Annotated in this window: 50 protein-coding genes and 2 pseudogenes (1 of these 52 running past the window's edge); 23 read left to right on the top strand and 29 right to left on the bottom strand. The window is 53.6% G+C overall.

Going from position 1 to position 57671, the window contains the following annotated elements; all coding sequences use genetic code 11:
• Positions 1–466 precede the first annotated feature (466 nt).
• The 5 genes from C814_RS18540 to C814_RS18560 form a co-directional block, all read right to left on the bottom strand.
• On the bottom strand, positions 467–1375 hold the full coding sequence (locus C814_RS18540) for an AEC family transporter (RefSeq protein ID WP_016316956.1): 909 nt from the start codon (positions 1373–1375) through the stop codon (positions 467–469).
• 66 nt (positions 1376–1441) lie between these two features.
• Positions 1442–2962 carry a galactarate dehydratase gene (gene garD / locus C814_RS18545; protein ID WP_016316957.1) on the bottom strand — a complete coding sequence of 507 codons (1521 nt, stop codon included), beginning with the start codon at positions 2960–2962 and terminating at the stop codon, positions 1442–1444.
• Positions 2963–2977: 15 nt separating this feature from the next.
• Complete coding sequence (locus C814_RS18550) at positions 2978–4474, bottom strand: tripartite tricarboxylate transporter permease (protein WP_016316958.1); 1497 nt, start codon at positions 4472–4474, stop codon at positions 2978–2980.
• 18 nt (positions 4475–4492) lie between these two features.
• On the bottom strand, positions 4493–4930 hold the full coding sequence (locus C814_RS18555; RefSeq protein ID WP_016316959.1) for a tripartite tricarboxylate transporter TctB family protein: 438 nt from the start codon (positions 4928–4930) through the stop codon (positions 4493–4495).
• Between the two features lie 168 nt (positions 4931–5098).
• Positions 5099–6211 carry a type 2 periplasmic-binding domain-containing protein gene (locus tag C814_RS18560; protein ID WP_016316960.1) on the bottom strand — a complete coding sequence of 371 codons (1113 nt, stop codon included), beginning with the start codon at positions 6209–6211 and terminating at the stop codon, positions 5099–5101.
• 537 nt (positions 6212–6748) lie between these two features.
• Here C814_RS18560 and C814_RS18565 point away from each other — a divergent pair.
• From C814_RS18565 to C814_RS18600, 8 genes are all read left to right on the top strand, one after another.
• Positions 6749–7603 carry a hypothetical protein gene (locus C814_RS18565; protein ID WP_016316961.1) on the top strand — a complete coding sequence of 285 codons (855 nt, stop codon included), beginning with the start codon at positions 6749–6751 and terminating at the stop codon, positions 7601–7603.
• Positions 7604–7830: 227 nt separating this feature from the next.
• Positions 7831–8748, top strand: coding sequence for a dihydrodipicolinate synthase family protein (locus C814_RS18570; RefSeq protein ID WP_016316962.1), 918 nt, complete (start codon positions 7831–7833; stop codon positions 8746–8748).
• Positions 8749–8784: 36 nt separating this feature from the next.
• Positions 8785–10113 carry an enolase C-terminal domain-like protein gene (locus tag C814_RS18575; RefSeq protein WP_016316963.1) on the top strand — a complete coding sequence of 443 codons (1329 nt, stop codon included), beginning with the start codon at positions 8785–8787 and terminating at the stop codon, positions 10111–10113.
• Positions 10114–10181: 68 nt separating this feature from the next.
• On the top strand, positions 10182–11432 hold the full coding sequence (locus C814_RS18580; RefSeq protein WP_016316964.1) for a glycerate kinase type-2 family protein: 1251 nt from the start codon (positions 10182–10184) through the stop codon (positions 11430–11432).
• A complete protein-coding gene (locus C814_RS18585) occupies positions 11429–12388 on the top strand; it encodes a phosphoglycerate dehydrogenase (RefSeq protein ID WP_016316965.1) in 960 nt (319 codons plus the stop codon). Before C814_RS18580 ends, C814_RS18585 begins: the two co-directional genes overlap by 4 nt.
• Positions 12389–12600: 212 nt before the next feature.
• The gene (locus tag C814_RS18590; RefSeq protein ID WP_016316966.1) at positions 12601–13194 is read left to right on the top strand and encodes a flavin reductase family protein; all 594 of its coding nucleotides are present in this window, start codon (positions 12601–12603) and stop codon (positions 13192–13194) included.
• A 36-nt stretch (positions 13195–13230) separates the two neighbouring features.
• The gene (locus tag C814_RS18595; protein WP_016316967.1) at positions 13231–15177 is read left to right on the top strand and encodes an NAD(+) synthase; all 1947 of its coding nucleotides are present in this window, start codon (positions 13231–13233) and stop codon (positions 15175–15177) included.
• Positions 15178–15274: 97 nt separating this feature from the next.
• Positions 15275–16615 carry a Na+/H+ antiporter NhaC family protein gene (locus C814_RS18600; protein ID WP_016316968.1) on the top strand — a complete coding sequence of 447 codons (1341 nt, stop codon included), beginning with the start codon at positions 15275–15277 and terminating at the stop codon, positions 16613–16615.
• Between the two features lie 47 nt (positions 16616–16662).
• On the opposite strand, the gene C814_RS18605 is transcribed toward C814_RS18600, so the two are convergent.
• From C814_RS18605 to C814_RS18625, 7 genes are all read right to left on the bottom strand, one after another.
• The gene (locus C814_RS18605; protein WP_016316969.1) at positions 16663–17385 is read right to left on the bottom strand and encodes a hypothetical protein; all 723 of its coding nucleotides are present in this window, start codon (positions 17383–17385) and stop codon (positions 16663–16665) included.
• A 214-nt stretch (positions 17386–17599) separates the two neighbouring features.
• On the bottom strand, positions 17600–19099 hold the full coding sequence (locus C814_RS18610) for a recombinase family protein (RefSeq protein ID WP_016316970.1): 1500 nt from the start codon (positions 19097–19099) through the stop codon (positions 17600–17602).
• Entirely contained in the window at positions 19063–19224 is a 162-nt protein-coding gene (locus C814_RS23895) for a hypothetical protein (RefSeq protein ID WP_016316971.1), read from the bottom strand. The genes C814_RS18610 and C814_RS23895 overlap by 37 nt, the downstream gene beginning before the upstream one ends.
• A gap of 137 nt (positions 19225–19361) precedes the next feature.
• Positions 19362–19523, bottom strand: a complete 162-nt coding sequence (locus C814_RS23155) for a FeoB-associated Cys-rich membrane protein (RefSeq protein WP_022788539.1) — start codon at positions 19521–19523, stop codon at positions 19362–19364.
• 34 nt (positions 19524–19557) lie between these two features.
• Complete coding sequence (gene feoB / locus C814_RS18615; RefSeq protein ID WP_016316972.1) at positions 19558–21729, bottom strand: ferrous iron transport protein B; 2172 nt, start codon at positions 21727–21729, stop codon at positions 19558–19560.
• 103 nt (positions 21730–21832) lie between these two features.
• Positions 21833–22066: a FeoA family protein gene (locus tag C814_RS18620; protein ID WP_016316973.1), complete on the bottom strand. Its 234-nt coding sequence runs from the start codon at positions 22064–22066 to the stop codon at positions 21833–21835.
• A gap of 4 nt (positions 22067–22070) precedes the next feature.
• On the bottom strand, positions 22071–22301 hold the full coding sequence (locus C814_RS18625; protein ID WP_016316974.1) for a FeoA family protein: 231 nt from the start codon (positions 22299–22301) through the stop codon (positions 22071–22073).
• Between the two features lie 339 nt (positions 22302–22640).
• Between C814_RS18625 and C814_RS18630 the strand changes: the two genes are divergently transcribed.
• A complete protein-coding gene (locus C814_RS18630) occupies positions 22641–23204 on the top strand; it encodes a DUF3793 family protein (protein ID WP_016316975.1) in 564 nt (187 codons plus the stop codon).
• Positions 23205–23332: 128 nt separating this feature from the next.
• On the opposite strand, the gene C814_RS18635 is transcribed toward C814_RS18630, so the two are convergent.
• On the bottom strand, positions 23333–23635 hold the full coding sequence (locus tag C814_RS18635; RefSeq protein WP_016316976.1) for a hypothetical protein: 303 nt from the start codon (positions 23633–23635) through the stop codon (positions 23333–23335).
• Positions 23636–23804: 169 nt separating this feature from the next.
• Between C814_RS18635 and C814_RS18640 the strand changes: the two genes are divergently transcribed.
• Both C814_RS18640 and C814_RS18645 read left to right on the top strand, forming a co-directional pair.
• A complete protein-coding gene (locus tag C814_RS18640; protein ID WP_016316977.1) occupies positions 23805–24467 on the top strand; it encodes a hypothetical protein in 663 nt (220 codons plus the stop codon).
• 79 nt (positions 24468–24546) lie between these two features.
• Entirely contained in the window at positions 24547–25560 is a 1014-nt protein-coding gene (locus tag C814_RS18645; RefSeq protein ID WP_016316978.1) for a C45 family autoproteolytic acyltransferase/hydrolase, read from the top strand.
• Positions 25561–25621: 61 nt separating this feature from the next.
• Here the strand turns inward: C814_RS18645 and C814_RS18650 are convergent, their stop codons facing one another.
• Positions 25622–26971 (bottom strand): MATE family efflux transporter, encoded by a 1350-nt coding sequence (locus tag C814_RS18650; protein ID WP_016316979.1) that lies wholly within the window; start codon positions 26969–26971, stop codon positions 25622–25624.
• 89 nt (positions 26972–27060) lie between these two features.
• Here C814_RS18650 and C814_RS18655 point away from each other — a divergent pair, with 89 nt between their 5' ends.
• Entirely contained in the window at positions 27061–27921 is an 861-nt protein-coding gene (locus C814_RS18655) for a MerR family transcriptional regulator (protein ID WP_016316980.1), read from the top strand.
• Between the two features lie 111 nt (positions 27922–28032).
• Here C814_RS18655 and C814_RS18660 read toward each other — a convergent pair whose 3' ends face one another.
• The 4 genes from C814_RS18660 to C814_RS18675 all read right to left on the bottom strand — a co-directional run bounded on the left by C814_RS18660 (position 28033) and on the right by C814_RS18675 (position 33911).
• Positions 28033–28926, bottom strand: coding sequence for an LCP family protein (locus C814_RS18660; RefSeq protein ID WP_016316981.1), 894 nt, complete (start codon positions 28924–28926; stop codon positions 28033–28035).
• Positions 28927–29345: 419 nt separating this feature from the next.
• Entirely contained in the window at positions 29346–30752 is a 1407-nt protein-coding gene (locus C814_RS18665) for a cation:dicarboxylate symporter family transporter (RefSeq protein WP_016316982.1), read from the bottom strand.
• Between the two features lie 229 nt (positions 30753–30981).
• A complete protein-coding gene (locus C814_RS18670; protein ID WP_016316983.1) occupies positions 30982–32679 on the bottom strand; it encodes an FAD-dependent oxidoreductase in 1698 nt (565 codons plus the stop codon).
• Between the two features lie 44 nt (positions 32680–32723).
• Entirely contained in the window at positions 32724–33911 is a 1188-nt protein-coding gene (locus tag C814_RS18675; protein WP_016316984.1) for a MalY/PatB family protein, read from the bottom strand.
• Positions 33912–34207: 296 nt separating this feature from the next.
• Between C814_RS18675 and C814_RS18680 the strand changes: the two genes are divergently transcribed.
• The 4 genes from C814_RS18680 to C814_RS18695 all read left to right on the top strand — a co-directional run bounded on the left by C814_RS18680 (position 34208) and on the right by C814_RS18695 (position 37671).
• Positions 34208–34681 carry a MarR family winged helix-turn-helix transcriptional regulator gene (locus tag C814_RS18680; RefSeq protein WP_016316985.1) on the top strand — a complete coding sequence of 158 codons (474 nt, stop codon included), beginning with the start codon at positions 34208–34210 and terminating at the stop codon, positions 34679–34681.
• A 251-nt stretch (positions 34682–34932) separates the two neighbouring features.
• On the top strand, positions 34933–35784 hold the full coding sequence (locus C814_RS18685) for a GNAT family N-acetyltransferase (protein WP_016316986.1): 852 nt from the start codon (positions 34933–34935) through the stop codon (positions 35782–35784).
• Positions 35777–37105 (top strand): MATE family efflux transporter, encoded by a 1329-nt coding sequence (locus tag C814_RS18690; RefSeq protein ID WP_016316987.1) that lies wholly within the window; start codon positions 35777–35779, stop codon positions 37103–37105. Before C814_RS18685 ends, C814_RS18690 begins: the two co-directional genes overlap by 8 nt.
• A gap of 362 nt (positions 37106–37467) precedes the next feature.
• Positions 37468–37671, top strand: a complete 204-nt coding sequence (locus tag C814_RS18695) for a helix-turn-helix domain-containing protein (RefSeq protein ID WP_016316988.1) — start codon at positions 37468–37470, stop codon at positions 37669–37671.
• 63 nt (positions 37672–37734) lie between these two features.
• Here the strand turns inward: C814_RS18695 and C814_RS18700 are convergent, their stop codons facing one another.
• Entirely contained in the window at positions 37735–38694 is a 960-nt protein-coding gene (locus C814_RS18700; RefSeq protein WP_016316989.1) for a hypothetical protein, read from the bottom strand.
• Between the two features lie 748 nt (positions 38695–39442).
• Between C814_RS18700 and C814_RS18705 the strand changes: the two genes are divergently transcribed.
• The 5 genes and pseudogenes from C814_RS18705 (at position 39443) to C814_RS23160 (ending at position 43754) form a co-directional block, all read left to right on the top strand.
• Positions 39443–40336: a DUF6017 domain-containing protein gene (locus C814_RS18705; RefSeq protein ID WP_016316990.1), complete on the top strand. Its 894-nt coding sequence runs from the start codon at positions 39443–39445 to the stop codon at positions 40334–40336.
• Positions 40337–40342: 6 nt separating this feature from the next.
• A complete protein-coding gene (locus tag C814_RS18710; RefSeq protein WP_016316991.1) occupies positions 40343–40831 on the top strand; it encodes a PcfB family protein in 489 nt (162 codons plus the stop codon).
• Positions 40828–42126: pseudogene (locus C814_RS18715) on the top strand (VirD4-like conjugal transfer protein, CD1115 family); the annotation flags it as partial. The gene C814_RS18710 and the pseudogene C814_RS18715, both read left to right, overlap by 4 nt.
• Positions 42127–42760: 634 nt before the next feature.
• Positions 42761–42919 (top strand): hypothetical protein, encoded by a 159-nt coding sequence (locus tag C814_RS24270; protein ID WP_196809947.1) that lies wholly within the window; start codon positions 42761–42763, stop codon positions 42917–42919.
• Between the two features lie 73 nt (positions 42920–42992).
• Positions 42993–43754, top strand: coding sequence for a reverse transcriptase domain-containing protein (locus tag C814_RS23160; protein ID WP_369750570.1), 762 nt, complete (start codon positions 42993–42995; stop codon positions 43752–43754).
• A gap of 986 nt (positions 43755–44740) precedes the next feature.
• Here the strand turns inward: C814_RS23160 and C814_RS24985 are convergent.
• From C814_RS24985 to C814_RS18750, 9 genes and pseudogenes are all read right to left on the bottom strand, one after another.
• Positions 44741–45910, bottom strand: a pseudogene (locus C814_RS24985) (hypothetical protein); the annotation flags it as partial.
• Between the two features lie 192 nt (positions 45911–46102).
• Entirely contained in the window at positions 46103–47476 is a 1374-nt protein-coding gene (locus C814_RS18725) for a radical SAM protein (protein ID WP_016316994.1), read from the bottom strand.
• Positions 47477–47512: 36 nt separating this feature from the next.
• Positions 47513–49768: a glycosyltransferase family 4 protein gene (locus C814_RS22520; protein WP_016316995.1), complete on the bottom strand. Its 2256-nt coding sequence runs from the start codon at positions 49766–49768 to the stop codon at positions 47513–47515.
• Positions 49769–49799: 31 nt separating this feature from the next.
• Complete coding sequence (locus C814_RS18730; protein WP_016316996.1) at positions 49800–50822, bottom strand: glycosyltransferase family 4 protein; 1023 nt, start codon at positions 50820–50822, stop codon at positions 49800–49802.
• 1 nt (position 50823) lies between these two features.
• A complete protein-coding gene (locus tag C814_RS22525; RefSeq protein ID WP_016316997.1) occupies positions 50824–52521 on the bottom strand; it encodes a class I SAM-dependent methyltransferase in 1698 nt (565 codons plus the stop codon).
• 113 nt (positions 52522–52634) lie between these two features.
• Positions 52635–53387 (bottom strand): ABC transporter ATP-binding protein, encoded by a 753-nt coding sequence (locus C814_RS18735; protein ID WP_016316998.1) that lies wholly within the window; start codon positions 53385–53387, stop codon positions 52635–52637.
• Positions 53388–53401: 14 nt separating this feature from the next.
• A complete protein-coding gene (locus C814_RS18740; RefSeq protein WP_016316999.1) occupies positions 53402–54169 on the bottom strand; it encodes an ABC transporter permease in 768 nt (255 codons plus the stop codon).
• A 328-nt stretch (positions 54170–54497) separates the two neighbouring features.
• Positions 54498–55298, bottom strand: coding sequence for a tyrosine-type recombinase/integrase (locus C814_RS18745; RefSeq protein WP_155846428.1), 801 nt, complete (start codon positions 55296–55298; stop codon positions 54498–54500).
• Positions 55299–55671: 373 nt separating this feature from the next.
• On the bottom strand, positions 55672–56517 hold the full coding sequence (locus C814_RS18750) for a tyrosine-type recombinase/integrase (protein ID WP_016317001.1): 846 nt from the start codon (positions 56515–56517) through the stop codon (positions 55672–55674).
• Between the two features lie 166 nt (positions 56518–56683).
• Between C814_RS18750 and C814_RS0105450 the strand changes: the two genes are divergently transcribed.
• Positions 56684–56848, top strand: coding sequence for a sporulation transcriptional regulator SpoIIID (locus C814_RS0105450; protein WP_369750569.1), 165 nt, complete (start codon positions 56684–56686; stop codon positions 56846–56848).
• Positions 56849–56933: 85 nt separating this feature from the next.
• On the opposite strand, the gene C814_RS18755 is transcribed toward C814_RS0105450, so the two are convergent.
• A complete protein-coding gene (locus tag C814_RS18755; RefSeq protein WP_016317002.1) occupies positions 56934–57254 on the bottom strand; it encodes a helix-turn-helix domain-containing protein in 321 nt (106 codons plus the stop codon).
• A 130-nt stretch (positions 57255–57384) separates the two neighbouring features.
• On the opposite strand from C814_RS18755, the gene C814_RS18760 reads away from it, so the two are divergent.
• A protein-coding gene (locus tag C814_RS18760) for an SLOG family protein (RefSeq protein ID WP_016317003.1) crosses the window boundary here: on the top strand, positions 57385–57671 show its 5' portion. 235 nt of this gene lie beyond the right edge of the window; 287 of the gene's 522 nt are visible here — the first part of the coding sequence; its start codon is at positions 57385–57387; its stop codon lies off the right edge, out of view.

Here is a 57671-nt window from a genome sequence, read left to right on the forward strand (position 1 = left end):
GCAAGGCAAACTGAGGGGGCGTCGCGCGAAGCGCGCTTCGGGCTGAAAGCCCGAGAAGACCCCCGAAGAAGGGCGCTTGCGCCCCGGAAGTTTGGTCTGGAACCCAAACTTCCGTTGCCTCACTGCCCCTCGACCCCGCCACCTTTGAAAAGGTGGACGAAACTTTTGACTCGGTATAAACAGATTCTGTGAAGATTGCAACGGGTTCGGCGGAGCGGGTAAATGCACCCTGACTGCCGGGATAGGGAGCGCCGATCCAGAACCTGTGAGCCAGTTTGCAGGGGGCTTTGGAACGGAACCGAGACACACCGAGGCGGGCATCCTGCGCCCGGAAGTGTGGTCAAGGAGCATGATTTCTGCTGTCCTAGTCCCAGCCACCCCTGGCTGCTTCCCTGCTGCGAACCGTGTCACGTATTTTGAAGTGCTAAGGCAGGAGAACCGCTTTACTGCCTTTTTCAGGCAGCTTTTAAAAAAATATGGTCAGAATCGGGATCGTGATGAGGCTGGTCAGTGTCGAGATAAAGACGCACTTGGAGGCAAACACCGCATCCGCCCCATACTTGTCGGCGAGGAAAGCGGTAGAACTGCCGACCGGCATACCGGTGAGAACCACCGAGATCTGGAGGGTGAGCAGATCGGTCCCAAGCAGGCGCAGGATCGCCAGTGTTCCCAGCGGGAACAGGAACTGCCGCACCGCAACCAGAATAAATGCCTTTTTGTCGAGCACCGTACGGGGGCTGACGCCCGACAGGATCATGCCGATAATCACCATGCCCAGCGGGGTGCTCATCGCCCCCAGAGCCGAAAGCGCCTTGTTCAGCTGCTGGGGAATCGCAGGCTGAAAGAGCATCCGCAGCACGCCCAGCTCGACCGCGATGATCCCCGGGTTGAGCATGACATTTTTGATCCGCTGTTTCAGCGGCGCATCGGTGAACAGGCTGATGCCAGCCGACCACATCATGATCCGGTTGGGGATGATGAACAGGCTGCCCAGGAAGAGTCCATCCTGACCATAGGCATCCTGTATGACCGGCAAGCCCGCGAAACCCGAATTGCTGACAAGGGTGCCATATTTCATGATGCATTTTTCCCTTGGGTTGCACCAGTTGTAGGCATACCTGCCGAACACGAGTGAGACCAGTGCGGAAATCGTGGCAATCGTGAGCACCGAAGCGCCCCGGTAGAGCGTCTCCATGGTGAATTCCATGTCAAACGACTGGAACACCATGCAGGGGATCGAGACATAAAGCAGGAAGTTGGTGAAGCTGGGCTGGGCAGCTGCCTTGACCAGATCGGTTTTGCGGCAGATCCAGCCGATGAGCATATAGAGGAAGAGCACCGACTGGATTTCGGCCATGCGGAAAAACTGTTCCAAACGATTCGACGACCTTTCCGGAAAAAATGCCCCGCCCTGCGCAGAGCTGGACGGGGCTGTGTTACGTCAGGTGATCGGCGCAGGGTTAAAGATGCACATATCGTTGTGGAAGCCGTACTGATCCGAGTAAGGCTCCTTGACACCGCTTGCGACATCCAGAATCAGGTTGAAGATCTCGGTGCCGACCTCGGCGATGGTCGCTTCGCCGGTGGCAACCGGCCCTGCTGAAACATCGATCAGATCGAACCAGTGGTCCTTCATCTCGTTACGGCTGCATACCTTGATGACCGGAGCCACATCCAGGCCATACGGGGTGCCGCGCCCGGTCATAAAGACCTGGAGCCCGATCCCGCTCGCCACCTGGCTCGGCCCGCAGACAATGTCGCTCGCCGGGGTGGCGGCGTAGATCAGGCCATGCTTTGTGGGCTTTTCGGCGGGGGAAAGCACCTCGACGATCGGGCTGGTACCGCTCTTGGCGATCGAGCCCATGGCCTTCTCGACAATGTTCGCCAGGCCGCCCTTCTTGTTGCCGGGGGTGGGGTTGGCGTCGCGGTCCACGCCGCCCGCGTCGAGATAGTCGTCATACCATTTCATCTCTTCGGCCAGACGGTCGCGGGTATGTGCGTCCGGGCAGCGCGCGGCGAGCATATGTACGCCGTCACGCACCTCGGTGACCTCACTGAACATCACCGTACCGCCGCCCTTGACCAGCAGGTCGGCCGCGTAACCCGCGCTCGGGTTGGCAGTCAGGCCGCTGAACGCATCGCTGCCGCCGCACTGCATCCCAATGAGCAGCTCGGACAGGGGCAGCTCCTCGCGCCGCCGCTGATCGAGCTTTTTCAGCTTGGTTTCCGCCATGTCCAGGATCGCCTGCATCATGGCATCATGGCCCTTCCAGTCCTGTAGGGTCAGGCAGTTTTCGGGGGTGATGTCCTCGGGCGGGAGTACCCGGTCGTAGGTCAGCTTTTCGCATCCCAGCCCCACCACCATGATCTCGCCGCCGAAATTCGGATGGCGGATCACATTGGTGATCGCGCGGATCGGGATAACCGCCATCGGCGCGTTGATCGCAACGCCGCAGCCGTAGGGATGGTTGATCGCAACCACCCCATCCACATGGGGGTATTTGGGAAGCAGTTCCTTCTTGATCCGCTCGACCGCTACCCGCACCACGCCTGCCGCACACTGCACAGTGGTCACGATACCCAACAGGTTACGGGTGCCGGCAGGGCCGGTTTTGTTGCGGTAGCCCATCCAGGTTTTACGCGGCGGGTCGGGCAGGTCCTCGACCGGGACAAGATTTGTGCCGAATGGCATGTTGTCCAGCGCGGGGCTTTCGGGCAGGTCGAGCATATGCTCATTGATCCAGCTCCCCATTGGGATTGCATCCTTTGCATATCCCAAAACCACCCCATAGCGGATGATCTCTCCACCCTTTGGAATATCTGTCAGGGCGATTTTATGCGCCTGCGGGATCGGCTCACGGGCGGTCAGGCCCGGCAGGACCAGGGTATCAGCCGCGATATCCTGAACGGCAATCGCGACATTGTCTTTGTCAGTCACTTTAATGACAAGCGGAGCACTCATAATCGAAACCCCCGTTTACTGCGCCGCTTCGGCGGCTTTTTTCTTTTTGTCTTTGGCATTGTCCCACAGCGCGTAGGCGACCGATGCGACAATCAGCAGCCAGATGAACCAGCCGATCGGGCGGCTGAAAAAGACCATCAGGCTACCGCCCGACGCGCTGATCGACTGGATGAAATAGTTTTCGAGGTCTTTGCCGAGGATGAATCCAATCAGGAAGCAGGACGCGGGAATCTTGATCTTGCCGAAGATGTATCCGACAATACCGAAAATGAGCAGCGCCCAGACATCGAAGATACGGCCATTCTTGGTGGCATAAGCACCGACAATGCAGATCATGATGATGACCGGATAGAGCCGCTGGCGCGGGATATAGATGATCTTGCTGATCCACTTGATCGGGTAGAACATGCAGACAAACATGATGATATTGCAGAGCAGCAGCGCCACAAGGATGGTATTCCAGGTATTGGGGTTCTGGGTGATGAAGAGCGGGCCAACCTGGATACCCTGAAGCATGAACGCCGAGATGAGGACCGCAGTGGTCGAGTCGCCCGGGATGCCCAGCGAGAGCAGCGGGATCAGCGCACCGCCGGTCAGGCCGTTGTTGGAGGCCTCGGAAGCAACCAGACCTTCCGCGGCACCGGTGCCGAGCAGTTCCGGATGCTTGGAGAAGTTTTTGGCCTGCGCATAGGCGAGGATCGAAGCAGCCGAACCGCCGACGCCCGGCAGAACGCCCATAAAGGTGCCGATCAGCGAGGAACGGATCAGGTTGACCCCCTGCCCCTTGAAGTCGGCGAACGAGAACTTCTCGGTCGAAGAGGTGCCGTTATCCATCTTCTCGACCTTAAACCGCATCCCCTCTTCCGCCTCTTCGAAGATCTGGGAGATCGCGAACAGGCCGATCAGGACCGGGAGCAGCTGGAACCCGTCCTGCATCTTGCTCCGCATGAAGTCGGGGACCATCCGGTAAGCGTTGTTGACGCTGAACATCCCCATCAGGCTGATGAGAACACCGAAGAAGCCCGCAAAGATGCCGCGCAGCATCTGCCCTTTGGAGAGCGCCGCAATAACGGTGAGTGCAAAGAGGATGATGAGGAATTTTTCAACTGAGGAGAATTTCAGCGCCGCGGCGGAAAGCAGCGGGGTGAAAAGGGCCAGCGCGATCAGGGAGATGATGCCGCCGACAAAGCTGGCAACGATACCAACCTTGAGGGCGCGCTCGCCTGCGCCGCGTTTGGCCATCGGGTAGCCGTCGAAGGTGGTGGTGATCGAGGACGGCGTGCCGGGGATGTTGATGAGGATTGCGGGAATCAGACCGCCCGAAATACCGCCGACATAGAGTCCAAGCAGCAGGTAAAGAGCGGTTTCGAGGTCATAGGCATAGGTCAGCGGCAGGAATACCGCAACCGCCATGGTGGCGGTCATGCCGGGGATCGCGCCGAATATGATGCCGACAACGACGCCCATCGCGGCGACCAGAATCTGCGAAATGCCAATGGTAAAAGGCAACATTCAGTTCACCAGCCCTTCTTAATAAATCGTAAAGCCGAAGTCGGCAAAGGTGATCGAGCACATCCCGCTTGGAAGTGTGATATTGAACACGATGCCGAACATCACGCTGATGAGCAGCGAGGCAACCACCGCAATGACCGCGCTGCCGATCAGCGCCTTTTTGCTGGTGCCGGTGTAAAGCACATTGAAGAGGAAAACAAAGATCAGACTGGTCACCGTAAAGCCGATGACGTCCAGCGCAAAGATGTAGCCTGCAAACAGGAGCAGCGTGCCCCACAGCTTCATCTTGTCATAGTTCTCGAGAAAGAACCTGCCGGGCTTCTGGAAGAACGGCTTGCCCTCCTGCACGCGGGCGCGGCCCTCGGTGAGGATAATGGCGGCAAGCAGAACCACAAGGACCCCCATCGTGATGATCGGGACGATCCAGTGCTCGGTTGAGTACACTACCTGAATCATGAAAACACTCCTTTGGCGATGGATTCTAGCGGCGGGGGCCCTGCCCCCTGACCCCGCGATTTTTTCAAAAAACCGAGTAAATCTTTAAGATTACAGAACAGTTTCCAAACAGGGCCTAGAAAGTGCGGGCGCGCAGAACTGCACGCCCGCGCCGGGAATCCGGAATAATCAGGTCAGGGAGTCAAGGCTGGGGCTGCGCTCGATCAGCTCGGAGCACATCTCGCGTTTGTCGTAGATGAACTTCTGGGAAGCCTCCACGCCAACCTCGTCAGCGCTCAGGGTGTTGTAGAAGAGTTTCGCCATATCCGCCTGGAACTGGGGATCCTCGGTGACCTTCTTCATCGCCGCTTCATACTCGGCCAGAACCGAAGCGTCCATATCCTTCGGGAAGTACATTGCGAAGTCCTTCGCAAAGTCGAACGGAGCGCCGTTGAAGGTGACGCCATCATCCGCCATCGAATCGATCTCAACACCGTTGACAGTGCCGCACGAACCGAACATGGTCATCTTGAGCTGATCCTGTACGCCGTCCTCGGTGTACTGGGCAAATGCGGAGGTATCGCCATAGATGACATCCGCATTGCGGTCCCACAGGCGCTGGAGCTTCTCAGCGGTGGTGCCGCCAACGATCGCTTTGATCCGTCCGGCAACCTCGTCACCATAGGTTTCCTGCACATAGAGATAGTAGGCTGCGAAGCAGAGGTGGGAGGTTGCGCCCGACTCAATATTGAACGAAACGGTCTTATCCGGGTTGTCGATCAGGTACTGGGTGACCTCGCTCAGCTTGGCGTAGGGGGATTCCGCCGCAGCGCCGAAGCAGCCGCCCGGGTTCTGCCCAATGCGCGGGCCGACCGTCATTGTCTCGAGCGCGTAGTCCTCGGAAACCGAGCCGAACAGGACGCTCAGGAAGGTCATGTCGTGGAACATCATGACTGTTTTTCCGTCTCCCTTGGCGTTGGCAATCTCGTCAAGCGCGGCCGCGTTTCCAATCGCGTCGACCTTGCCGTTGAAGCCCATCTCAGCCGAAAGGTAACGGGTGACCAGGTCGGCGATCATGTAGGAGTCGCCGGAGGTGGAGGTGGAGCCGATAACCACGCGGACGTTCTGCCCTTTCAGGCTGCTCGCACCCGCGCCGGCCGGAGCCGCTGCCGCAGGGGCGCTGGAATCGCCGCCCGAAGCGGCGGGTGCTGTGCTGTTGGAGCCGCCGCCTACTGTGCAGGCCGCCATAGAGAGCGCCATCGCGCCGGAAAGCAGCAGAGAGACAAATTTTTTCAGTTTCATAAAGTTTCTCCTTCTTCTTTTCATAAAGTGTTTGATCCATACGGTAGGAATCGACACTGCCCGACCGCTGTGATTAAAGAATAACAAACTTTTTGTAAAGTTTCTATTGACAAAAAAGAAAAAACAAGGCTCCAAATTTTTCATCCTCTCCAATTTTTCACAAATTGAAATCTTCCTTGATTTTTTGTGAAATTTATATTTCGTTTTTATCCCTATTTTACTTGAGATATGGATAGATGGGTTTCCAGTTTTAGATTTTGACAAAAATAAAAATGCATTCTTATGCACTTTACCAGTTTACAAATGCAGACCTGATTCTGTAATCTTAGGCTCAAACTGTTTATTATTAGAGCCTGTATTTGTAATCAGGGGATGCTGGATGTGCGAGGGATTTTGCTGCCCCGCAAGGCGAAAAAATGCAGACAATCCTTTGTGTATTACAGGATTTTTCGGCACAGCAGGCCGGAAAAAGGCCCTCTCAGATCGTGCCGAATGGTCGCGAATACGGGTCCTTAATAAGGAAAGGAACATACCACTATGGAAAAAACGCTCCAGGAACTCTGCCGGCAGTACCGCCGCTATCGGATGTGTGTACTGGCCTTTCTGCCGCTTCTGGGCGCTGCGGCAATCTGCGCCTTTTTCAACCGGACGCTCACCCTCCTGCTGCTGGGAACGGCGGTCGCCTACCAGCTTTTCTATCTGCGCCGCCGCCAGAAGCAGTATCTGCGCGAGCTGATCCGCGCCAATCTGGAATCCACCGTCTGCCAGAAGCTGGGCGCGGAACCGCCGGAGGAGCGGGGCGGGGGGACGGTCACCCCGCGCGCGGTGCGCGCCGCACAACTGATGCCGTTCGACGAAACAGAGGGCTGCTGCCTGTTGGTGCAGGGGATCACCGGGACGCTCGGCGGGATGCCGGTGTCGGTCTGCGACGCCACCTTCGGGCAGACATTCCATTTGGTGAAAAACGGCCGCAAACGGGTGCACTTCACCTGCGGCGTATGGGTCCGGCTTCAGCTTCCCGCCGATACCGGCGCGGACTGGCGGCTGCTCGACCCCGACGCGATCCCCACCCCGATCCGGCAGGATTTTTATGCCGCCCAGTCATCCCTTGAGCCTGCCGGGACGCTGGACGACCGATGGGTGTTCTATCGTGCGGCAGGGGAGCCTTCCGGGAAGCTGCTCCGCAAAGCGGGCGAGCTGGCGGGTTATACGCCCGGCAAAGCGGCGTTCTCATTGCAGGGGGACACGCTGACCGTCTTTCTGCGGGACCGGTTCCTGGCGCGCCCGGTCTCGATGAAAAGCGCGCCTACCGCCGCGCTTCTGCAATTCGACCCCTTGCCCGAATTAGACTATATCCTGCGATGTGCGCAGTCACTGACGGCAAAAAAGTGAGATAAATTTTTCAGAAATGAAAAATATTGTTTCTAATTTTGAAATTTCAACAGATTGGACAGGGAACTGCTGCGCGTTTCGTGGTTTTGCCTATTGTATCCGGCGCACGAAATCTTTACACTAAAAGACGGATTCGACACAAATCCTGAGCCGGCACTGTCAGGCCGATGCTGAAAACCGCGAAGGCCGCTTCTGTCTGCGGCCATCATTAAGGAGGGCATCCTATCATGTACAAACCTTATGGCATTATCCCGCCTATCATCACCCCGTTTGATGAAAACGGACGCATTGATTATCCCGCGCTTGCCAAGATGGCTGTCCATCTGGTTGACAACGGTGTCCATGGCCTGTTCCCCTTTGGCACCACCGGGGAATTTTATGCTGTCTCGGATGAGGAATACGTCAAGGCGATCGAAACAGTGCGCGATGCTGTGGCCGGCAAAACCAACCGGTACGGCAAACCCATCCAGCTGATTGCAGGATGCAGCCATATCACCACCCGCGAGGTTGTGCGGCTGATCAAGCTGGTGGAAGGGGTCGGTGGATATGATGCCGTCAGCGTTCTGACGCCGATGTTCGTCAGCCAGACTCAGGATGAGCTGTATGCCTACTATAAGACGATTGCCGACAGCACCACCATGCCGGTCATTATGTATAACAACCTGCCCAAAACCAATGTAACCATCACCCCCGCGACTGCTGCGCGTCTGGCGAAGGACTGCGGCAACATCATCGGCGTGAAGGATTCCACCGGCGACATGACCAATACCGGTGAATATCTGCGCCTGACGATGGAAGAGCGCGACCATTTCAACGTCATGATGGGCCGCGATACCCTCATCTATGCCGCGCTGCACTATGGCTGCTCGGGCGCGGTGGCATCCTGCGCAAATGTGGCGCCCCGTGTGGTTGCCGATATCTACGACAAGTTTATGGACGGGGACTGGAAGGGCGCTCTGGAAGCCCAGTACCGCCTCGCTCCGCTGCGCATCGCCTGCGGCATGGGTACCTTCCCCGAGGTGATCAAAGAGGGGCTTGTCCTGCAGGGAATCCCGGTCGGAAAATGCCTCGAGCCGATCGCCGAGCTGCGCCCCGACGAGAAGGAAAAGCTGCGTCAGGTGCTTGTTGACATGAATCTGATCTGAAATCGTGCATCTTTTTTGAAAAGGAGAAATGACCTTATGATCCCAACCGTTGCCAAAATGGAAGTTTATCCGGTCGCAGGCCATGACTGCATGGAACTGAACCTTTCGGGCGCGCATGCCCCCTATTTTACCCGCAACATCGTGATCCTCACCGACTCCAACGGGGCCGAGGGCGTGGGCGAGGTGCCGGGCGGCCAGAAGATCACCAACGCGCTTGAAGCAGTGAAAGACCTCGTGATCGGCACCAGCATCGCCGACTATAAGCAGACGCTGAACAAAGTACGCGCATGGCTGGATGCAAACATCAAGGACGATGTGCGCGGCCTGCAAACCTTCGACCTGCGCACCGGCGTACATGTGGTCACCGCGATCGAAGCGCCTCTGCTCGACCTGCTGGGCAAATTCCTCGACGTCCCGGCAGCCGCACTGATGGGTGACGGCATCCAGCGGGATCGGGTGCAGTTCCTCTCCTACCTCTTCTATGTGGGCGACCGCAAGAAAACCGACCTTCCCTACGAGGAGGAGCCGGACGCCGAATGCGACTGGTACCGCCTGCGCCATGAGGAGGCAATGACCCCCGAAGCGATCGTTGCGCTCGCAAAGGCAACCCACGAGAAATACGGATTTGTGGACTTCAAGCTCAAGGGCGGCGTCCTCGCGCCCAAGGAGGAACTGAAAGCGGTCCAGGCGATCAAGGCGGCGTTCCCCGAGGCGCGTGTCGACCTCGATCCGAACGGCTGCTGGAGCCTTGCGGAAGCGCTCGAGATCGCCCCGCAGCTGAAAGAAGTCCTCGCCTACTGCGAGGACCCCTGCGGTGCGGAGAACGGGTTCTCCGGACGTGAAGTCATGGCCGAATTCAAGAAGGCGAGCGGTATGCCCACCGCCACCAACATGATCAACACCGACTGGCGCCAGATGTGCCACTGCATCGCGCTCAACAGCGTGGACATCCCGCTGGCGGACCCGCATTTCTGGACGATGAACGGCTCGGTCCGGGTGGGCCAGCTCTGCAACGATTTCGGCATGATGTGGGGCTGCCATTCGAACAACCACTTTGACATCTCGCTGGCAATGGTGGTCCAGTGCGCGGCCGCGATCCCGGGCAAGATGAACGGCATCGACACCCACTGGATCTGGCAGGAAGGCCGCGAACGGCTGACCAAAGAGCCGATGCAGATTGTGGATGGATGCATCGACCTGCCGAAGAAGGGCGGCCTTGGCATTGAGGTCGACCGCGAGCAGGTGATGAAAGCGAACAAGCTCTATCTGGACAACTGCCTCGGTGCACGTGATGACGCGATCGGGATGCAGTACCTGATCCCGGGCTGGAAGTTTGACAACAAGCGCCCCTGCATGGTACGCTAATACAAATAACAACGACCGGCAGGCCGGGGATTCCTCCCTGCCTGCCGGTTTTACAGGAGGAAAAGCTGATGAACCAACCATTGCGCAACGATGCGGACAAGATCATCTCCGCCAGCCTGAAAGCCGTCCTGCCCGATTCCGCGGTGCAGCGCGCATTGAAGTCCTACCAGCCGCGGGGCGGTAAAACCCTGCTGGTCGCTGCCGGGAAAGCCGCCTGGCAGATGGCCAATGCCGCAGTGCAGGCGCTCGGCCAGGTGGACGGCGGTGTGGTAGTCACCAAATATGACCATGTGATGGGGCAGATCCCCGGTGTCGACTGCTACGAGGGCGGACATCCGGTGCCGGATGAGGGCAGCTTTTCCGCCACCGGCCACGCGCTTGAGCTGGTCAGGGGCCTGAAACCCGAGGACACGGTTCTCTTCCTGCTTTCGGGTGGCGGCAGCGCGCTGTTTGAACAGCCGCTCGTTTCGGGTGAGGAGTTACAGGACATCACCCGCCAGCTGCTCGCCTGTGGGGCGGACATCGTTGAGATGAACACCATCCGTAAACGGCTCAGCCGGGTCAAGGGCGGACGGTTTGCCGAGCTTTGCGCACCGGCACAGGTGTTCAGCATCGTCCTGAGCGATATCCTGGGCGACCCGCTCGACATGATCGCCAGCGGCCCCGCCTGCCCGGACGCTTCCACCTGTGAGCAGGCGGTTGCGATCGTGGAAAAATACCACCTCAATTTCTCGGAAAAGGCGATGGAGCTTCTGCGGCAGGAGACCCCGAAAGCGCTGGACAACGTAACCACCCAGATCACCGGCAGCGTGCGGGAGCTTTGTTCCGCGGCGGCAGCGGAGTGCCGCGCGCTTGGGTATGAGCCGGTCCTGCTGACCGACCGCCTGAGCTGTGAGGCCCGGGAGGCCGGCGGCTTCCTCGCCAATATCCTGCGCACCCACGCGGACGACGGTCGCCGCATGGCGTGGATCGCGGGCGGTGAAACGGTGGTGCACCTGACCGGAAAGGGCCTGGGCGGACGCAATCAGGAGCTGGCACTCGCGGCTGCACCGGGCATCGCGGGCCTGACGGGTGCGGCTGTCTTTTCGGTGGGCAGCGACGGGACCGACGGCCCCACCGACGCGGCGGGCGGTTATGTGGACGGTGAAACCGGGGCTGCACTGCGCGCCAAAGGGATCGACGTATTCGGCGTCCTGCGCGAGAACGACGCTTACCACGCCCTGAAAGCGGTGGATGGATTGATTATGACCGGCCCGACCGGCACCAATGTCAACGATGTTGCGGTCGCGCTGCTCAACGGTCAGGGGGCTGGCGCATGAAACTCGTGATTACCGCCCGGGATTTCTCCACCGGGGACCCGCGCCCGCTTTCCCTGCTGGAAAGCTCCGGTCTTGCGATCGAGGACCACAGCACCGAGGGATTCAGCACGAGCACCAGCCTGGAAACGATGTATGACGTCCTGAAAGATGCCGACCTTGCCATCTCGGGGCTGGAACCGTATCCGCGCGCGCTGATTGAGCGCCTGCCCAACCTGAAACTGATCTCCCGCCGTTCGATCGGCTATGATTCGGTCGATCTGGACGCCTGCCGGGATCACGGGGTTACCGTGTGCCGCGCACTGGGGGCAATCGAGGGGGCTTGCGCCGAGCTGGTAATGGCCTATGTCCTCTATTTTGCACGCCGCGTCCACAAACAGAACGCCCAGATGCAGCAGGGGATATGGCAGCGGAACTATACGTCCGGCACCAGCGGAAAAACACTGGGGCTGGTCGGTTTCGGCGGGATCGGAAAAGAAGTCGCACTGCGTGCGGTTCCGTTTGGGATGCGGGTCCTCTACTACTGCCGCCATCCGCGTCCCGAGTGGGAGGAGCAGTATCGGGTGCACTATGCCCCGCTGGACCAGCTTTTGGCAGAGAGCGACTATGTCTCAGCCAATATGCCGCTGACCGATGAGACCCGCCGGATGTTCAACGCGGAGCGGTTCGCACAGATGAAGCCGGGCAGTGTGTTCATCAATACCGCCCGCGGGCCTGTGATGGATGCAAAAGCCCTGCGCGCCGCATTGGAGAGCGGGCATCTGGCGGGCGCCGGCGTGGATGCCTACGACAGCGAGCCCTGCACCGATTCGCCGTTGGCCGGCTGCCCGAACGCGGTGCTGACACCGCATACCGCTTCGTTTACCAACGAAGCGTTTACCCGGTTAAACGAGGTTGCCGCACAGAACCTGCTCGATTTCCTGGCCGGGCATCTGTCCGAAAAGAACCGTCTGGTGTAAAAAGGCGTTTTTAGGGGCTGACCGCTCATCTGGGCGGTCAGCCCCTGTTTCTGTATGCCGGACCCGGCACAGCTTTTGCCGCGCGGCTCCTCACCCCGCCGTTTTTAACCGTCCGGACACAAGGCGTTGTAGTTTGGGGGCGCCCGTGGTATACTATAATCGAAATACGGCAAAAAGGCCCAAACATTCTAATGACAAAAGGGAGAGTTTCAATGGCAAAGCTGGTCTGGAAACCGGGCGCACTGCTCGCGCCGTCCCCTCCCGCATTGGTGAGCTGCGGGACAGTGGAAGCGCCCAATCTGCTGACCATCGCATGGACGGGAATCGTCAACACCCGCCCTGCAATGACCTATATTTCGGTACGCCCCGAGCGGTACTCCTATGGCCTGATCCGGGAATCGGGTGAATTTGTCATCAACCTGACCACCGCCGGGCTGGTGCGCGCCGCGGACTTCTGCGGGGTGCGGTCGGGACGTGAACTAGACAAGTTCGCCCACTGCGGCCTGACCCCTGTTCCCGCATCGGAGGTTTCCGCACCGCTGATCGAGCAAAGCCCGCTTTCGCTCGAATGCCGGGTAAAGCAGATCCTCCCGCTCGGGAGCCACGAGATGTTCCTGTCGGAGATCGTCGCGGTGGATGTGGACGAGCAGCTGGTCGACCGCGAGGGGAAACTCCACCTCTCCAGGGCGGGGCTGGCGGCCTACGCGCATGGGGAATACTTCGCCCTGGGGGAGCGGCTGGGGACGTTTGGATTCTCGGTCCGGAAAAAGCCGCCCCGGAAACAGGCCGGCAGGCGGGCCAGATAAAACCATCAGTTTAATGGAGGGAAGGGACAGGTTACAATGAAAGACGGATTCATAAAAGTGGCGGCAGGGACCCCGGAAATCCGGGTCGCTGACTGTGCCTATAACGCGCAGGCTTCGATTGCGCTGCTCAGGCAGGCGGCGGAACAGGGGGTGCACCTGCTGGCGCTTCCCGAGCTGGGGCTGACCGGGTACACCTGCGGCGACCTCTTTTTCCAGCCAGCCCTGCTGGAAGGCGCGAAAAAGGCCCTGCTCGCACTCCGGGAGGCGAGCAGGGCGTATCCCGCAACGGTGACAGTCGCGGGCCTGCCGCTTTCCGCAGGGGGCAAACTCTATAACTGTGCGGCAGTGGTCCACAATGGACTGATCCTCGGGGTCGTCCCCAAAACCCACCTGCCCAACTACGGCGAGTTTTACGAACAGCGCTGGTTTGCATCCGCTTCCAGCTGGGGCAGGCTGCATGACTATATCACCATATCCGATGGCCTGCCGCAGGAGGAGGACTGTGTCCCCTTTTCGGCGCAGCAGGTGTTTACCTGCGAAACCATGCCCGCGTTCCGGTTTGGTGTGGAGATCTGTGAGGACCTCTGGTCGGCCGAACCTCCGTCGGTGCGGCTCGCGAAAGCGGGTGCAACGGTGATCGTCAACCTTTCGGCAAGCGACGAGACGGTCGGAAAGGCGGATTACCGCCGCAGTCTGGTTGCCGGACATGCGGCTCGTCTGGTCTGCGGCTATCTCTACGCCGATGCGGGCGAGGGGGAATCGACCACCGATGTGGTCTTTTCCGGGCATAACCTGATCGCGGAAAACGGTGTGATCCTGGCCGAGAGCCGGCGGTTCAGCACCGGCCTGACGGTCAGCGAAATAGATGTCCAGAAGCTCGCGTGGGAGCGCCGCCGGATGACCACCTTCCCGGCGCATCAGGACGAAGGCATCCTGCACACCTCCTTTTCGCTCCCGGCCACAGAAACCCGGCTGACCCGCAGCATCCCGGACAAACCGTTCATACCGTCCGACCCGGCGGCACGCGAACGCTGCTGCGAGGAGATTTTGCAGATACAGTCCCACGGGCTGAAAAAACGGCTGGCACACTCCCATGCACAGACCGCTGTGGTCGGCATTTCAGGGGGGCTGGACTCCGCTCTCGCCCTGTTGGTCGCGGTACGCGCGCTCGACCTGCTGGGCCGCCCACATACCGATGTGGTCGCGGTCACAATGCCCTGTTTCGGCACCACCGCCCGCACCAAGGGCAATGCGGAACAGCTCTGTGAGCGGCTGGGGGTCACGCTCCATCAGATTGACATCAAAGCGTCTGTCGACCTGCATTTCGCAGACATCGGGCACGATCCCGCCAGACAGGATGTGACCTTTGAGAACGCACAGGCGCGGGAGCGCACCCAGATCCTGATGGACATGGCCAACCGCACCAACGGTATGGTGATCGGCACAGGGGACCTTTCGGAACTTGCGCTCGGCTGGGCGACCTATAACGGGGACCATATGTCAATGTACGGAGTCAACGGGGCGGTGCCCAAGACGCTGGTGCGGCATCTGGTGGCATACGAGGCGGAGCGGTGCGGCGATGAAACCCTGCGCGGCGTTCTGCTCGACATCCTCGCCACCCCGGTTTCTCCTGAGCTTCTGCCGCCCAAAGAGGGGGAAATCCAGCAAAAGACCGAGGACCTTGTTGGCCCGTACGAGCTGCACGACTTTTTCCTCTATTACGCGATCCGCTGGGGCTTTTCCCCCGCTAAGGTGTTCCGTCTGTCCGAGCACGCTTTTTCCGGAACGTATAGTCGGGAAACCATCCTCCACTGGCTCAAAAACTTTTACCGCAGGTTCTTTGCCCAGCAGTTCAAACGTTCCTGCCTGCCCGACGGGCCAAAGGTGGGGTCGGTCTCCCTCTCGCCGCGCGGCGACTGGCGGATGCCCAGCGATGCGGTTCCCGCGCTCTGGCTGGAAGAGCTGGAGCATCTGGACACATAAGAACCCGCGCTCATAAGCGGGGATGCTGGATAGGCGGGGGATTTTTTCGTCCTGCAAGGCGAAAAAACGCAGACAACACTTTGTGTAAGGAAAGGAAATGGCGATAGAGATGCTCGAGTCTGTTTTTCTATCCCTGTTCACATTGACCCTGATCGGATGCGTGGCGGCAAAACTCCCGATTTTGTACGCGCTGATTGTGGGGTATCTGATCTTTTCGGTCTATGCGCGGCTGCGTCAATATTCGGTTCCGGCGATCCTCAAGATGTCGGCCGCAGGGATCCGCACCGCAAAAAACGTGCTGATGACCTTTGTGCTGATCGGGATGCTAACCGCCCTGTGGCGGGCCGCAGGCACCATCCCGACGATCGTCTGTCACGCGGCAGACTACATACGTCCTTCGGTCTTCCTGCTGATGTCGTTCCTGCTCAACTGTCTGGTTTCGTTCCTGACAGGGACGGCCTTTGGGACAGCCGCGACAATGGGCGTCATCTGTATGACTATGGCGCGTACCATGGGGGTGGACCCGGTCTGGGCAGGCGGAGCGGTCCTTTCCGGGGCCTACTTCGGTGACCGCTGCTCCCCGATTTCGACCAGCGCCCTGCTGATCTCGGAGCTGACCGGAACGAACATCTTTCAGAACATCCGCGGGATGACGCGCACCGCGGCACTCCCGTTTCTGATGAGCTGTGCGATTTATGCCGCGGTTGGGGTTTCCTCCGCGCCTTCCGGAAGCGGCAGCTCGGCACAGGTCCAGCAGACGCTCTCTCCGGCGTTCCGCCTCGGCCTGCTGACCCTTCTGCCAGCGCTGCTGATCCTCGTCCTTTCCGTGCTCCATCTCAACATCAGGCTGACCATGCTCTCAAGCATCGGCGCGGCATTGTTTATCTGTCTGTTCTATCAAAAGATGGACGCCCTTTCGGTTCTCCGGCTTCTGGTGGCAGGCTACCATTCGTCCGACCCGCAGGTTGCGGCGCTGATGGACGGCGGGGGCATCCTCTCGATGGTCAATGTTGCGGCGATCGTGACCATCTCTTCCTCCTATGCGGGGATTTTTCGGGAAACGGGGCTGCTGGACGGTTTGAAGGGAAAAATTGGTGTTCTGCGTCGGAGGTATTCGCTCTATACGGTGGTATTCTGGGCTTCGATCGCCGCAAACGTCATCATTTGCAGCCAGACAGCGGCAATTATGCTGGTGCACCAGACCTGCGGTTTCCCGGAGGATGATGGTCCCACCTTCGCAATCGCGCTGGAGGATACTGTCGTAGTCATTGCGCCGCTTATCCCATGGTCGATCGCTGGGACAGTCCCGCTCGCTTCGGCCTCCGCGCCCATCGGCAGCCTGCTGACTTCCTGTTATCTCTATCTGATCCCGCTATGGGGCCTGTTTGCGCAAAGCTACCGGAGGAAACAGGCCCTTCGTGCTGTCAGGCCGCATTGATTTCCGCTGTGAAACAGCCCCGTCCAAATGGATGGGGCTGTTTTGGGTCATAGTCCGTAGCTGGTGAGGATGTGTTCGTACTTTTGCAGGGTTGCACTGCAAACCGCATCCACCTTTTGGAAGTCCATCGCGTCGATGTAGTAAGCCTCGAGCCGGTCGTGGAGGGATTTCGCCTCCGCGAGCAAGCGCGCTGCCGAATCAAGCATCTGTGCAGCCGCTTTTTTGTTGAATGCGATCCGCTTCCGGGATTTTTTGAGTGCGCCTGCATCGGTAAACCGGCGGGCGCGGATGATCTTATACGGCTCGATCTGCGGGTCGAGATGCTCACTTTTGGTCATAAAGCCCAGCCGCAGTTCCGGAAGGAACAGATGCTCAAGCTTCTCAAATGGGGCAAGCGGACAGTAGCAGGTGTAAAGGTCGAATCCGGATTCGAGCGCCTGTGCGCGCAGGGCGTTAAGCAACAGCCGTGAGGATGCGCCGTAGGCGTCCTCCACAAGGTAAATCCGGTCGCAGAGCGCGTCCGCCGTTTCGCTGAAAAGGGTGATCCCCTTGTTGGTCACCGCGGAGAGGAACCGCACTGACTCCTTTCCCCGTCCGCCGGGGGCGTGCCGGAATTCGTTCTGCGCGATCCGTCCGGCCGCTTTGACCACCTTGGCCGCAGAGGTCGCATCAAGCGCGATCCGGTATGTATCTCCGAGCAGGCTCCCGGCGGCTCCAAGGAACCGGCAGCAGTGCTCATGGCAGCGGCTGATTCTTGCCGAAAGGGTCATGAGCTCCAGCCGGTTCTCATAGAGCCTGTGTTCGTCCCAGCAGGAGGAAAGATCGACAATCTGCTCGAATGCTCCAGGATATTTAGGCTCGATTACATGGGTAAGCGTGCGTTCCCGCTAAAATCCTCTGCCTGCTCTCACACTGAAAGCCTGTCTCATGGTGAGCTGGCCAGAGCACCTGCTGCGGACGGGCGGCATCCAAAATCGCACCGTTCTAAAAATTCCAATGGATTTCAACCCGCTGCTCTCCGGTTACAGGGTCCCGTTCCCCAACCCCAACCCACTCGATCAATGTCCAAACGAATGGCCGGAGCGGAAATGCGTCTGGTGTGGGCCGGGATAGGCAGCATTCGGACGGCGCAAGTGCAGCGATCTTTCGGATCAGCTGCTCCCGCTCGGCAAGACAGGAACGGTTCAGCAGGCCGAACTGCTCGCGGTCTATAATACCGTCTGCGCGGTCAAAATAAAGGGTATGCAGCGCACGTTCACAACGAGTGAGGGCGGCGTACAGCCGGGGCAGCCCGGACGCAGGAAGCGGTCCTGGCGCGCTTTGGCAGAGGTCCGCTATCTCCGCTGCTGAAAGATACTGGGTGAGCCGGGCGTGAATCCGTCCCGCGATCTCCTGTTCCAGCAGGTCAAGACGGACCGAATGCCGGGAACAGGCGGTTTTCTCCTGTATGTGGCGTTTGCAGTGGAGGTAGTCCCGTCTGGAGCTGCCGGAGCCGGCGGACGACTTGACCAGCGGCCCTCCGCAGTCGAGACAGCGCACCCTGCCCGCCAGTGGATGCGGTTCCCCTCTTCCCGTCGAACGGGTGCGGGCCTCCAGCAGATCCTGCACCGCCTGGAACGTTTCCTTCGAGACGATCGGCTGGTGTGTGCCCGGACAAACAATCCATTGTCCGGCTGGGACCGGAACCAGCCGGTCGGACTTATAGCTTGGCTTGCGTCGGGTCCCCTGCACCAGATCACCCGCATAAACCGCGCTTTTCAGAATCCTGCCAACCGCAGTTGCACTCCACATCGTTTCGGAGCTGTCCTGCCCGGGATGCTCCTGCGCCAGACGGTAACGGGAGGGGCAGAGGACCCCAGCGGCATTCAGCTTCTGGGCGATCCGCTGCTTTCCGTCCCCCGACAGGAACAGCCGGAAGATTTCCTGCACCGTTCGGGCGGCCACCGGGTCAACCAGCAGGCGGTTGTGGTCGCTTGGGTCCTTGCGGTAGCCGTAGGGGGCGAAACTGCCGATATACTGCCCGCTGCGCCGTTTGAGGTCGAGCACCGCCCGGACATTTTCCGACAGGTCCTCAAGATACCACTCGTTCACCAGCCCGCTGATCTGACGGGCTTTTTTGTTGCCCTTGCGGGCGGTGTCCTCGTTGTCCACCACCGCGACAAACCGTATCCCCCAGAGCGGGAACAGCCCATGTATATACCGCTCGACCAGCTCGAGATCGCGCGCAAATCTGGACTGGGTTTTGCAGAGCAGGATTTCAAACCGCCCCGCCTCCGCCGCATGGAGCATTGCGTTGAAACCCGGGCGGCGGCGGTCGGCGCCCGAATAATCCTCGTCCGAAAAAACCGCGCAGACCTGCCATCCCTGCTGCGCGGCATAATCAAGAAGCAGGGCTTTCTGGTTCTGGATGCTTTCGGATTCCTGCTGCTTTTCAGCGTCCTCTTTGCTTAAACGGCAGTAGAGCGCGGCGCGCGGCTGGAGCATCTCACATCCTCCTTTGGCGGAACAGGGGTGCGTAACTGGTTGAGCAGCCTGTTCAATGCCTGTTTTCGTTCGGATTCCCGGGTGTTTGCAAACACCTCCTGCACCTGAAACACAGTTTTTTTCATCGAAAAATCCCTCCGCAACAGGGTATGGAGGGATGCCTGTACAATATGAACCCCCCGTCCGAAAAAATACGGGCAGGGGGTATGCGTTGCCATTCAGCGCATCAGGCGGGCGGTCTTTTGCCTGCCGCCGCCTGTTTTTAAGTGTTTTGGCTCTTTTGATCGTGGGATGCCGGATGGCAGCAGCCGCTGCATCCCGCACAACCGCCCGCGCAGCCTCCGCTCTTAAATTTCTTCCAGACGTGGCGTCCGGCAAGAACGGCAGCCAGTGCGATCACCCCACCGATGATCCAGTCGATCACCTTTCTCAACCTCCTTGGACTCTTTTTCAGCCTTCTACTGATTTTCAACCGCCAGACGGTTGTGGCCCCGCGCATGGGATCCTTCTGCGGCCCCTCTGCGGAAAAGCAGCCAGAGGTAGCCTGCGAGGATTGCCAGCGCAGCGCCCGAGCCGATGCCAAAGCCGTTTCCGGTAAAGACCAGCCCGAACTGGTAGAGCATAAACGCCATCGTATAGGCAAAGACGGTCTGATACCCGATCGCGAACCAGGTCCAGCGGGCATTGTTCATCTCCCGTTTGATCGCGCCGATCGCGGCAAAACAGGGGGCGCAGAGCAGGTTAAACACCAGGAACGAATAGGCGGAAAGGGCGGTAAAATGCTGTGCAATCGCGCCCAGCTCACCGAAAGCCCCCTCTTCAACCAGCTCGATCGCTTCTCCCGAAACCGCATAGATGGTGCCGAGCGCTCCAACAACCTCCTCCTTGGCAACCAGGCCAAGGACTGTTGCAACCGATGCCTGCCAGCTGCCAAAGCCGAGCGGCGCAAAGAATACCGAAAACACCGACCCGATCGACGCGAGGATGGAACTGTCGATCTCCTCAACCAGCCCGAACCCATCGGCAAATCCGAAACTGGAGGTGAACCAGACGAAAATGCTCGCAAGAAGGATCACGGTTCCCGCCTTTTTTATGAACGACCAGCCGCGCTCCCAGGTGCCGCGCAGGATATTGACAGCGGTTGGCATATGGTACTGCGGAAGCTCCATGACAAACGGGGCAGGGTCCCCGGCGAACATCCGGGTCTTTTTCAGGATGATGCCCGAAAGCACAATCGCGGCAACGCCGATGAAATAAGCGGAAGGGGCGACCCACCATGCACCGCCAAACAGCGCGCCCGCGATCAGTGCGACAATCGGCATCTTTGCACCGCAGGGGACAAAGGTAGTGGTCATGATGGTCATTTTCCGGTCGCGGTCCTGCTCGATCGTGCGCGACGCCATGATGCCCGGCACGCCGCAGCCCGCGCCGATCAGCATCGGGATGAACGATTTACCCGAGAGGCCGAACCGGCGGAAGATTCGGTCCATGATAAATGCGATACGCGCCATATAGCCGCAGTCCTCCAGTGCGCAGAGCATCAGGAACAGGACCAGCATCTGCGGGACGAATCCCAGCACCGCACCAACTCCGCCGATGATCCCATCCACCACCAGGCCGGTCAGGACCTCATTCGCCCCCGCGCTGACCAGAGCGGCTTCCACAGACGGGGACACCCACTCCCCAAAGATGGTGTCGTTGGTGAAATCGGTGAGGATGCCGCCAATGGTCGTGATCGAGAGGTAGTAGACCAGAAACATCACCGCTGCGAAGATCGGAAGTGCGAGAACCCGGTTGGTCACAATCCGGTCGATCCTGTCCGAGGTGGTCATGCCGGTGCGGTTCTTTTTGACACAGGCGTTGACCAGCCCGCCGATGTAGGTATACCGCTCGTTGGTGATGATGCTTTCCCCGTCATCATCCAATGCCTGCTCACATCCGCTGATAGCTGCTTCCAGGCGGTCCTGTACATCGGTATTGAACCGGAAGCCTTCCAGAACCTTGCTGTCCCGTTCAAACAGCTTGACCGCATACCACCGGGCAGCCTCCGCGGGGACTGCCCCCGCTATGATCCCGGTGATCTCAGAGAGGGCCTGTTCGACCTGCTTCCCAAAGGTGTGCTGTGGACTGGTTCCGCCGTTTGCCTGCGCAATCTGTACCGCACGTTCTGCCGCCTGCAGGGAGCCTTCCCCCTTGATCGCCGAGGTCTCGACCACCTCGCAGCCCAGCATCTCCGAGAGCTTTTGGGTGTCGATCCGGTCGCCGTTTTTGCGCACAATATCCATCATGTTCAGCGCGATCACCACCGGAATCCCCATTTCGGTGAGCTGGGTGGTCAGGTAAAGGTTGCGCTCAATGTTCGATCCATCCACCAGATTCAGGATCACATCCGGCTTTTCCTGGATAAGATAGTTCCGGGTCACAACCTCCTCCAGGGTATAGGGAGAGAGCGAGTAGATGCCCGGCAGGTCGGTGATGATCACATCCCTGTGCCCTTTGAGCCGCCCTTCCTTTTTTTCGACGGTGACTCCCGGCCAGTTTCCCACAAACTGGCTGGAGCCTGTCAGATCGTTGAACATGGTTGTTTTGCCGCAGTTGGGATTGCCTGCAAGCGCGATTTTGATTGACATTTGTAAGTACCTCCTCTGCGGGGGCTGCCCGCTGGCCATTTCCGGCCTTTGAAGTCGGGAAATCTGCGTATTTCAGGATAGATCCCGCATCCGGGGCCTGCCCCTAGAGCGCCGCGGATTCCACTATAATCGTTTCCGCATCCTTGCGGCGCAGCGAAAGCTCATACCCCCGGACGGTAACCTCAACCGGGTCCCCCAGCGGTGCAACCTTGCGGATATAAACCGGTGTGCCTTTGGTGATGCCCATATCCATAATCCGGCGCTTGAGTGCCCCTTCCCCATTCAGCCTGGTCACAGTGACCGTCTCACCGCATTGGGCCTGTCTGAGTGTTTTCATCTGTCTATCCCTCCTGAAAAAATGATTGGACCATAATCCGGTTTGCCATGCTTTTGCTCAAGGCGACGCGGGTATCCTTGACATTGACAATCAGGTTCCCGCCCAGCTCGGAAATGACCGTAACCAATCCGCCCTCCACAAAGCCAAGGCTTTCCAGAAAACGGCGGGTTTCGTCCTTTCCGTGAATCCCGCATACGGTATTGCTCGTTCCAGACTGTGCCATTGTTAACGGCATAATCGCTACCACCCCTTCGGATTGAAAGGCGGCCAAACCGCCTTCCAAGTTTGAAATTCAAAGGTTAGGCGTCGCTAACCAAATCAGCTGGCTATAGTTTACCGCTGCTAACTAAGTTTGTCAAGTGGGTTTGATAAAAATGCTGCCTGTGGGGAAAACTTTTTTGTATTCGACAGTAACATGCGTGATAACCGGATAATTTTTATGAAATTTGGACAAATTTGCAACCTTTTACTGATGATTCCCATAAAAAATCGCAAAAAATGGTTGACAGTTCAGTTAGCCTATGCTAATATATTTTTAGTTAGCTATAACTAACCATTGGGGAGGCGACCTGTTTTGCAAACACCGCTTGACTATCTTCTGGCTTACCATTGTGCCCCAGCGCTGGCAGGAATCAAATCTGCAAGCCTGGTTTCCTGCGATCAAACCAGATACCCGAACCTTCCGGCACAGATCGAGCGCTATAACCGCGTCCTCAACCCGCGCGGGCTCCGGTTCCGCATCCTCTGCGCATGTGGGGGCAGCAGGCTCCTGCTTGTCTACCGGGAAGCGTGTCTGGAGCGGGCGCTCTCCGCCCCCCGGGCACAAGCAATGCTTCAGGCGGCGGGATACCCTGTGGGGATGCCTGCGGAACTGCTGCTTGATACCCTCGCCGCACGCCTGCGGGAGCGGGACGGATTCCCACATGAGATCGGGCTGTTTCTGGGGTATCCGGCCGAGGATGTCTACGGCTTCCTCAAATACGGCGGGAAAAACTGTAAATACACCGGCTGTTGGAAGGTCTACTCGGACGTCGACCGCGCGCTTGCACTGTTTGACCGGTACCGGCGCTGCCGCAGCGCCCTTTGCCGAAGGGTATCCAACGGGGACTCCATCATCCAGATGTTCTGCCCGTCTTAGAGCCGTTCCCACCTCGAATGCCTTACTCGATGGTTCCCCCTCCCAGAAGATGCGGAAGAAACTGTTTATTCTGCAAGAACGCAGCAAACCGCACCGCTTCTGCCCTGCGCGGAGCAGGAAGTGTGGGTTTACATGGCGCTTACGTGGGGTGACGTACCATCTGCAATCGAAGTTTTGATTTCGGGCAGGATAACGCCGTCGAGGGAATCCACGTCTGAGGAGCAATGGATCAGCTCGATCTGCCCGCACCGGCCGGCAGTATGCTCGGCGACCTTGCGCATCAGCGAGGATTTCCCGGTGCCCGGGCCGCCTTTCAGCACAAATTCCCGCCATCCCTCAGCCGGGTTGGCGAGCTGGTCAAACCGGGAAACAAATCCCTGCGGCGTATTTGCTCCCAGAAAAAAATGCAAGGGTTTTCTGTTGTTCTCCATATCAAGAATCCTCCCGTTTTTGCTTGTTACCTTATCGTATTCCTTCCGGTCGCTTTTGGTGAAACATCCGCTTGAAAGAGGTTTTTGTGTTGAGGAAGGGCCGTGTTTGTGATATAGTTAAGATGGATACGATATCAGTGCCATCTTAGGATAAATGGGGGGGATCGGAATGGCACCCGTTGCAGGGCTTCTTTTTTTGCTCCTGCTGTTCCTGGCAGGAATTGCTTTGATCGGGGCGGGGACGTTCGTGCTGCTGGCTGGCAGGCTGCGGGCGTCCGCAGCCAACCAGCGTATAAAAAAACCGGTTGCAGTCCTGGCTGGGGGTGTGATCGCGCTGGGGGCTGTGGTCTGCCTTATACCGGCCTTTGTGCTCGGAATGATCCGTACTGTCAATCAGGATGGTTACATCGAAACACATCAATCCGCCTATCGTTACAATTTCGGAGCCGGGCAGAGCCATGTGACCTATATCGAATACGACGGGGTGCGGTACTACGACCTCGAACTGGAACTCCGGAAAGCGACCGGGGACGATTACCGGACCGACTGCTCCCTGCTGGAGCTGGGGGAGCCGGTCGCCAACCTGCGGGACGGTGCAACCAAAGACTGGGTTCTCTACCGTCTCGTTATAGATGTTCTGTTTGGCCGGGGCGGGAGCAGCAAGGAACTGCTCTACCCGGTGAAAAATGAGGGGGCGGAGGATTTTTACTGTGTCCGGGGGCTGTATTGCGCGGAATCCCGGCTGGAACAGGTGATTGTGCAGTTTCAGGAAGACCCGGCGTCCGAGCGATTTCCGCAGAATGTGTGCCGGAAACAGAAATCTCCCTCTTGACAGCAATTTTTTATTCTGCTATCTTCCAGTGCAAGGGATTGACGTCGATTCCCAAAATTCTATTTGGGAGCGTGTGAAGATGATACATTCCAACTGGCAGGGCAGTCATTATGAAGCAGGATTTCAGTATGGGGCGCAGGCCCGGCAGGCGGGGGTCTGCCTGCTCACAAAACTGCCGCCCAATCAGGCGGAGCGGCTGGATTTTTCCCGCGCCTGCCTGCCCCTCTATGAACGGCATTTTCCGCAGGTGCTTTCGGAAATACGGGGGATTGCCGCCGGACAGAAGGTCCCGTTCGATCGGATGGCGGCGTTCCTCCTCTCGATGTACGCATTTACCCCGGATGCCCATTGTTCCTGCTTCGCCTTTTCCCAGAATGGGAGCACCATTTTGGGGCGCAACAGCGACTTTTTCACCTGGATCGAGCCGGTCTGCGACAGCGCTTATTATGCGCTGGACGGGGCTTATCCTTTTATCGGGAACACGACCGCCTGGAGCGAGCTGGAGGATGGTCTGAACGCCTGCGGCCTGGCGGCGGGGCTGACCTATGTCTATTCGGACAGACGCAGGCCGGGCCTGAATGCCGGGATGTTGGTGAGATGCCTGCTTGAAACCTGCGGCTCCACCGACCAGGCAATCGCCGCACTTGAAAGGCTGCCGATCGCCTCTGCGCAGACGATCACCCTTGCCGATGCCAGCGGGAGAATCGCAGTTGTGGAATGTGACTGCGACCGGCTGGAGGTGCGCCGCCCAGGCCCGGCAGAGGGCGCTGTCTTTGCAGCCAACGGATTCGTCTCCCCTCGGATGCGTCATGGCCGGCCGCCCGCACCGAACAGCCAGGAGGACCTGTTCAGCCTCGACCGTTACCAGACGCTCGAACAGGCATTTTCCAGGCGTCCGGAGAATCCTCTGGCATTTGCGTTCGATCTGCTGTCGGGCGGACAGGGATTCCTCTGCCAGTACGACCGGGAAAATGGCGCGGATACCGTCTGGTCTGCGGTTTATGACCTGACCGGCCGCAGGTGCTGGTTGGCGGAGGGGAACCCCTCCCGCACCCCCTACCGGGAGGACCAGCGTCTGCATCCCATGTGGTGAGCCGTCCGTTTGATAAACAAGGCATACGCAGCTTTCGCCGCGTATGCCTTTTCTGGCCTCTTCAGGCAGCTTCAGAAGCCAGTTCTAAATACCGGTTTTTGTACCTGAAGAACATGAACGCAGACAGGATAAATGCCATCAATTCCGCCACCGGGGTCGCCAGCCAGATTCCGGTTACACCGAAAACCACCGGGAGCAGGAGCATAGCAATCAGCATGAACACAAACGATCTGGAAAACGCAAGGACCGCCGAAACCACCCCATTGGACAGCGCTGTGAACGCCCCGCTGGCAAAGATGTTGAATCCAATGAAAAACAGAGCCAGTGTACAGAGCCGGTTCCCGGTGACCGCGAGACCGTAAACCGGGTTGTCTGGCCGGGCGAAAACCGAAACCAGCGGTTTGGTGAGCGCCAGAGAGGAAACCACCGTCACAGCCGAAATGACCGCAATCACCTCGAAACTGATCCTGAGCAGTTTTTTCAGCTTTTCATCATTTTTCTCCCCGTAATAAAAGCTGATGAGCGGGGCGACCCCGTAGGAGTAACCCGTATACAGCGAACTTGCGAACATCAGGACATACATGATAATGGTGACAGCCGCGACCCCGTCTTCCCCCACATAGTTCAGCATGGTCCAGTTGAACATCAGGGTGACGATCCCGGTTACAAGCGCAGTCGCCATTTCAGAGCATCCATTCGAAGCGGCACCCGCCAGAACCCTCCACCGGAAAACCGGTTTCTGAAAATGCAGGAGGCTCTTTTTCTGTGCAAACACAAACAGCCCGACTACCGCAGTCACCGAATAGCCCAGCCCGGTTGCGATCGCTGCACCACCGATCCCCATCTCGAAAACCGCAAGGAAAAGATAGTCCAATACCATGTTCAGCACGCCGCCGGTCACCGAGCAGACCAGGGAAAGCGTCGCCTTTTCGCTTGCAATCATGTAGAGGGTGAATTGATTCATCAACAGGATGGGGACGATAAACAGCAGATATCGGTTCAGGTATTCCACACAGTAGCCCTTGATCGCCGCAGACAGGTTGACGCCGGCAAAAAGAGGCCCTACCGACAGGGAGCCGAGCAGGTACATGGCCGCCCCCACCACAACGTTCACCAGGATCAGGAAGGTAAAGTCCTCCCTCGCCTCCTGTGCCTGCCGTTCGCCCATCTTCTTCATAATTACCGCGCTGCCCCCTGTGGCGAGCATGGTCGAAATAGCGGTCACAAACTGTATCACCGGTGCGGTGAGGTTGATGGCCGACAGCGCGTCCGTACCGATCAGGTTGGATACGAACAGCCCGTCAACCATCGTATAAAAGGACATAAATACCGTCATCGAGATGGTTGGAACCGCAAACCGCAGGATGTTTCCCAGTGTGACAGGCCGATGGTATCCGTTTTGATTTTTCATGGATGTTTCCCCTTTCAGCTTGATTTCCCCCGTGATATGTCTTATCATAAACGATACAGTAACTGTACGGTCAAGGGGGAAATTGAAAAATGAATGAAAAAAGCAGATTGCTTACCATCGGCCAGTTTGCGGCCCTGCATGGGATCAACAAAAAAACCCTGATGTGGTATGATGAGATCGGCCTGTTCCGGCCTGCGGCGGTCAACCCGGAAAATGGGTACCGCTATTATAACTACCATCAAAGCTCCCTGTTGGAAACCATCCTGCTGCTGCGCGAACTGGACCTTCCCATCAGCGAGATCCAGTCGTTCATGAAGGAGCGTTCTGCTGCCAATCTGGAGCGCCTTTTGGGAGAACGGCTCGCGGAGCTGGACCGCCGCATCACCCATCTGAAAGCGGTCCGGAAAACCCTGTCCAACCACCGGGAAAATATGCGGACACTGCTGCACATCGACCTGTCGGAAATCTGCGTTGTCGAAAAAGAGGAACGCTGCCTGGCCACCGTCGACATCAATCCGGAGATCACCTTCGAAAAAGAGGTGGAACTGATTACGGCTGAAACCAGAAAATATCAGCTCCGCCGCCTGCACGACGCTTCCTACGGGACGATGATCCCGGTCGCCAGCCTGCACAACGGCAATTTCGAGGATTACTCCAAACTGTTTATCGAGATTCCGTTCCCCATCCAAAAAGCCGGCCTGCACATCCAGCCCGCCGGACCGTATTTGAGAGCGTTTTTCAAGGGGGACTGGTCACATCTGCCCGCCCGATATCTGGAAATTCTGGCATATGCGGAGAAGCGGGGGCTGTCGTTAACCGGTTATTCCTACGAAATGGGGATCAACGAAACCGTGACCGACCGGATCGAGGACTATATTGTGCAGATCGAGATACCGGTCGGCCAGCCGCAGGCTGCAAATATGCCCCTGGAGCGCAGACAAACGTTGTAACGGCTGCTCCCTGTGAGGCATCCGGGGCGGAGGCCCCGCAGGAAACGTCCCCATCAAAACGACGAAGCCAGCCCGTGAGGACCGGCTTCCAATTTTGAGGAAATGTTAATGTTAACCAATCGCCTGAAAATACTGGCGCACCAGATTGACGTAGGATTCCGAAAGCTCGAATGATGCTCCGTCCCCCAGCCAGGTCCCGGAAACCGGCAGGCTCCCCGCAACCTGCGCGTCCAGCTGGGAAAGGAAGTTGGCAGCGCGGCGGCGCGGCTCGTAATCGGCATAGGAAATGTCGGTATCCACAAGGTTGACCGTCAGCTTGAACAGGCTGGACGACCGCTCTTCCCCTGCCGCATCAAGATTCTGGTTGATCCATGCGGCAAGCATCCTGCCGAGCAGGCCGCATCGGGCCTCCTGATCCCGCCGGAAGGCAGGGTAAGCAAACAGATCGAACATATCCCGGGCATCCAGACGCCGGCTGCCTGCCGCAAGGTTGATTGAGTAACCGTCCCGCCGGTAGGAGATATCCTCGGGCAGCTCAAATTCGACCGATCCGGTCTTTTCAACAATCCGCTGGAACGCATCCCCGTCGACCCGCGCATACCGGTCGACCATCACTCCCAGCCGCTCAGAGAGCGCGGCCTTGACCGCTCTGCTGCCTCCGGTTTCAAATGCCTGCACAAGGGTCAGGTTTTTTCCGTCCAGAGGAACCAGTGTCTGCGGCGGGAGCATGGTAAGCGGTACCTGCCCATACTGCGGATTAAACCGTACCAGCACAAAATCAACCGGTTCACTGCCCCGCATCCCGATCACCACGGCAGTGAGCGAATCCGAATCATTGGGGCGGTAGGAGAGCTGCTGGCCATCCGCGGAATCCTTCTGGAGCGTGTTTGGCATCGACGGTTGGACCGCCATCACCGTCCCCACCATAATCAGCGCGAGCAGCAGCAGCGTCAGCGCGAATGCCAGCAGAAAACTGCGCCAGCGCTCTCTTGGATTGTATTCCATCTGATCCCCTCCGGCCATATCATACAGTCAAAACACTTCAAAGCAACCACCTGCCCTGAAGCCGTGGACAAAAGCCACCAGCACACAAAGCACGCTGGATGATCCTTCCATCTGAAGCAAGACATGCTTTTCTCAAGCGCCGCCTGCGGCGAGGCCACCGCAAGCCCACCCTAATTCCCTTCAAGTGGCTTCTACTCCTATATTGCTGGTTCTATCTTTGACCGGACAACGGATGGTTTATACAGGAAACTGAAAAAATACGCGTATGCTCCCGAAAGCGTTAGAAACCGGCGCCATCTCCGCCCTCCCCGCATGAAAAACCGCCCTCTCCCCAGCGGGCACGCGGCTTCCTTTCCCCAAAAACAAAAAACTGAGGCGCCCTAAGGCGCCTCAGCGTGTGAAAGCATCACTTTCTGTTGTTATTTCTTTCCCTGCAGAGCCAAGCTCATGTCATTGTAAGCAGACTCGTCCAGCGTTCCCATGTGTTTATCTACAACAAGGGCATTGGTGAGGGAACCGGTTACGTTGAGCATGGTTCTGGGCATGTCGATGATGGGGTCGATCGCCAGGATGGGGCTTACCATCGCGAACTGCGCGCCCATGCCGACACCGGACAGACCAACGGATGCTGCCATGGTTGCGGTTCCGGGGATACCCGCGATACCAAGCGAACCAATGGTAACAACGAAGATGGTCATTACGATCATGGTGATGTCAATCGGAGTTCCGGTCACGTTGCAAACATAGATGATCAACAGGGAGGGGAAGATACCCGCGCAGCCCTGCATACCAGCAGTGGTGCCGAAACCGGCTACGAAGCTCGCAGTACCCTGGTTGACGCCCAGCTTTTTGGTCAGCGTCTCGATGGTCATGGGGAGACAGCCAACGCTCGAGCGCGAAGTAAACGCCATCAGCATCGTCGCATAGGATTTCTTCATATAGGTCACCGGGTTCAGGCCGTGGACCATCAGGAGGACAAGCTGGATGATGAACTGGATGACTGCCGCCAGATAAAGCGCGACGATGAACTTACCCACCTCAAGGATGGAGGACAGGCCTCTCTGTGCGATGGTGTTCGCCAGCAGAGCCATTACCGCCCAAGGCATATAATCGAGGATCAGCAGAGCCATATTGATCATGGCTTTATGGGATGCGTTGATTGCGTCATACAGCGGCTTTGCAGCCTCTTCGCTCTCGTAGTTGATCCACCAAACTGCCAGGCCGAAGAACGCAGAGAAGATAACCAGACCGATGATGTTGCTGTTTACCATTGCCTCTACAATGTTGCCAGGGACCAGGTTTCTGATGGTGGTTGCCACCGGGGTGATCTCTTTTGCAGTCGCAGCGCCTTCCGCAACCACGGTGCCGCCTTTGCCAACACCGAAAAGCAGACCGATCACGATTCCGGTAACCGCAGAGATCGCGACCATCCCCATGGTGACGATGATGGTCTTTTTCACCAGCAGGCCCATGGTCTTGCCCTGCTCCATGTTGATGATAACCTGCATGATGGAGACCATGACCAGCGGTACAACGATCATCTTAATGAGATTGATATAACCGTTGCCCACCATTGCATACCATGTGGTGGTCTCGGAGACGAATGCAACCTCCATCGGGGCATCCGGGAAACCGGCCACGAACTGAATCGCCAGGCCCAGTACAAGTCCGAGACCGGTGCCGATCATGACGACAACCGCGAAATCCATGTGCTTCTTATGGTACAAAATGTGGATCAGGAAGAACAGGGCAACCAGAATCGCCAGAAAGACAATCGTCTTTATATCGCTGATCTTTAGGAAACTTTGAAAAAATACGCCTTCCATACCTCAAACTCCTTCTTCTTTCTTTTCGATTTCGATATGTGGCTTCTAATCCAAGCACCTGAAAAGAATCTTCCGGATCCTTTTCGGGCCTGCGGCGGTCCCGCCGCAGGAGGATGCTTTAAGCAGCCTTGCTTTCGATTGACAGGGGCATCCAGCACACTTTGCGTGCTGGCGGGCAAAAGCGCCCACCGCGGAAAACAAGTGCTTGTTTTTCGTGGTTTTGACGGGATTACAGGAAATTGTACGCTGTCAATATCTTGTCGCGCCCGGTCATCTTATCGGTGAAATATTCATAATAGCTGATGCCCAAAAACGATCCCGAGATATTGAAAAGGTTCTCAAATCCGCGGCCTTTCAGCGCCATGATCGCATTATAGCTTCTCTGGCTGGTCCGGCAGTGCAGATACACAGGGCGGTCTTTGGGGATTTCCGAAACCCGCTGCCGCAGCTCGCCCAGAGGGATATTGACCGCGCCAATCAGATGGCCCGCCTCAAATTCCCCGGGTGTCCGCACATCAATGATGCAGGCATGGTTTTCCACCAGATCGCGGACCTCGCTCACATGGACCTGCCGGAAAACGCCATGGAGGACGTTCAGCCCTACCAGTGCAGCCAGGTTGACCACATCCCTCGCTGTACCGAATACAGGCGAATAGCAGAGCTCCAGCTCTTTCAGGTCTTCCAGTGTACCGTTCATGGCAATCAGCGTTGCGATAACGTCGATCCGCTTATCCACATTCCCTTTTCCGACCGCCTGTGCACCGAGAATCCTTCCGGTAGGCAGTTCGAACACGAGCTTGAAATGAACAGGGGAGCTGCCGGGCATGAGCCCTACCTTATCCATGGCCATAGTATAGACCGAGTCGCAGGGAATCTGGTTGGCCTTTGCGGTTTTCTCATTCAGCCCTGTAGCGGCTGCGTTGAGATTGAACACCCTGACCGCACAGGAGCCGATCACACCTTTGTTAGCCCCGCGCATCCCATAGATGGCGTCGGCCGCTGTCCTCGCCTGACGCAGGGCAGGCCCCGCAAGCGGCAGTTTCGCTGACTTGTGGGTCAGGCGCTGGTACACCTCGATGGCATCCCCTACTGCGTAGATATGCGGATCGCTGGTGCGGAAATCCGGCGTGACCTTGATGGCGCCTGTTTCCCCCAGTTCCAGTCCCGCCGCTTTTGCAAGGGCGGTCTCGGGTACAACACCGATGGCGAGTACCACCGCCTGCGCGGACAGCTCTCTGCCGGAGCTGAGGAGCACCTTATCCTCTGTAATCGACTTTACGCCGTCCCCGACAAACAGTTCCACGCCCTGGTCGCAAAGCTCTTTCTGGAGGATCTGGCTCATGTCATAGTCAAAGGGCGCCATGACCTGGTTGGCAGCTTCCACCACAGAGACCCGTTTTCCGGCCTCCTTCAGGTTTTCCGCGACCTCAAGCCCGATGAAGCCTCCGCCAACCACTACTACATCCTGGATGTTCTCCCGGTTGACATACTGGTCCAGCTTTACAATATCGTTTACATTGCGCACCGTGAATACATGCGGAAGGGAGACCCCCTCAATCGCTTTGGGGCGGATAGGGCTGGAGCCGGGTGAGAGCACCAGTTCATCATAAGCCTCCTCGTATTCCTGACCAGTGGCACTGTCCTTTACCTGAATCGTTTTGCGGGCTCGGTCAATGCCGCACACCTCATGGTTGACCCGTACATCAATATCATAGGAGGCTTTAAAGCTCTCCGGGGTCATCATCACGAGGGAATCGCTGTTTTCAACGGTCCGGCTCAGATAATATGGAAGAGAGCAGTTGGAAAAAGATACATGCTCCCCTCGCTCGAAAATGCTGATAGAGGCATCCGCGTCCAAACGTCTGATCCGGGCCGCTGCGGAAGCTCCGCCGGCAACGCCTCCTACCACAAGCACTCGTTTTCCCATATATTCACTTCCTTTACAACTACAGCTGAATCGCAGGGGCCTGTTTACTGCCGCTCTTTGATGTTGGTGATAATGCGCTCCACTGCTGTGCGGATATTCTTGGTATCCGTAGCCAGATTGATCCGGATAAATCCGTGACCGGTGAAGCTGAACCACTCTCCTACATCGCAGGCAAGGCGGCATTTTTTCTGGATGAACTCCTCGACCTCTTTGCCGGGGATGTAGCCGCGCAGGTCGATCCACGAGAGGTAGGTTCCCTCAAGAGGGGTCACCACGATCTTCGGGAGCTCTTTCGCAAACTCCTGTTTCATATAGTCGTAGTTATGGCGGATCAGGGCTTTCACATTGTCAAACCACTCCTCGCCGCCACGGTATGCGGCTTCCACTGCGGTGAGACCCATGAGATTTGCCTCTGCCGAGCCTATGCTCTTTATGTAAGCGTCGTACTTCTCCATCAGCTTCTCATCGTAAATGATGACATGAGAATGGATCAGGCCAGCCAGGTTAAAGGTCTTGGATGCAGCATTGAGGATGATCAGGATGTCCTTATACTTGCCGCCCTTCACCAGCGCGGTGGAGACGAACGGGTTGGTATCATAAGCGAAATCCTGATGGATCTCATCGGCCAATACCAGCACATTGTGCCGCTTGCAGATATCCAGCACGCCGTCCAGCTCTTCCTCGGTCCATACGCGGCATACCGGGTTATGGGGCGAGCAGAGGATGAACATTTCCACCTGGTTCTCGGTGACCGCTTTTTCGAATTTTTCCAGATCCAGGACATAGTGACCGTCCTGGTTGTCCAGTTCACATGTGACGAGGTTTCTGCCAGTATTCAGGATCGCGTCATAGAACGGATAGTATACGGGCGGGCAGATAACGACCGAAGCTTTTTCCTGGGTGTAGGCCCTTACCGCTGTGTACAGGGAGCCTACCACGCCGGTGGCGAACCGAACGTTATTTTTGGCCAGCTCAATCCCATGGCGCTTTTTCTGCCATGCAAAAAACGCCTCATAATAATGGTCCTCTACCCTGCCGTAGCCAAAAACGCCATGCTCTACGCGTTTTGCAAGGGCCTCGCGCACCGACGGAGGGGACTGAATCTCCATATCTGCAACCCACAATGCAAGCAGGTCAGCATCCCCGAAGATATCCTGAAGCGAATCCCATTTCAGGGTACCGGTTCCTCTCCGTTCCACGCAGTTTTCCTTACAGAACTTCTCGAAATCCATTTTGAGTAACCCCTTTCATTTGTATTTACCAGAACCTCTGGTATAGTTTATCTCGTAAACAATATTGTAGCACGCGTTACGTTTCTTGTCAATGAAATTTGTAATTTCCGTAATAATGTATTCTCATTTTCTTAATAATTAGGTGATTTTCACAAGAATAAATATTTCTTTTTGGTGAAATTGTTTTGCGATTTAACTATTCCCAAATATGAAACGGGCTTCCCCGCTCATCTTGCAATGGAAAATCAGATATGATATGATGGAACCATACAAAAGCTCAGGGAGGAAATGCCTATATGGGCCAGTTTTCAGATATAGACCAAGTTTACCAAAAAGAGACCCGCAAAGCGAATATGCTGTATGAATTTGTCATTCTGTATCACAATTACATCTATGCCCAGCATACCTACGAGGCTGAAAACTGCAATATGATGGAGATACACACCCTTACCTATATTGACGACAGCCCGGGTATCACGGTGACCCAGCTATCCAAAATCTGGCACAAAAGCAAAAGCGCCATCTCCCAGACGGTGAAAAAGCTGATGGAAGCTGGATATGTGGAAAAGCGCTATACAGAGTATGACAAGAAAACCGCCTGCCTGTATGTGACCGAAAAGGGAAAGCGGCTTTCCAGCATCCATAAGGCCTACGATGTTGCAGACATCACCCAGACAACCGCACTTCTGGTGGAACAGTGCAGCGAGGCGGATCTGGAGGCTTTTTACCGGATCATCGAGCAATACATCAAACTTCTGAAAGCTGAGTGATGGCGCGGTATCCTGTGCCGGCACAGGGCATGGGAATGTAGCCAGTGGGAAAAAGCGTACCCAACGTTTGGAGGGGTGCGCTTTTTTATGTGGGTTAAGGCTTACACAACGCTTTTCAGGGGCGTTTAAACTGCCTTGAGCCCGGAAAGCATGAACTGCCCGAGGCGAACTGTTATGTGCGGAAAAACCGCAAGAATGATGAAAAACGGATTTGACTGTTTTGGTACAATCAGTGGGAAAGGAGGGAACCCATGGGCAACCATCAGGTTGAGAACATCGCAGCGGCCATTTCCTATATTGAAGCGCATCTCTATGAAAAACTGGATTTAGATACGGTTGCAAATGCGGTTTGCTATTCCAAGTACCATCTGCACCGGATGTTTACAGGCACAGTTGGGATAACACCTCACGACTACATCCAGCGCAGACAACTAACCGAGGCGGCAAAACTGCTGGTATTTTCGAAAAAGCCAATCATCGAAATTGCACTGGCTGCTGGCTACGAAAGCCAACAGGCGTTTACTTCCATCTTCAAAGCCATGTATAAACAGACGCCGTTGGAGTATAGGCAAAACGGGGCCTTTTACCCTCTTCAGCTGGAATTTCTATTAAACAAAAATCCATCTGTACCCGGTGGGATGCCGCAAAAAATCTCTTATGCTGCACCGGCGGACATTCCCGCCTGGATGAACTTTGTCCCGCTTGTGATTGGCGGTTTTCCCCATCTTGATGCAGCCTCCCATCTGGAGCAGGCCAAACGGTATATTCAGCGGTCCCAGGCCCTTGTGATGCGGGACGGCCCTACCATCATTGGGGCCGCCGCATTTTCCTGCCAGGCCGGGAGTATCGATTTTCTGGCTGTGCATCCGCAATACCGGCATTACGGAGTGGCAAAATCGCTCCTCGACTTTATGGTCTGCCATCCGTTTGCAGGCCGTGAAATCAGCATCACAACCTTTCGAGAGGGGGATAAGGCCGACACCGGACAGCGCGAGGAATACAAGCGGCTTGGATTTGCCGAATCGGAGCTTCTCACTGAGTTTGGCTACCCCACCCAGCGGTTGATTCTGCCGCCAAAACAGGAGGAAAACAGCAATGGATGATAATATTTTAGACCAGGAATGGAGCGCAGGTTCACTCCTGCGCTTTGCGTTTCCCACCATCACCATGATGATTTTCATGGGACTGTATACCATCGTGGACACAATTTTTGTAGCGCAGTTTGTGAATACCGATGCGCTTTCCGCCATCAACATTGTGTGCCCTATCATCAATAGCACAGTTGGTCTGGGAACGATGATTGCAACAGGCGGAAATGCCATCATTTCCCGAAAAATGGGAGCTGGCAGACAGCGGGAAGCAAAGGAGGATTTTACCCTGTTGGTGATCACAGGGGCTGTGGCTGGATTTCTGATTCTTCTGGGTGGGATCATCTGGATCGACAAAATCATTTACGCGCTCGGAGCCAGCGGCCTGCTCTTTCCCTATTGCAAAGGCTACCTTATGACACTGCTTCTATTCATTCCGGCAAATGTACTGCAAACGCTCTTCTCAAACCTGTTTGCAACAGCCGGAAAACCGGGCCTCGGCTTCGGTCTGTCCGTTTTGGCAGGCACAGCGAACCTCATTTTGGATTACATTTTCATTGTCCCCTGCGGCCTGGGCATCCGGGGCGCCGCTTTGGGGACGGGCTTCGGCTATCTGATCCCCACAGCTGTCGGGCTGGTCTATTTTGCCCGGAGCAAAGGGCCCCTGTCTTTTACAAAGCCAAAATGGAAAGGGGCCGTAATCTGGGAGAGTTGCTTTAACGGCTCTTCCGAAATGGTAAGCCAGCTTGCAGCAGCCGTCACAACGTTTCTGTTCAACCGCACAATGATGCACCTGTTGGGGGAAGATGGTGTTGCTGCGATCACCATTATCATCTACTCCCAATTTCTGCTGAACACGCTGTATATCGGCTTTTCGATCGGGGTGGCGCCCATCATCGGGTTTCACTATGGAAATAAAAATGACGTGCAGCAGAAAAAGGTGTTCTCCATCAGTATGCGGTTTATCGCGGCGGCATCAGTGGTACTATTTTTAGGGTCTATATTTGGCGGCTCCCGTATCGTGCGCCTGTTTGCGGAGGAAACATCGGAAGTCTACCGCATTGCCGCAGACGGATTTGCTATTTTTTCATACAGCTTCCTGTTCTGCGGTTTGAACAGCTTTACATCTGCGATGTTCACAGCCCTGTCAAACGGAAAACTATCTGCTGTCCTTTCATTCCTGCGGACGTTTGGCCTGCTGACAGGCGGCATCCTGCTGCTGCCCCGCATTTGGGGAATAACGGGGGTATGGCTGGCTGTCCCCGTTGCAGAGGGGATCATGGCGGCTGTCTCTGCGATTTTCCTTGCCCATTATCGGAAACGGTATGCCTACTGAACCATTCATCCAGACAGTGCAGACACGCGGATATTTCCAGGAAAACAAGAACCGCCGAAAGCCTTCATTCCACAGGGCTTTCGACGGTTTTCTGGCGTCGCTAAGAGGATTCGAACCTCCGGCCTACCGCTTAGGAGTACGGCGTACCATTTCGTAAATTGTTCATATCATATCTTCCCGTGTTGTTTCTTCGCAAATTGTGCTGCCTGGAGGCAGGTCAATTTGCACAAATTCCCCTGAAATATGCTGCCTTACAACGGCTTTTCAAATGTCGTATTAGCAAGATATTAGCAGGAACCCCTTGTGACGGAGGGCTTTCAGGGGCCATTTCAAAATGATATTAGCACAGGGAGGTTAATCTTATGAGCACCAACGAAAAGGGGACGCCCCAAAGCAGAACATACACCGTGAATGACATCGCAGCCATTCTCGGTATCGGCCGCACTACGGCCTATAAGCTCGCCAACTCCGGAGCGTTCAAAACAATCCGCATCGGCAACATGATCCGCATCTCCAGAAAGTCCTTTGAGGATTGGCTGAAGATGGAGGAAATAATAAAAGAATAGACTTAGGCGGATTTTTTATAGCGCAAGGTAAAAAACAGGGCCCCATAACTGGGGCCCTGCTTTTTAAACTGCCAACTCGTCGTGTCCATAGAGTAGCTTATCCAGCTCGTAATCGCTCATTATCTGGGGGCAACTACGATATGAAAACCTGTGATCGGTGTGAAATTCGTCGACCATTCTAGGATAGCGGTGCCCCATTTCAAGCAAGTATGCTTTGTCAGGAGTCCCCTTTATTTCAAAGGCTCGAATCTCCTTTTTGGCGGGGGGCTTCCAAGTTTCTACCCCATTCTTGTCGACCTTGCGGTGGCACAGATCGCTTCTAATATCGAGATGCTCTTGCTGTCGATAGCGCAGGGCATATTTCTGGAGAAGTTCTCCCGGAGATGACAACATGCGCCTACCAACAAAGCATTTGGGAACAAGCAATGTTTGATAGCTTCCTGAACTAATTCTGGGGAATTCTCTTCTTTCCCAGCGGTGAGTCGTAGAATTCCACATACAAAAAATGGCAGGAATGTCACCCGCATTTGAGATGCCCCAATACTCGTACTGTTCGAGGGTATAGTCAATCAGAACCGCCCGGATAATGTTGGTTGTCAGGTCTGAAAGACGGTCATAACCAAAGTTTGGAGTCCACAAATGAAGATCACCAAGTTGAGTAATCAGTCCCTTGTCAAAGAGATGCTCTCTTATCATCTCCTCAACAATCGGCATTAGGATTTCGGGAGATGTACCCCGTCCTTGCGAACGGGAAGCAGAAAGACCTAGATGCGTTTCGTTAGGTTCCCGTCCAAAAGACAGCATGTCGTACAAACGCTTCGAGTTTCTCTCCGCCGCAACCTGGCAAAGTGTGGCGAAGAAATCATCTATGCAGTGAGATGCGGATGCTGAAATGGGATGGTTACTAAGCGCAATACGCTCAGGATCGACATATAGACTGGTATCCGTTTCAAGGCGGATGTCTACGAAGTCGATGTCCTTATGCCCAGTAATTGGAAGGCGGTGGAATGTAGAAAAATTCATCTTTATTCTCCTTAAAATCTAAAAATTTTTTGGCCATCTATGTTAGCCCCCTTCTTGATTTTTAAGGAGGAATCCTGTACAATAAATTGGCTGTTGCGATACAGGACACCTCCAAGCATAAGATGTGCGTCACCACATACTTATGCTTTTTGACCACCGGTGGTATCGCTTAAGGACCTCTCTGAATCTTAGGAAATTTCAGAGAGGTCCTTTTTTATTCCACCGGGACTACCTTCTGCATTGGAATCCCCCCCTCTGTAACTTAAGCGCTGTAGATGATGTTTCTGCGTTCGGCACTTGGCAGTCAATGGTTTGGACTGCTAGCCAACTATACTATAGCACTTGCCCCGCATATAGTCAACAGGTAAACTGCAACGAAATGAGGTTTTTTCTCATTATAATGTAAATATTTTGTTAACAGGCATAAAACTGCGTATTTTATAGAGGTATTTCCTCAAAGATAAGATTGCTTTGCTTGAAAGAAATCTGCCATAGGACTTTGTCCTATGGCCCTTTTTATACCCAAATTTATCTCTTACCCATTGCTCACGGTGTATTGCCATAATAGATACGCCTATTGTATGAAAGACTACCCCGAAAGGAGTCGAGAATCCCATGTTCCTTCTCCCACAATTGGCTGGATGTCCGCCGCCCATAGATTTTCCCTACCAGGGTTTCTGGACGGCATATAGGCCGCTTTTTCCCAAAAAACGAACACTTTTCCAGACCGCCGAAAGGAGGTGATTTGATGGCGGTATTTCGCATTGAGAAAACCCGCGACTACACGGTGATGTCCAACCACCACCTGCGCAACGCAGAGCTGTCGCTGAAATCCAAAGGTCTGCTCTCCATGATGCTGTCCTTGCCGGAGGACTGGAACTATACCACCAGGGGCCTTGCAAAAATCTGCAAGGAGGGCACAGACAGCATTGGATCAGCCCTGAAGGAGCTGGAACGGGCCGGGTACATAGTCCGCAATCGCCTGCGGGACAGCAAGGGCAAGATCGTGGATGTGGAGTATGTCATCTATGAGACGCCCCATCCCCCGGACACGGGCCAGCCGTGTGAGGACGAGCCGGATACGGCTTGTCCAGATACGGAAAACCCGGATATGGATAACCCATGTCTGGAAAACCGGCCGCAATTAAATAAAGAGAAAAGAAATCCTGAAGAACAAAATACTGATTCACCAAGTACGGAAGGATCAAATCCTATCCAATCAAGCCCCCCAACCCCCGCAGGGGCCAAACGGACCGGACGGGACTGGGTGCGGGAGCGAGAGAGCTATCGGGAACTGATTTTGGAGAATATCGAGTATGACTATCTATGCCGGGATGACCGGCTGGACCGGGATATGCTGAACGAGCTGGTGGAGCTCATGGTGGATACCGTCTGTTCCCGCAGGGAAACGATCCGCATTGCCGGGGACGACTATCCGGCGGAGGTGGTGAAATCTCGGTTCCTGAAGCTGAACAGCTCCCACATCGATTATGTGTTGGACCGTATGCGGGAGAACACCACCTATGTCCGCAACATCAAGAAATATCTGCTGGCTGCCCTGTATAACGCCCCGGCCACTATCGACAGCTACTATGCGTCCCTGGTGAACCACGACCTGTACGGCAGCGGAGAAAGGAGGTAATCACTCATGCAGGAAGAAGTCACCCAGCGCACCGTTGCCCTCTGTGTGGAGGCTACCAAGCTCTCTGCCGGGATGCTGCAACAGGCCATGAAAAAAGTGCTGGACGAGATGCAGAAAGGTGTGACCGGCCATAAGACCAAGCTGCACCACGGCAAGCAGACCCTCCGGCAGCTGATGAAGCACAACACCGGCGTTTCCAACATCGAGATCACCGACCAGAACATCCGGGCCTTTTCCGCCACCGCCAAGAAGTACGGCATTGACTTTGCTCTGAAAAAGGACACCAGCGGCGAGATACCTCGCTACCTGGTGTTTTTCAAGGGGCGGGATGCCGATGTTATCACGGCGGCCTTTCGGGAGTTTTCCGCAAAGAACCTGGAGAAAGAGAAAAAGCCCTCCATCCGCAAGGAGCTGGAGCAGGCAAAGCAGCAGTCCAAAGCCCAGCACCGTCAGCGGGAGAAGGTCAAGACCAAAGACCGGGGTGTGGAATTATGACGGTTGACTGGAAGAAAAAGCTGTTCCCCAACCTCCCGTATCTTCTGTTTGTCTATCTCTTTGATAAGCTCTGCCAGGCGGTGCGCCTTGCGCCCGGCCTTGACGCCTCTGAAAAGTTCCTGCATCTGAGCCAGGGCTTTACGGAGGCGTTTTCTTATGCGGCACCAAGCCTGCATCCGTTGGACCTGCTGGTGGGTATCGCCGGGGCGGTCATCGTCCGGCTGGCGGTGTACGCCAAGAGCAAGAATACAAAGAAATATCGCAAGGGCGTTGAGTACGGCAGCGCACGATGGGGCACGGCGGCCGATATTGCCCCCTATGTCGATCCGGTCCCCGACTGGAACATCCCTCTGACCCAGACGGAAAAGCTCACCATGTCCAGCCGCCCCAAAAATCCCAAGTACGCCCGGAACAAAAACATCCTGGTCATCGGCGGCAGCGGCAGCGGCAAGACCCGTTTCTTCGTCAAACCCTCCCTCATGCAGATGCACAGTTCCTATGTGGTCACCGATCCCAAAGGACAGCTTTTGTCCGAGGTGGGGACCATGCTGCGCCGGGGTGCCCCCAAGCTAGACGAGAACGGAAAGCCCATGCGGGATGCCCGCGGGAAGGTCATCTATGAGCCGTACCGCATTAAAGTCCTCAACACCATCAACTTCAAAAAGAGCATGAAATACAACCCCTTCGCCTACATCCGGTCAGAGAAAGACATCCTCAAATTGGTCAATGTCATCATCGCCAACACCAAAGGTGACGGAGAGAAATCCTCGGAGGATTTTTGGGTCAAGGCCGAGCGCCTTTTGTACTGCGCCCTGATCGGGTACATCTGGTACGAAGCGGAGCCGGAGGCGCGAAACTTCCTCACGCTGCTGGAGCTTATCAACGCATCCGAGGCCAGAGAGGACGACGAGGAATTTCAAAGCCCCGTTGATCTGCTGTTTGCCAAGCTGGAAAAGGAGCACCCGGATCACTTCGCCGTGAAGCAGTACCGGAAATTCAAGTTGGCTGCCGGCAAGACCCTGAAATCAATTCTGATTAGCTGCGGCGCCCGCCTTGCCCCCTTCGATATAGCGGAGCTGCGGGAGATCATGTCGGACGATGAACTGGAACTGGATACCCTGGGCGACCGGAAAACAGCGCTGTTCCTCATTATGAGCGACACGGACACCACCTTCAACTTCGTCATCGCCATGCTGCAAAGCCAGCTTTTCAACCTTCTTTGCGATAAGGCGGACGACGTGTACGGCGGCAGGCTGCCGGTCCATGTGCGGTGCCTCCTTGACGAGTTCGCCAACAGTGCGACACGTTCCTAACTGAAAAGGTTAGGCGTGAAGCTGAGAAAAATATATGAAAATTGAAAGGAGTTTCGAGAACAAATCGGTTTCATAGAACTGATATTCCGACAGGTGGAATGACGGGGTAACGCCCTGAAACGCCTGCCCTAAGACTGCGCCGGGCATGGTGCAAGCGCAAAGACACACTGTGTCCGAGAGCGCGCAGAAGTCGGCGGAAGTCTGCCCTAACGGGTCAAGCCGAGGAAAGCGTCCCAGCGGTGGGGTGTGCAGATGATACGCCGGGGGTCTATAAAATGCCTATGGTGAGAATGTGCGGTGAAGCGCACTGACGAAGCCCTGAATGTACGGGTCAAGACGAATGAGCCGCAGAAATGCGGTTGCCGCCTATGGCGGTGTGCGTGGGGACGAGTAAGAGTTGTTAGTATGAAACTCCCTGCGGCGTTACAGGCGCCGCCCAAGCGCACTGGCTTAAAGGGGCCACCTAAAGGTATATGCACAGATAGGAATATTGGAACGTGGAAAGGTTGGAGCATGGAGCGCATTGCGGCGCTGTGAAGTGCTGGCACGGAAAGCAGACTGTATAACGTGCCTTTATCCAACTGAGAGCGGTGCCACGACCGTTGAAGCTGCTGTAATGGCGGTGGAGGAACAGGCACCAGTCGGCTTTGAAAGCAAGAATAAAAGAACAGTATTCATAGGTTCGAGTATGACTAAGAAAGGCACACCCCAAAGGAGGTATGCCGACTATGACAGTGAAGAAATTGCAAAAGAAAGCGAAACTGCGCAACGCTGAATACTTCGGCTTGCAGGAGGTATTGGACAGGCTCTATGCCCAAAGTGCGGAAAACAAACGCTTTACCGTGCTGATGGAGTTGGTGGCCGCCGATGAAAATATCTTACTTGCTTACCGAAATATCAGCAAAAACAAGGGCAGCAAAACGGCGGGAACGGACGGAAAAACTGTCCGCTACCTGTCAAAGTTCACAAACACAGCACTCATTCACTATATAAAAAGGCGGTTGGAGCAGTACCAGCCCCAGCCGGTGCGCCGGGTGGAAATTCCCAAAGGAGACACAGGGAAAACTCGCCCTCTGGGAATCCCTACGATTGCCGACAGGCTGATCCAGCAATGCTTCCTGCAAATTCTGGAACCAATATGCGAAGCGAAATTCCATGAGCGGAGCAACGGTTTCCGTCCCAACAGGAGCGCAGAACACGCGCTGGCACAGTGCTACGCAATGATACAAAAACGCGGTCTGCATTATGTGGTTGATATTGATATAAAAGGTTTCTTCGATAATGTCAGCCACGGAAAACTGCTCAAGCAGATGTGGAATATGGGGATACAGGACAAGCGTGTGCTGAGTATCATATCCGCCATGCTGAAAGCGGAAGTAGCAGGAATCGGTTTTCCGCAAAAGGGGACGCCGCAGGGCGGTATCACTATACTCAAATTACGAGTATCTGTTTCTAGCGAAGCTGCATCGGGGAATGAGAAATGGAGTTCCAGCAACCGCCCCCCATTTTGTAGACATTCTTTTGGAATTTTAAATTCCAGCTTCTTATCCCCCGTATGCAGTTCTCCCGAAAAAAGTGTTTGTTCTGCGGAGGATATTTCTATATACTGACGATCATGCAATATATAGGCAATATCGAAGGATGCCAACAAGTCAACCTCTACTGCCTCCGCCAACGGTAATCTCATAGACGCTTCTTTTTCCGCAAACCATGTATGGGTATTCTCATAGCTGCCCAGCCCCTTTGTAAAGAACTCCGCGCCATTTCCGTTTTCAGCCAAGAAGGAGAGTTCTTCGCCCAATGTATAGAAACTGTCTGTATCACCAAATATTCCTTCCTCCAAATCGGTTTCTTCGATTTGAATACTGGTCAAAGCCATAGCCAAAACCCTGGAATCCACATCAAAGGCATCCGGCTGTTCAAAGTCGATCCAGACCTGACCATCCCGAATATATTCATTTGGAATAACATAGGAAAACTTCTTCGTATTTGGATAAATGGTAAATTCATAAGCATAATCATTTCCGAGTTTTATGCGGATATCCTGTTTATCGCCCGCAATTGTAAGCAGATTAAATGTAATCAGCAAGTTTTGATCCGTCGGCTCTGTCAGGTTTAGGCGAGCCAGAACATGGTGGTCCACGGTCCACGTATGGGTCTCTTCATAATAACTCAGACCAAAATCAAAATATTTTTCGCCTGTTCCACTCTGCTTTAAGAAGGAAATCGCATCTCCCAGATGGTAGCTGCGATCTATCACCTGCGTTTCCGCGGGTTTATAAATGATATCATCCCGATATTTACTGTTTGGCAGTCGAACATCATCAAAAAATACATAATGATAGAGATCTGGAAGATAATTGCCTGGACCGTTGACCCAGTCGTAAGTATAAAAATAGTAATCTCTAATCCGTTGTTCATCCGGAGTATAGTCAAAAATCCCCTTTTCTGTTGTCTCGCTTCCCAATTCAGATCGTAATGTTGGATGAATATCCGCATAAGAAACAGGGGCTTCTGAAATTTGAAATGCCCCCCGGTCTCCACTTCTTTTAACCATGAGCAACGGATTTTCATGCAGATTAACTCCCCCATGATCCGCCATAATAAAAATTGTAGTATTGTCATATATATCTGTTTCTTTTAAATTCTCCAAATAGGCAGACGCAATTTTTAGCGCTCCTTTTGAAGAAGTCAAAACATCTGTATCAGATACTTTTTCCACATTTTCATTGGTTCTATAGGGAGGATGAGCTCCATATAAATGGATCAATTTAAATGTCTTTTGGGAGCTATTCATAGTAAAAGGTTCATTACACAACTGGTTATAAAATTGTATATCATCTTCACTGGACATCGCACGATAAATATTGATACTGGAATCTGCGAGCTGCTTATAATTCTCAAAATCCCCTGAGTAGAACCAGAATGGTTTTTTTAAATAGTGCGGCATATAACTAAATGCCGTAAACTTATAAAATAAACCACCTAATCCTGACAAAGAGCTTACTTTTGCTTTTTGATGTGTAAAATTCACTACATTTTCCCCAAATTCAGGGGGAATAAAAATACTATTTGTGTATAAGCCCACGCTATAATCCTGTTTTTCCAGTTCCTCGAAGAGAGGAACTGAATCGTAAGCATTAGATAGATATTTTTTATATGGTACACTATTATCGTATGCACGCCCAGTTAATATATATGGTATCGACGGTATGGTATTGGTAAACATTCCAACTGTGTCGGGAAAATAGGTAAATCCGTCAAATGCCTCTGTCACTGTAGGGTCTTGAGATAAAATATCATTGAAATAAGCAGCATCAAATCTGTCAAGTATCAATAAAACAATATTTTTTTCCGTAGACATATCAAAGAGATGATCCGTCGTTAGAATCTGATCTTCTTTCCTGAGATCAGTGGTAAAGAGTAAAGTTGCAAGCGTAATCAATTGAACACATACAATGCAGATCGAAATCAGCTTTGCCGCCGTCAAAAACAGTTCCCTTTTCCATCGAAGCAGCCCTAATGGAATTATAAAACACAGAACCCATGCAAGCGTATCTACAATCCCATAGAGGGTATATTCTTCCCATGCAATCGTTGTTCCGTCCAGAACACCATAACGGATTGCCAGAAAATTCCCCTGAATATATAACGCAATCCCGAGACCAAAAACAAGCGCACATAGGATACTATGAAACTTCTCATTTACAACAGATAAAACCCCAATAAGGCATAAAAAGACAATTGTGAAAGATAGTAAAAGCATCGGCAGAATGTCTGTAATGGTAAACCAAAGATCAGAGATATTGGTCAGATACAGCTGTAATGGCCCAAACAGCAAAAATGTAAAACAAACCAGCAATGAAACACTGGCATTCAGCGCCCATCTTCTAGACCATCGTTTGGTCCAAGATGTTTTTTCTTCCAAATTTTACCCCTCCAATTTTAAATGTCTGCTTTAACAAACGAAGATGTCTGCGACAGCGATTCCCAAAGTCCTGTTATCCGGAGTTTGGGATAGATCGCATGGCCTCCATGTACGATCCACTTCAAAATCAATTTCGATAATCATCCCATTTTTATAATGTTTCTCCAGATAAAACTCCAGTGTGTCCGTCTGCTCTAAAATATAGCGTTCCATGACAGGCATACCGTCTACCTGCAAAGAAAGCGCTAACCCATCCAGATTATTGATATAAGTAATCGACAATTTTTGAGGGTTATCCACTGTGACTGTGTAAAAGAGCACAGCCCGCTTGGCTGACATCCATCTCAGGGAACCCCATTCATAGTTTTCGGTCTCATGCCAGTTCTCAACAAAATAAGTGGACGGATATTGTGCGCTGGAAACCTCCATCAACTGTTTGAGGCGGTCCAATTCTTTTCTGGTAAACTGAATATCCAGATGATACATTCTGAATTCTCGATCAAGTTCACAGGCTCCATAACATCCTCCTGTGTTCCTGCCACAAGTTTGTATGCTTCTTTGAAAGGTTTCCTGTCTTTTACCACTGCAAAAAATAGCATCCAAGTTTTGTTCTCCCAAATTTCCGATGATAACAGATGCTCTTTTATGCCGGGGATTTTGATATTTTACAACGCATAGCGCAATATCCCCGTTCGGTCCGATCGTCACATTTTGTATGCCGCTATGACAGTCTGTTAAGGCAAATTCCGCCTGGGAAAGTACATACTTCTGATCCATTTTTGTATGAAGATAAGGATATATCTTAGAAGAATAAACAATATCTGTATAATGGTTTTTCCCATGGTAGTTCACTTCCGGAATGATTGTCTGCTGAACCTCCAGACGCCGTAATTCTTCCTGTATATCCTCAATCTGGTCAATATTGTCCTCCTGAATTACAGTATTTATTACAAATGGGATATCGTATTTCTTTAGCAGCTCAACCGTTTTCAGTGCCCTCTGATAAGCCTGCTGATTCCCTCGAATCTTATTGTGGGTCTCTCCGATTCCATCAATAGAAACTGCAAAATAAACGAGCTCTTTATTGGGAATCATCTGGCAGATTTCTTCTATGCTCTGAATATAATATCCATTGGTAGTAATCGACTGAAAAACTCCGGCTTGGTTCATCAATCGGACAAACTCTTTCAAATCCTTTTTTAAAAATGGCTCCCCACCACTGATATTTACCCTCTGTAGGCTTTGTGCACATTTGGAAGACAAAAGCGACTGTGCTATATCCGCACAATTCACCTCCTCTTCCTCTCTAAAATGTTCAAATGTATAACAGCTTTTACACTTATAATTGCATCTCAATGTTGGAAGATATGTAACCTCTTTCAGCTCATCTGAAAAATCAAACATGATTCACTTCCTCCTATTCAGAAATTGTATTTCGATTTATAAATCTTTTAACAGACGGGGAAGCTCTCCATAGTCTTCAAACATCAAATCTCCATCTTCCAGCTGCTCTTTTAATCCTCCTACATTCCTTGCAATGCACTTTTTTTCAAATAATTTGGCTCGTCCCAACACAGCAGAAGTCCATATTTCACGATAAGGGATTACAACATAATCACATGCGATCAGCCATGTATCAAAAAGCTCATCAGATACAAATTCGCTTTTTAAAAAGATGTTGGGATATGTATCAGCATACCTTTGAAGCAGGTTCAAATACTGGATTGTTTCGTCGTAAACCAAACGCAAAGAGCCGACCATATAAAACTGTTTTTCTTTTTGGTCTTTCATTCTGGTGAATGCCTTAGCTACCTGATCAAAAGCCTTATGTGGCTGGATAAATCCGATGCACAAAAACACCTTTTTATCCAAAGGGATTCCCAGTTCTGCCCGGGCCTGCCTCTGTGGAATATCCCGTGCTTTTACATAATACTGATGTGGGAGAATCACTTTTGTCTGCTCTGGATCACAGGGAATCCCTAGGTGTTCACAAAAAGAGGTCCGCTCTGTTTCAGTATGAAAAATCGTAAGGGGGACCGCTTTCCACTTTTCACATTTATACCTGTTTTCAACCAAATCCTGCTGGTACTGCTCTCCTGTGCTCCCCCGGTCCACTGGAAAAAGTATCTCATGACAAACAACTTCTATATTGGGATTGTCGCGGAACACCTCTGTAAACGCCTGATGAATTTTAATCCGGGTCATGAAATCCTTACCCTCATAGAAGAAGGACGCATGGTATTGAATGATAATGCGGTCATATTCTGTTTTGAATCGCTTCAAAGCCAGAATTTTTTCAGGTGTATTCAGTTCCATGTGGTATTTTCCATTTCCCCGAATAGCCAATACATCCACATGTGCTCCATGGCTGCGCAGATACTTTACCTGCTGCTGGGCATAAGCGCCTATCCCGCACTTCTCTGGCGGATAGGTGGAAATCATTAAAATTTTTTCCGTCACATTCTTCTTTTCATCAAACTTTTGCACAAGGGTTTGCCCCAACCCAAGCGACAGACGTTCCCAGCTATATCTGCTTTCAGCTTCCAATCTTCCCCACTTACGCAGAGAAAGCATCTGCTCTTGATCTCCCAGCAAGCCCTGAATCTGCTCTGCCAGGCTGTCGGCCGAGTGATCGCATAGCCGATAAATCCGCCCGTTTGTATTCTCTATTCCTCTTGCACCAATATCTGTCGTAATAATCGGCAGACCAGCAGCCATAAAATCAAACATTTTGATATTGGTACCTGAGCCCGAAAGCATGGGATTGATTGCAATGTCACAGGCATGGAGATAATCTATCTTTTCATTTTCTTCCAAAAAACCTGTAACGATAACATTTGGATAGCGTGCAGCGTCGATCTCTCGGAACTGATCGCCCACCCCGCCCAAAAGGATAAACTGATATTGTGGGAGCATCTCGGCGGCCTGCAAAATTAGCCGGCCCGCTTCCACATTTGGGGCATAGTTGCTGCCAATAAAGCAAGCTGCCGGTTTCGAGATCTTTAGCCTGCGGCGTAAAGCCTCCTTTTCTGCTGCATCTTCAAGAGGGCCGATTCGGCTTGTAAAAACACCGTTCGGGACAATGATAATCTTGTCTGGCTCCACCCTATAAAGCGTGATAAAACTTTGTTTGTCCTCCTGTGAGCACGCCAATATCAGATCTGCCGCATGGCAGAGTTCATGTTCACAGCGCACCACGCCGCGGCAGATCTGATCCGCTAACGGGGTACCGTCATCCAGCAGGCCCACCCGCAGCAATCCCTCGCAATTGTGAGAGTCATAGACAATAAGCTGTTTTTCCTCATCCAGCACTGGCGCAACAAACGGAAAAAGCCATTGATGGGAAAAGACAACGACATCCGCCTTTTTTGCTTCCTCGCAGGCGCGGGCGATCAGTTCTTCCGAAAGACGTCCTTGAAGCGGGAACGCGGAATCAATGCATCCCTTTCCCAGCCGGGCGGAAAGATCATCATGAGCTTTAAAATGCGCTTCGGACAGAGGGACATCAATTTCGGTCAGATTCTCCGATAGCTTATGCTGTCGGAACTTTGGTCCCCTCCAGTCATACGAGCCTACATAAGTTGCCTCGATATTTCGATCCAATCCGCTGTATAACCCCATCAAACGTAAACGACCGCCTCCAACAGGCGGATCTATCGGCTGCATATCCAAGATTGTCACATTCAGCTTTTTCATTGTCCTCTTCCTCTACAAAAAGCAATTAAAATCAGTCCAAAGCATCCCACAGGGTTTGGACAACATGATCCCAAGTGATATTTTCAATGTCTTGCATTCCATTTTTGCCCATCTGAGCAGCATCTTCCTTATGCATGTAAAAATAGTCTATCCATTGCGCCAGCTCTTCTGGACGAGGTTCTGCTGCAAATCCATTGATCCCCTGCCTGATGAACCGGGCAGGTTCCCCTGAATCCACACAAGTCAAAACCGGTTTGCAGCTTTTGAAAGCTTCATGCAAAATATATCCATAATCTTCCCGAACGGGCGTAAACGCGACTGCCAACGCATTGGCATAATATTCTCGTATCTGTGCCTCCGAGAGATACCCCAAAAATTCTATTCTCTCGTCCCTACCCGCCATCGCTTTTAATGCCTCCATTTGATCCCCTTTTCCAGCAATTTTCAGGTGGATAGGCGACTTGACATATTTCATAGCCTGTATCATCAGGTCAACCCGTTTCCATTTATGCAACCGCCCAGGCATAAAAATATAATCCTGGGCCTCCCCACAATAAAATCCTGAAGCTGTAATTCCAGGATGAAGCGGAATGCTACCCACACCAATAAACTCCAAGAGTCGATCGGTCACCTCATGCCCGATCGAGAACAGTTTTCTGGTTCTTGGAGGAGAAAGGAGTTCCCGGTCCATCCGGAAAAGCAGTTTCTGACGCTCGACATTTTGCGGATCACCACTGATTTCATTGAACATATCATAGAATACCCGCACCGTATGCATCAGATAACACACATGATTGGGATGCTGTACTGCGAAAGTTGGGGCTTTAGAGGAAATGACCGCGTCGTACTGGCTCAGATCCAGATCATAGCAAACCTGATAGCCTCTTAAAATATCCTCGTATGTATTTTCGCAGCAGGGAACTTCCAAAAGTGTGACATGTGGGACATATCGGCAGAAATTCTCATATAGTTTTTGATGAAAAATTTCCGCCCCGCCTTGTGCCCCAGAGAGCTGTACGTTCGCAATGATCGCAAGGCTATTACATTTCCCCATCTTATTTTACCCCCACAACTGCGTAATCCTGGGGGCCATAAAGCAGCCGGTTCAGCATGTCCACATTTGTATCCCAAACTTGCTGGTTCCCATCCAGACAGACTGGATGCATCAGTGTTTGGGTATAACGCACTGGATTAGCTTCGATAATCTGAACATCCCGGAATCCGGAACGCTCTGCCAGAAAACGAATCATGTCTTTATGGAGCGGACGGATATGTGTGGGGTCTACATAGAAATAAGATGATGCGGTAACAATGTTGGCCGAATTGGGCGTTTCGAACAGAATCATTCCATCCGGCTTGAGAACGCGCCTGCATTCCTGAAGCAAGATCAACAGGGCTTCTAAGGGAAGATGCTCGATCAACTGGATTCCTGTAATCAAATCTACACTTTCAGCCCCCAGCTCTTGGAGGTAGCCGATGCACTCTTGCTCTTTTACGGGATGTCCATTTTGACGGCACAGCTCCAGCTGTATCCCATTGATGTCGACCCCCATGTATTGCCCAACACCATTTTCTTTCCACAAATCCAACATCTCGCCTCTTCCGCATCCAATGTCTACGAAAGATTTTTTTGATAGATCTCCAAAATGTCGCTGGAACAGAGGGATATAAATCGTCAGACGATCACGGATGTCCTCCTGTGTGCCACGGAACTGCTCTTCAAAATCATGGTAAAAAACAGAATCCAAGCCAGTAGGCTTCTCACTCCCGACAACAGAGGCGGAGCCCGTCTGTGTTGTTCCCTGATTTCTCCATTGGATGGTTGCTCGTACATGCATCAGTTTCTCGCTTGTATCTCTGATATGAGCTTCCTGCTGGTTGAGCCGTTCTATCAATTTGAAAAATGCTTGTTGCTGCTCCTCTGACAGCTGATGGTACAACTCGTCCCGAAGAGAAGAAACCTTCTCCTGCTGCCCATTGAGATTGCCTCTCAGTTCTTCCTGGCAGGCTTGCATTTTCTCCTGTGTCCGCTTGTGCTCCTCCACATTGGACAGCAGCATATCCAGATTTTTTCTTTGATCTTCCAAGTCGGATAAAAGCTGCTCCAGCATTTGATCCTGCCTCTCCGAATTAGATAGAAATTGCTCCAAGTCCTGCTTCTGCCTCTCCGAACTGGATAGGAATTGCTCCAAGTCCTGTTTCTGCTTATCAGTCTCCGTTTTGCATTCCTCTAACGCAAAAAAGAAGGATTGTTCCATCTGATTTAATTTCTGAACCAACCCGCTCTCAAATATCTGTAATTTTTGATACATCTGATTATTTTCTTCTTTCAGTTTATGTATCAACGCATCCTGCTCATCCAAACGGCCACGCAGTGCATCCTGCCCGCTGATTAAACCAACCAAAATCTTTTTCAGTAGTTGCAGCGTCGTTATGAGAATTCCATTGAATTCTCGGATATCCCGATTGGTAAGCTCTGCAATCCGAAGATAAATCTTTTCAACAGCACGGGCAAATTTCCGTACCAGCCCTTTTTTTCGATACATTGGAGATTTTTTCTGCCCAATCTGCCTTCCTACCCCCGCTTGTGCAAGGTTTTCGTCTACCATTTTTAATTCGAGGAAATACTGGTTATCGGTAGTTCGCTCTGCATGGTTGGATATGGCTGGAGCAGCCGATTCGATACAATTTCTATTCCGTATTTCCCGCATAATTTCATCTAATGAAGATTCACTGAGCTTCAAATAATCCATTGTTCCTCTTCCTTCGCTATTTTTCATAAAATGATTTTTTAGGCCAGAAACCAAATGCAGAGTCCATCAAGACTACATCTATTTACAGAAAACACCTCCATAACCCATCTGTTTTACCCAATCTGAAAATTTCCAGATAAAAATGCCTCATACTGGTCACAGATCGGCTCCATCTCCCCGAATGCAACCTGCTTTCCCCGGTGTAACCACAGCACCTTGTTGCATAGCTCCCGGATCTGCCGGAGCGAGTGAGACACCAGAATCGTTGCCGCACCACCGTCGATAATCTCCCGCATCTTGGTCGCGCTCTTTTCCTGGAATGCACCATCCCCTACCGACAGCACCTCATCCAGAATCAGAATTTCCGGCTGCACCAGCGATGCAATCGAGAATGCCAGCCTTGACTGCATCCCCGTCGACAGCTGTTTGAACGGCCTTTCCTCAAACTCTCTTAATTCTGAAAAATTCAGAATCTGCTCATAGGTTTCATCCATGAATTCTTTCGTATATCCCAGCATCGCTCCGCGCAGATAAGCATTCTCTTTCACGGTCAGATCACCATCAAAGCCGGATGCCAGTTCCAGCAGCGCAGAAATATTCCCATTCCGTTCAATCTTCCCCGATCTCGGCTCCATCACCCCAATAACCGCCTTGAGCAGCGTCGATTTTCCTGCGCCGTTCGTCCCGATGATCCCCAGCATATCCCCTTCTTTCAGCTCAAACGAAACGTCCTCCACCGCCATAAACGTTTCCACATAGTACTGATGCTTCAGATGCCGCATTGTCCATTCCTTCAATCCAATATCCTTGAAATCCCCGATCTTATAGCTGATCGATACATGTTCTGCTTTCAACATTGTTTTCATCGCAAACCCTCTACTCAAACATAATACAGGAACTCATGGTTGTACTTTTTGTACATGTAAGCCCCCACCGCAAAGGCTCCCAGCGCATACGCCGCCGCCAGCAGATGGAATCCCAGCGAAGGGATCGCCCCATCAATCACGATCTTCCGGAAATAGCGGATATACAGATAGATCGGGTTCGCCAGAAACAGGAGCTGGGCCGTTTCGCTGTAGACATCGATCGTATAGAAGATGGCAGATAACCACATTAACAGCTGGGTCAAGATGCCCCACAAATACTGCATGTCCCGGAAGAACACGAACAGTGCCGACAGGATCAGGCCCACCCCCAGATTGAACACGATCATGCAGACCACCGGATAGACCAGCAAGAAAAATTTCCATGTGAACGGAATCCCATCAAAGGCCGTAAACGCAAAGAAGATCAACAGGGTCAGCCCGAAGTTGATGAGCGACGACACATTCTGGGAAAACAGAAATAGATACTTCGGCACATTTACCTTGGTAAAGATTCCTGCATTCCCCACCAGCGAGGTCATCCCCAGATTGGTGGCATCCGTGAAATACGAAAACACCAGCTGTCCGGCGAACAGATAGATCGCATAATGGTTGACGTTATTTCCAAACAGATTGCTGAATACCAGCCACATAATCAGCAGGTTCATCAGCGGGGACAGGATACTCCATGCCATCCCCAGGATCGTCCTCTTGTATTTTTTCGCGAAGTCCCGCTTCACCAGCTCTCCAAATAAAAACTGGTGTTGCTTTAATCTTTGCAGCATGCTTGTCGTTTCCTTTCTGGATTTCTATTGGACCTGTTTCGCATCTCTGGCAGGGGGCTTTTTCTCTTACAAAAAGCCCCCTCTTGGCTCTGACCAAAAGTCGGCGCCAATTCACCCCCTAAATGCGCTTCTCAGGCGGGCGCCCAGCGCCCAGGAAGGTGTTCCGCTTGCTGCGGCAAGCAGCCAAAGGCTCTGCCTTTGGAAACCGCGATTTTTTACTCCGGCCTAAGAGCCGACGCTTCGCGTCGGTTGGCCTATGTACGCCGCTGCGGCGGCAGTGAAAAAAATCGACTAAAACTTTTATGATTGGACTTTCAAAAGCAGTGCATCACGCTTCCCACCCGATCGCGCTCTGCTCCTGCTCCAGCACCCGATCCAGCGCCTGCTCCACCAGCAGTGCGACATTATTTTCTATGTCGGACCGGGTGTTCTGGTACAGCCTCTTCAGGCACCTAGGATTTCCTTTCTCCTCCGGAATCCGGGCTTCCACACAAAGCCGCCGGATCGCTATTGACACATAGGTCCTGTTGAGAGGGCCTCCGTCCTTATTCTGAAAAATCGGCCCGGATGTGTAGCCATTCCGCCGGATATATCCCGATAATTCCTTCCGCAAGCATTCTGGAATTCGTACACGTTGCTCTACCTTATGGGGGAAATGGACAATCTCCCCCTTCTGGACCGCTTCCACTGTGACATTGGGGAGTTCCTGCACAGATAATCCTGTGGAAGCAAACAGTTTGACCAGCAGGTACAGCCGCTCTTTATCCAAAGCTTTCGCGGTGCGCAGCAGCTGAACATATTCTTCGCGGGTCAGCTCTGGCTGGAGACTGCTTTTCGGCTTCAGCTGGCTTGCCAGCTGACACTCCCGATGCCCTACAAAGTCCAGATAGGAGTTCGCAATCGACAGGAACATATTGACAGTACCTGGCGTGTACTCCATTTCCACCAACTCTTCCCGCCACCGTTCCAGCGCACCCTGACGGATAAACTTATCCTCCGGCAGCGCCTGATAGAGACGGTTCAGCCCCCTCCGGTACCATTGCAGCGTCCCTTCCACACGGCCCCTGCTTTGGCAGGCATCCAAGAACTGCTCTATGCTTTCTTGCGTCAATAGAACTCCTGTTTCCATCCTTCTATGCTGATGCGTCGGACGCTCTCCCTGTATATGCTGCCTCGTCTGGGGCACGCTGCTTCCTCCTTCCAAACATTCATCACAAAATTAATAACCTGTTTCAAAACAGGGGCGAAAAAAAGCGACTCCCACGATAAATGATCGAAGATCATGGTTATCATAGCATAAAAACCTTGATATGACAAGTGGAAAAGCTGTTTTTCTGCGCGACAGATAACGCCGGACAAAGCGTTCTTTCTCCGGCATATATTTGTTTGCCTTCCTTCTTCAGGCCGCACCTTTGGGTGCGGCTTTTTTCTGTTTTGGAGCGCTGAAAGACAGCGCCCCTTCATGCAGTGAATCTCAATCTATTAATTCTGTTGCATCTTTCTTAACAGATCAAACCCATCCGTTCCATCTGTCGGACATGCTCCGCTTCGGTGGAGATGAGATAGAGCCGGGTTGTTTCAATGCTGGAATGGCCCAACACATCCGCCAGCTTTGCCACATCCCGGCAAACCCGATAGAAGGTTTGGGCAAACAGGTGCCGCAGGTTGTGCGGAAAGACCTTGGAAGGTGCAACCCCCGCCTTTTCGCAGAGCGACTTCATCTCCGCCCATATCTGGCGGCGGCTCATCCCTTTTCCGTTTCTGGTGAGGAATACCTCTCCGGAGACGATTTTTCTTTTTCCAGCGTATTTTTTCAGCTTCCGGCAGAGCTTCCCTGGGAGCAGAATCGTGCGAATCTTTCCTTTTAGAGCAATTTCTGTACGTCCTGCCCGGATTGCTTCCGCTGTGATATATTTTACCTCGCTCACCCGGATCCCTGTCGCACAAATCGTTTCCATAAGCAGTGCCAGACGTTCCCGCCCCAAGCTATGGGCAGTCTCCATCAGCCGGATATACTCCTGTTTGCTCAACTGTTTCTCGGTGCTGCGAAACAATCTTCGCTGGATCTTAAGATACTTGGTCCGGCAATCGTTCCGTCCCAAAAACGAGAGGAATTTGTTAAGTGCGGAGAGTTTCCCATTGATGGTCACCGGTTTACGGCCTGCTTGCAGGAGATATCCCCTCCATTCCCCCATACGTTCCCTGCTTATTTCCCGGTCTTTCAGCCATATGAAGAAATCCTTTACATCCCGTGAATATTTGTCAATGGTCGCCGTTTCCCGCTCCTCTTCCCGTAAATATCTCGAAAACTCCCTGATTTGCTCCACTGTCGATGTACGATATTCCATCCTCCAAACCTCCAATTTGAGTTTTAATGGTTCTATCATATCATCTTTATCGTTCTGAGCAATCTTTCGTTTCGCTTATAGCCAAAATAGGAATCTGTTTTTTCTGCCAAACAGGTTTATCTATTCAACGGAAAATGACATGATTACCTCTGTCTCCCGCATATAAATGGACTATCACCACCATGGGGAGGGAGCGTACTTGAAAGGACTGCCGGAGGAACGTGCTATCACGTTCGCCCACTACATCATTGATCACAATACTACGGTCCGTGCTACTGCAAAGGAATTTCACATAAGCAAGTCTACTGTACATATGGATGGGGTAAAATAGAACGGTTAATATGGATCGTCAAGTAGAGCAGTAAGGCCAGCACCTGATTGTGGGTGCTGGCCTTGTTATGCTATTTCCTATCATTCTAAATCGTCTCGATCAAGCAATCAAGTATAGCCTCAATCTTATGCTGCTTCTCCAAGTCCAGCCCTCCCAGCTTCTCCGCCAGAGGTGTCCATCGAATGGGAGTATCCACCGTAACATAGGCTGACAGGATGGCATCAGCTCCGGTTCCAAGGGCGTTGCAGATGTCAATCAAGGTAGGCAGGGCTGGCATCAGTAACCCACGTTCAATCCGTGAGATCGAGTTAGAGGCCACATCCGTTATCTCCGCAAGCTGCTCCTGGGTCATGCCTCTCTCCTTGCGTATGCGCTGTATCGCTTGTCCTCCCTGCTTGAAGTCCACCGCTATCCCTCCTGCGTCGATATTTCACCCATATTATGAGCGAACTAGACGTGTTAATTCCAGAACGCTATGGACAAAACTCGACGTATAGAGTATAATTAGGAGCAGTTCTTTGTGGAGGTGTTCCCCTATGCTGGATAGCTGCTGTGCTTTCACAGGTCATCGGCCACACAAGCTCCCATGGCGGTACAATGAAGCTGATAGCCGCTGCTTGGCCCTGAAAGCGGCGTTAGCAGGGCAGATTACGCAGCTAGTCGATGCTGGGGTGACAGACTTCTACAGTGGTGGAGCTGATGGGGTAGACTGCTGGGCGGCATTGATCGTCCTGGAGCTGAGGAAAAAGAACCCTGCGCTGAGGCTCCACATGCTCCTGCCCCACGAAGGACAGGCGGACAAGTGGAGTGATTCAGCACAGGA

The organism is Anaerotruncus sp. G3(2012), from assembly GCF_000403395.2.
GTDB lineage: Bacteria > Bacillota > Clostridia > Oscillospirales > Ruminococcaceae > Anaerotruncus.

Coding starts and splice junctions, on each gene's coding strand:
- C814_RS18620 (WP_016316973.1), bottom strand. CDS start 22,066: ATGAAAACACTCAGACAGGCCCAATGCGGTGAGACGGTCACTGTGACC.
- C814_RS18695 (WP_016316988.1), top strand. CDS start 37,468: ATGAGCACCAACGAAAAGGGGACGCCCCAAAGCAGAACATACACCGTG.
- C814_RS23895 (WP_016316971.1), bottom strand. CDS start 19,224: ATGAAAAAAACTGTGTTTCAGGTGCAGGAGGTGTTTGCAAACACCCGG.
- C814_RS18690 (WP_016316987.1), top strand. CDS start 35,777: ATGGATGATAATATTTTAGACCAGGAATGGAGCGCAGGTTCACTCCTG.
- C814_RS18605 (WP_016316969.1), bottom strand. CDS start 17,385: ATGACCCTTTCGGCAAGAATCAGCCGCTGCCATGAGCACTGCTGCCGG.
- C814_RS18650 (WP_016316979.1), bottom strand. CDS start 26,971: ATGAAAAATCAAAACGGATACCATCGGCCTGTCACACTGGGAAACATC.
- feoB (WP_016316972.1), bottom strand. CDS start 21,729: ATGTCAATCAAAATCGCGCTTGCAGGCAATCCCAACTGCGGCAAAACA.
- C814_RS18580 (WP_016316964.1), top strand. CDS start 10,182: ATGAACCAACCATTGCGCAACGATGCGGACAAGATCATCTCCGCCAGC.
- C814_RS0105450 (WP_369750569.1), top strand. CDS start 56,684: ATGGACTATCACCACCATGGGGAGGGAGCGTACTTGAAAGGACTGCCG.
- C814_RS18635 (WP_016316976.1), bottom strand. CDS start 23,635: ATGGAGAACAACAGAAAACCCTTGCATTTTTTTCTGGGAGCAAATACG.
- C814_RS18705 (WP_016316990.1), top strand. CDS start 39,443: ATGGCGGTATTTCGCATTGAGAAAACCCGCGACTACACGGTGATGTCC.
- C814_RS18745 (WP_155846428.1), bottom strand. CDS start 55,298: ATGGAAACAGGAGTTCTATTGACGCAAGAAAGCATAGAGCAGTTCTTG.
- C814_RS18700 (WP_016316989.1), bottom strand. CDS start 38,694: ATGAATTTTTCTACATTCCACCGCCTTCCAATTACTGGGCATAAGGAC.
- C814_RS18735 (WP_016316998.1), bottom strand. CDS start 53,387: ATGAAAACAATGTTGAAAGCAGAACATGTATCGATCAGCTATAAGATC.
- C814_RS23160 (WP_369750570.1), top strand. CDS start 42,993: ATGGAGTTGGTGGCCGCCGATGAAAATATCTTACTTGCTTACCGAAAT.
- C814_RS22520 (WP_016316995.1), bottom strand. CDS start 49,768: ATGAAAAAGCTGAATGTGACAATCTTGGATATGCAGCCGATAGATCCG.
- C814_RS18560 (WP_016316960.1), bottom strand. CDS start 6,211: ATGAAACTGAAAAAATTTGTCTCTCTGCTGCTTTCCGGCGCGATGGCG.
- C814_RS18710 (WP_016316991.1), top strand. CDS start 40,343: ATGCAGGAAGAAGTCACCCAGCGCACCGTTGCCCTCTGTGTGGAGGCT.
- C814_RS18740 (WP_016316999.1), bottom strand. CDS start 54,169: ATGCTGCAAAGATTAAAGCAACACCAGTTTTTATTTGGAGAGCTGGTG.
- C814_RS18610 (WP_016316970.1), bottom strand. CDS start 19,099: ATGCTCCAGCCGCGCGCCGCGCTCTACTGCCGTTTAAGCAAAGAGGAC.
- C814_RS18600 (WP_016316968.1), top strand. CDS start 15,275: ATGGCGATAGAGATGCTCGAGTCTGTTTTTCTATCCCTGTTCACATTG.
- C814_RS18665 (WP_016316982.1), bottom strand. CDS start 30,752: ATGGAAGGCGTATTTTTTCAAAGTTTCCTAAAGATCAGCGATATAAAG.
- C814_RS18555 (WP_016316959.1), bottom strand. CDS start 4,930: ATGATTCAGGTAGTGTACTCAACCGAGCACTGGATCGTCCCGATCATC.
- C814_RS18750 (WP_016317001.1), bottom strand. CDS start 56,517: ATGGAATATCGTACATCGACAGTGGAGCAAATCAGGGAGTTTTCGAGA.
- C814_RS18640 (WP_016316977.1), top strand. CDS start 23,805: ATGGCACCCGTTGCAGGGCTTCTTTTTTTGCTCCTGCTGTTCCTGGCA.
- C814_RS18575 (WP_016316963.1), top strand. CDS start 8,785: ATGATCCCAACCGTTGCCAAAATGGAAGTTTATCCGGTCGCAGGCCAT.
- C814_RS18585 (WP_016316965.1), top strand. CDS start 11,429: ATGAAACTCGTGATTACCGCCCGGGATTTCTCCACCGGGGACCCGCGC.
- C814_RS18590 (WP_016316966.1), top strand. CDS start 12,601: ATGGCAAAGCTGGTCTGGAAACCGGGCGCACTGCTCGCGCCGTCCCCT.
- C814_RS22525 (WP_016316997.1), bottom strand. CDS start 52,521: ATGGATTATTTGAAGCTCAGTGAATCTTCATTAGATGAAATTATGCGG.
- C814_RS18730 (WP_016316996.1), bottom strand. CDS start 50,822: ATGGGGAAATGTAATAGCCTTGCGATCATTGCGAACGTACAGCTCTCT.
- C814_RS18670 (WP_016316983.1), bottom strand. CDS start 32,679: ATGGGAAAACGAGTGCTTGTGGTAGGAGGCGTTGCCGGCGGAGCTTCC.
- C814_RS18655 (WP_016316980.1), top strand. CDS start 27,061: ATGAATGAAAAAAGCAGATTGCTTACCATCGGCCAGTTTGCGGCCCTG.
- C814_RS18625 (WP_016316974.1), bottom strand. CDS start 22,301: ATGCCGTTAACAATGGCACAGTCTGGAACGAGCAATACCGTATGCGGG.
- C814_RS18680 (WP_016316985.1), top strand. CDS start 34,208: ATGGGCCAGTTTTCAGATATAGACCAAGTTTACCAAAAAGAGACCCGC.
- C814_RS18660 (WP_016316981.1), bottom strand. CDS start 28,926: ATGGAATACAATCCAAGAGAGCGCTGGCGCAGTTTTCTGCTGGCATTC.
- C814_RS18595 (WP_016316967.1), top strand. CDS start 13,231: ATGAAAGACGGATTCATAAAAGTGGCGGCAGGGACCCCGGAAATCCGG.
- C814_RS18675 (WP_016316984.1), bottom strand. CDS start 33,911: ATGGATTTCGAGAAGTTCTGTAAGGAAAACTGCGTGGAACGGAGAGGA.
- C814_RS18550 (WP_016316958.1), bottom strand. CDS start 4,474: ATGTTGCCTTTTACCATTGGCATTTCGCAGATTCTGGTCGCCGCGATG.
- garD (WP_016316957.1), bottom strand. CDS start 2,962: ATGAGTGCTCCGCTTGTCATTAAAGTGACTGACAAAGACAATGTCGCG.
- C814_RS24270 (WP_196809947.1), top strand. CDS start 42,761: ATGGCGGTGGAGGAACAGGCACCAGTCGGCTTTGAAAGCAAGAATAAA.
- C814_RS18570 (WP_016316962.1), top strand. CDS start 7,831: ATGTACAAACCTTATGGCATTATCCCGCCTATCATCACCCCGTTTGAT.
- C814_RS18725 (WP_016316994.1), bottom strand. CDS start 47,476: ATGTTTGATTTTTCAGATGAGCTGAAAGAGGTTACATATCTTCCAACA.
- C814_RS18645 (WP_016316978.1), top strand. CDS start 24,547: ATGATACATTCCAACTGGCAGGGCAGTCATTATGAAGCAGGATTTCAG.
- C814_RS18685 (WP_016316986.1), top strand. CDS start 34,933: ATGGGCAACCATCAGGTTGAGAACATCGCAGCGGCCATTTCCTATATT.
- C814_RS18565 (WP_016316961.1), top strand. CDS start 6,749: ATGGAAAAAACGCTCCAGGAACTCTGCCGGCAGTACCGCCGCTATCGG.